This window comes from Actinobacillus capsulatus DSM 19761, from assembly GCF_000374285.1.
GTDB classification, from domain to species: Bacteria; Pseudomonadota; Gammaproteobacteria; order Enterobacterales; family Pasteurellaceae; genus Actinobacillus; species Actinobacillus capsulatus.
Window position 1 is genome coordinate 57,672 of sequence record NZ_KB893932.1, and the last position, 57,671, is coordinate 115,342.

At 40.0% G+C, this 57,671-nt stretch carries 48 protein-coding genes and 1 other RNA gene (1 of these 49 only partly in view); 19 read left to right on the top strand and 30 right to left on the bottom strand.

Translation table 11 applies throughout. The annotated features are described in order from the left end of the window. From C228_RS0102905 to C228_RS0102915, 3 genes are all read right to left on the bottom strand, one after another. On the bottom strand, positions 1 to 1,244 hold the 5' portion of the coding sequence (locus C228_RS0102905) for a GntP family permease (RefSeq protein ID WP_018651204.1). 19 nt of this gene lie to the left of the window's left edge; only the first 1,244 of its 1,263 coding nucleotides appear in the window; its start codon is at positions 1,242 to 1,244; its stop codon lies off the left edge, out of view. Between the two features lie 136 nt (positions 1,245 to 1,380). Beyond that, positions 1,381 to 2,490, bottom strand: a complete 1,110-nt coding sequence (locus tag C228_RS0102910; RefSeq protein ID WP_026313165.1) for a CdaR family transcriptional regulator — start codon at positions 2,488 to 2,490, stop codon at positions 1,381 to 1,383. A 126-nt stretch (positions 2,491 to 2,616) separates the two neighbouring features. Further along, the gene (locus tag C228_RS0102915; RefSeq protein ID WP_018651206.1) at positions 2,617 to 4,254 is read right to left on the bottom strand and encodes an ABC transporter substrate-binding protein; all 1,638 of its coding nucleotides are present in this window, start codon (positions 4,252 to 4,254) and stop codon (positions 2,617 to 2,619) included. A gap of 446 nt (positions 4,255 to 4,700) precedes the next feature. On the opposite strand from C228_RS0102915, the gene leuC reads away from it, so the two are divergent. Together leuC and leuD are read left to right on the top strand one after the other, a co-directional pair. Then, positions 4,701 to 6,110, top strand: coding sequence for a 3-isopropylmalate dehydratase large subunit (gene leuC, locus C228_RS0102920; protein WP_018651207.1), 1,410 nt, complete (start codon positions 4,701 to 4,703; stop codon positions 6,108 to 6,110). A gap of 9 nt (positions 6,111 to 6,119) precedes the next feature. Next, positions 6,120 to 6,722 carry a 3-isopropylmalate dehydratase small subunit gene (gene leuD, locus C228_RS0102925; protein WP_018651208.1) on the top strand — a complete coding sequence of 201 codons (603 nt, stop codon included), beginning with the start codon at positions 6,120 to 6,122 and terminating at the stop codon, positions 6,720 to 6,722. Between the two features lie 41 nt (positions 6,723 to 6,763). Here the strand turns inward: leuD and C228_RS0102930 are convergent, their stop codons facing one another. From C228_RS0102930 to pyrG, 3 genes are all read right to left on the bottom strand, one after another. Continuing rightward, the gene (locus C228_RS0102930; protein WP_018651209.1) at positions 6,764 to 7,582 is read right to left on the bottom strand and encodes a glycosyltransferase family 2 protein; all 819 of its coding nucleotides are present in this window, start codon (positions 7,580 to 7,582) and stop codon (positions 6,764 to 6,766) included. A 30-nt stretch (positions 7,583 to 7,612) separates the two neighbouring features. Beyond that, the gene (locus tag C228_RS0102935; RefSeq protein ID WP_018651210.1) at positions 7,613 to 8,119 is read right to left on the bottom strand and encodes a DUF2301 domain-containing membrane protein; all 507 of its coding nucleotides are present in this window, start codon (positions 8,117 to 8,119) and stop codon (positions 7,613 to 7,615) included. Positions 8,120 to 8,208: 89 nt separating this feature from the next. Then, positions 8,209 to 9,846 carry a glutamine hydrolyzing CTP synthase gene (gene pyrG, locus C228_RS0102940; RefSeq protein WP_018651211.1) on the bottom strand — a complete coding sequence of 546 codons (1,638 nt, stop codon included), beginning with the start codon at positions 9,844 to 9,846 and terminating at the stop codon, positions 8,209 to 8,211. A gap of 306 nt (positions 9,847 to 10,152) precedes the next feature. Here pyrG and ansB point away from each other — a divergent pair, with 306 nt between their 5' ends. Further along, positions 10,153 to 11,202 (top strand): L-asparaginase 2, encoded by a 1,050-nt coding sequence (ansB, locus tag C228_RS0102950; protein ID WP_018651213.1) that lies wholly within the window; start codon positions 10,153 to 10,155, stop codon positions 11,200 to 11,202. Positions 11,203 to 11,282: 80 nt separating this feature from the next. On the opposite strand, the gene C228_RS0102955 is transcribed toward ansB, so the two are convergent. The 4 genes from C228_RS0102955 to C228_RS0102970 are packed head-to-tail and all read right to left on the bottom strand — an operon-like array spanning position 11,283 to position 14,482. After that, a complete protein-coding gene (locus C228_RS0102955) occupies positions 11,283 to 11,927 on the bottom strand; it encodes a hypothetical protein (RefSeq protein WP_018651214.1) in 645 nt (214 codons plus the stop codon). Further along, complete coding sequence (cysB, locus tag C228_RS0102960) at positions 11,928 to 12,911, bottom strand: HTH-type transcriptional regulator CysB (RefSeq protein WP_018651215.1); 984 nt, start codon at positions 12,909 to 12,911, stop codon at positions 11,928 to 11,930. It abuts the gene before it with no gap. Positions 12,912 to 12,913: 2 nt separating this feature from the next. Beyond that, positions 12,914 to 13,591: a pyrimidine 5'-nucleotidase gene (gene yjjG / locus C228_RS0102965; RefSeq protein ID WP_018651216.1), complete on the bottom strand. Its 678-nt coding sequence runs from the start codon at positions 13,589 to 13,591 to the stop codon at positions 12,914 to 12,916. Then, positions 13,592 to 14,482 carry a transcriptional regulator GcvA gene (locus tag C228_RS0102970; protein WP_018651217.1) on the bottom strand — a complete coding sequence of 297 codons (891 nt, stop codon included), beginning with the start codon at positions 14,480 to 14,482 and terminating at the stop codon, positions 13,592 to 13,594. Positions 14,483 to 15,007: 525 nt separating this feature from the next. Between C228_RS0102970 and rsgA the strand changes: the two genes are divergently transcribed. The 7 genes from rsgA (at position 15,008) to C228_RS0103005 (ending at position 19,893) form a co-directional block, all read left to right on the top strand. After that, positions 15,008 to 16,042, top strand: coding sequence for a small ribosomal subunit biogenesis GTPase RsgA (gene rsgA / locus C228_RS0102975; protein WP_018651218.1), 1,035 nt, complete (start codon positions 15,008 to 15,010; stop codon positions 16,040 to 16,042). A 12-nt stretch (positions 16,043 to 16,054) separates the two neighbouring features. Beyond that, complete coding sequence (gene rnhB, locus C228_RS0102980; RefSeq protein ID WP_018651219.1) at positions 16,055 to 16,648, top strand: ribonuclease HII; 594 nt, start codon at positions 16,055 to 16,057, stop codon at positions 16,646 to 16,648. Beyond that, positions 16,649 to 17,503: a metal ABC transporter permease gene (locus C228_RS0102985; protein ID WP_018651220.1), complete on the top strand. Its 855-nt coding sequence runs from the start codon at positions 16,649 to 16,651 to the stop codon at positions 17,501 to 17,503. After that, the gene (locus tag C228_RS0102990) at positions 17,496 to 18,326 is read left to right on the top strand and encodes a metal ABC transporter permease (RefSeq protein WP_018651221.1); all 831 of its coding nucleotides are present in this window, start codon (positions 17,496 to 17,498) and stop codon (positions 18,324 to 18,326) included. Before C228_RS0102985 ends, C228_RS0102990 begins: the two co-directional genes overlap by 8 nt. A 79-nt stretch (positions 18,327 to 18,405) precedes the next feature. Next, positions 18,406 to 18,768: a purine nucleoside phosphoramidase gene (hinT, locus tag C228_RS0102995; RefSeq protein ID WP_014992006.1), complete on the top strand. Its 363-nt coding sequence runs from the start codon at positions 18,406 to 18,408 to the stop codon at positions 18,766 to 18,768. Between the two features lies 1 nt (position 18,769). Next, complete coding sequence (locus C228_RS0103000; protein WP_018651222.1) at positions 18,770 to 19,144, top strand: YcfL family putative periplasmic lipoprotein; 375 nt, start codon at positions 18,770 to 18,772, stop codon at positions 19,142 to 19,144. Continuing rightward, on the top strand, positions 19,141 to 19,893 hold the full coding sequence (locus tag C228_RS0103005) for an LPS biosynthesis choline kinase (protein WP_018651223.1): 753 nt from the start codon (positions 19,141 to 19,143) through the stop codon (positions 19,891 to 19,893). The genes C228_RS0103000 and C228_RS0103005 overlap by 4 nt, the downstream gene beginning before the upstream one ends. Positions 19,894 to 19,896: 3 nt before the next feature. On the opposite strand, the gene C228_RS0103010 is transcribed toward C228_RS0103005, so the two are convergent. The 5 genes from C228_RS0103010 to proQ form a co-directional block, all read right to left on the bottom strand. Continuing rightward, positions 19,897 to 20,526, bottom strand: coding sequence for an MBL fold metallo-hydrolase (locus C228_RS0103010; RefSeq protein WP_018651224.1), 630 nt, complete (start codon positions 20,524 to 20,526; stop codon positions 19,897 to 19,899). Positions 20,527 to 20,543: 17 nt separating this feature from the next. Next, complete coding sequence (mepK, locus tag C228_RS0103015; RefSeq protein WP_018651225.1) at positions 20,544 to 21,098, bottom strand: peptidoglycan L,D-endopeptidase MepK; 555 nt, start codon at positions 21,096 to 21,098, stop codon at positions 20,544 to 20,546. 172 nt (positions 21,099 to 21,270) lie between these two features. Then, positions 21,271 to 22,863: a L,D-transpeptidase family protein gene (locus tag C228_RS0103020; RefSeq protein WP_018651226.1), complete on the bottom strand. Its 1,593-nt coding sequence runs from the start codon at positions 22,861 to 22,863 to the stop codon at positions 21,271 to 21,273. Between the two features lie 96 nt (positions 22,864 to 22,959). Continuing rightward, positions 22,960 to 24,972, bottom strand: a complete 2,013-nt coding sequence (prc, locus tag C228_RS0103025) for a carboxy terminal-processing peptidase (RefSeq protein WP_018651227.1) — start codon at positions 24,970 to 24,972, stop codon at positions 22,960 to 22,962. Positions 24,973 to 25,065: 93 nt separating this feature from the next. Continuing rightward, on the bottom strand, positions 25,066 to 25,614 hold the full coding sequence (gene proQ, locus C228_RS0103030) for an RNA chaperone ProQ (RefSeq protein ID WP_018651228.1): 549 nt from the start codon (positions 25,612 to 25,614) through the stop codon (positions 25,066 to 25,068). A gap of 363 nt (positions 25,615 to 25,977) precedes the next feature. On the opposite strand from proQ, the gene cspE reads away from it, so the two are divergent. After that, positions 25,978 to 26,187 (top strand): transcription antiterminator/RNA stability regulator CspE, encoded by a 210-nt coding sequence (gene cspE, locus C228_RS0103035; RefSeq protein WP_018651229.1) that lies wholly within the window; start codon positions 25,978 to 25,980, stop codon positions 26,185 to 26,187. A gap of 51 nt (positions 26,188 to 26,238) precedes the next feature. Here the strand turns inward: cspE and bioB are convergent, their stop codons facing one another. Both bioB and C228_RS0103045 read right to left on the bottom strand, forming a co-directional pair. After that, on the bottom strand, positions 26,239 to 27,249 hold the full coding sequence (gene bioB, locus C228_RS0103040; protein WP_018651230.1) for a biotin synthase BioB: 1,011 nt from the start codon (positions 27,247 to 27,249) through the stop codon (positions 26,239 to 26,241). 86 nt (positions 27,250 to 27,335) lie between these two features. Then, on the bottom strand, positions 27,336 to 27,905 hold the full coding sequence (locus C228_RS0103045; RefSeq protein ID WP_018651231.1) for a hypothetical protein: 570 nt from the start codon (positions 27,903 to 27,905) through the stop codon (positions 27,336 to 27,338). A gap of 86 nt (positions 27,906 to 27,991) precedes the next feature. Here C228_RS0103045 and C228_RS0103050 point away from each other — a divergent pair, with 86 nt between their 5' ends. Beyond that, positions 27,992 to 28,843, top strand: coding sequence for a thymidylate synthase (locus C228_RS0103050; RefSeq protein WP_018651232.1), 852 nt, complete (start codon positions 27,992 to 27,994; stop codon positions 28,841 to 28,843). 63 nt (positions 28,844 to 28,906) lie between these two features. Here C228_RS0103050 and C228_RS0103055 read toward each other — a convergent pair whose 3' ends face one another. The 4 genes from C228_RS0103055 to C228_RS0103070 all read right to left on the bottom strand — a co-directional run bounded on the left by C228_RS0103055 (position 28,907) and on the right by C228_RS0103070 (position 31,746). Next, a complete protein-coding gene (locus C228_RS0103055) occupies positions 28,907 to 29,197 on the bottom strand; it encodes an HU family DNA-binding protein (protein ID WP_256867193.1) in 291 nt (96 codons plus the stop codon). 117 nt (positions 29,198 to 29,314) lie between these two features. Further along, positions 29,315 to 29,905 (bottom strand): YjaG family protein, encoded by a 591-nt coding sequence (locus tag C228_RS0103060; RefSeq protein WP_018651233.1) that lies wholly within the window; start codon positions 29,903 to 29,905, stop codon positions 29,315 to 29,317. Positions 29,906 to 30,024: 119 nt separating this feature from the next. Then, positions 30,025 to 31,089: a uroporphyrinogen decarboxylase gene (gene hemE / locus C228_RS0103065; protein ID WP_018651234.1), complete on the bottom strand. Its 1,065-nt coding sequence runs from the start codon at positions 31,087 to 31,089 to the stop codon at positions 30,025 to 30,027. A gap of 105 nt (positions 31,090 to 31,194) precedes the next feature. Next, positions 31,195 to 31,746 (bottom strand): UPF0149 family protein, encoded by a 552-nt coding sequence (locus tag C228_RS0103070; RefSeq protein ID WP_018651235.1) that lies wholly within the window; start codon positions 31,744 to 31,746, stop codon positions 31,195 to 31,197. Positions 31,747 to 31,822: 76 nt separating this feature from the next. Here C228_RS0103070 and C228_RS0103075 point away from each other — a divergent pair, with 76 nt between their 5' ends. From C228_RS0103075 to C228_RS0103100, 7 genes are all read left to right on the top strand, one after another. Further along, positions 31,823 to 32,143 carry a cell division protein ZapA gene (locus C228_RS0103075; RefSeq protein WP_018651236.1) on the top strand — a complete coding sequence of 107 codons (321 nt, stop codon included), beginning with the start codon at positions 31,823 to 31,825 and terminating at the stop codon, positions 32,141 to 32,143. A 68-nt stretch (positions 32,144 to 32,211) separates the two neighbouring features. Further along, positions 32,212 to 32,393: non-coding RNA, 6S RNA (gene ssrS, locus C228_RS14020), on the top strand. A 23-nt stretch (positions 32,394 to 32,416) separates the two neighbouring features. After that, on the top strand, positions 32,417 to 32,995 hold the full coding sequence (locus C228_RS0103080) for a 5-formyltetrahydrofolate cyclo-ligase (RefSeq protein WP_018651237.1): 579 nt from the start codon (positions 32,417 to 32,419) through the stop codon (positions 32,993 to 32,995). Continuing rightward, entirely contained in the window at positions 32,992 to 33,777 is a 786-nt protein-coding gene (locus C228_RS0103085; protein WP_018651238.1) for an IclR family transcriptional regulator, read from the top strand. Before C228_RS0103080 ends, C228_RS0103085 begins: the two co-directional genes overlap by 4 nt. Before the next feature lie 568 nt (positions 33,778 to 34,345). After that, the gene (gene putP / locus C228_RS0103090) at positions 34,346 to 35,860 is read left to right on the top strand and encodes a sodium/proline symporter PutP (RefSeq protein ID WP_018651239.1); all 1,515 of its coding nucleotides are present in this window, start codon (positions 34,346 to 34,348) and stop codon (positions 35,858 to 35,860) included. Positions 35,861 to 35,977: 117 nt separating this feature from the next. Further along, a complete protein-coding gene (putA, locus tag C228_RS0103095) occupies positions 35,978 to 39,571 on the top strand; it encodes a bifunctional proline dehydrogenase/L-glutamate gamma-semialdehyde dehydrogenase PutA (protein WP_018651240.1) in 3,594 nt (1,197 codons plus the stop codon). 158 nt (positions 39,572 to 39,729) lie between these two features. Continuing rightward, positions 39,730 to 40,956 carry a uracil-xanthine permease family protein gene (locus tag C228_RS0103100; RefSeq protein WP_018651241.1) on the top strand — a complete coding sequence of 409 codons (1,227 nt, stop codon included), beginning with the start codon at positions 39,730 to 39,732 and terminating at the stop codon, positions 40,954 to 40,956. A gap of 316 nt (positions 40,957 to 41,272) precedes the next feature. On the opposite strand, the gene C228_RS0103110 is transcribed toward C228_RS0103100, so the two are convergent. The 9 genes from C228_RS0103110 to C228_RS0103150 all read right to left on the bottom strand — a co-directional run bounded on the left by C228_RS0103110 (position 41,273) and on the right by C228_RS0103150 (position 57,587). After that, entirely contained in the window at positions 41,273 to 41,626 is a 354-nt protein-coding gene (locus C228_RS0103110) for a hypothetical protein (protein ID WP_018651243.1), read from the bottom strand. 72 nt (positions 41,627 to 41,698) lie between these two features. Beyond that, entirely contained in the window at positions 41,699 to 42,112 is a 414-nt protein-coding gene (locus tag C228_RS0103115; protein WP_081618461.1) for a VENN motif pre-toxin domain-containing protein, read from the bottom strand. Further along, the gene (locus C228_RS0103120; protein ID WP_018651245.1) at positions 42,094 to 42,414 is read right to left on the bottom strand and encodes a hypothetical protein; all 321 of its coding nucleotides are present in this window, start codon (positions 42,412 to 42,414) and stop codon (positions 42,094 to 42,096) included. Before C228_RS0103120 ends, C228_RS0103115 begins: the two co-directional genes overlap by 19 nt. Before the next feature lie 724 nt (positions 42,415 to 43,138). Further along, the gene (locus C228_RS0103130) at positions 43,139 to 43,519 is read right to left on the bottom strand and encodes a DUF596 domain-containing protein (RefSeq protein ID WP_018651247.1); all 381 of its coding nucleotides are present in this window, start codon (positions 43,517 to 43,519) and stop codon (positions 43,139 to 43,141) included. 11 nt (positions 43,520 to 43,530) lie between these two features. After that, a complete protein-coding gene (locus tag C228_RS13890) occupies positions 43,531 to 44,844 on the bottom strand; it encodes a VENN motif pre-toxin domain-containing protein (RefSeq protein ID WP_018651248.1) in 1,314 nt (437 codons plus the stop codon). A gap of 309 nt (positions 44,845 to 45,153) precedes the next feature. After that, on the bottom strand, positions 45,154 to 45,570 hold the full coding sequence (locus C228_RS0103140; protein ID WP_018651249.1) for a DUF6911 family protein: 417 nt from the start codon (positions 45,568 to 45,570) through the stop codon (positions 45,154 to 45,156). Between the two features lie 3 nt (positions 45,571 to 45,573). Next, a complete protein-coding gene (locus tag C228_RS13245; RefSeq protein WP_018651250.1) occupies positions 45,574 to 54,075 on the bottom strand; it encodes a cytidine deaminase-like fold-containing protein in 8,502 nt (2,833 codons plus the stop codon). 156 nt (positions 54,076 to 54,231) lie between these two features. Continuing rightward, positions 54,232 to 55,779, bottom strand: coding sequence for a two-partner secretion domain-containing protein (locus C228_RS15135; protein ID WP_018651251.1), 1,548 nt, complete (start codon positions 55,777 to 55,779; stop codon positions 54,232 to 54,234). Positions 55,780 to 55,832: 53 nt separating this feature from the next. Further along, positions 55,833 to 57,587 carry a ShlB/FhaC/HecB family hemolysin secretion/activation protein gene (locus C228_RS0103150; protein WP_018651252.1) on the bottom strand — a complete coding sequence of 585 codons (1,755 nt, stop codon included), beginning with the start codon at positions 57,585 to 57,587 and terminating at the stop codon, positions 55,833 to 55,835. Positions 57,588 to 57,671: the final 84 nt, after the last annotated feature.

Sequence of the window (57,671 nt, forward strand, 5' to 3'; positions counted from 1 at the left end):
CCAAATACCAAGGTTGAAACGATAGTCATAATTAAACCGACCGCTGTTTCATACGGAATTAATTTTAAGCGTTCTTTCATCTCCATATTGACGCTTCCGCCGGTGGCGTGGAAAAAAGAACCGTGCGGCATATGGTCAAATACGGTCGCACCGGCGTGAATCATTGCTGCACCAGCCAATGCACTTACACCTAATTCTATTAAGGTTGCACTAAATACGTTTGACGCCACCACCGTACCTGCTGTAGTTGAAGCGGTTGCCAATGACATTAACGCCCCTGAAATCGGTGCAAGTAAATAAGACGGCAAACCTGAAGCAGTTAGAGCTTCAATTAACACATCTTTTAAACCCGAATTGGCAATAATGCCGGCTAATGCCCCCGTACCTAATAACATCACGGCGACCGGTGACATTTTTAACAAACCTGAAGTAGCAAATTGATTCACTTGTTTTAATTTGCCCATCGCCAACGCACCGACTAAACCGCCAAACGGTAATGCGATCAGCGGGTCAATTTTTATATCTGCAATAGGACGTAACACTAATAAGATAATCGCACAAAGCGGAGCGGCAATTGCCGGTAGAAAAGCGGGTAAATTTTGTAGATTATTTGCAGAAACTTCGTTATCCGCCACTTTTGAACCTTTGTTGATCAGACGTTTGGCTAAAAAATAGGTCAGAATAATACCGAAGATTGCCGGAAGGATACCTGCTGCCATCACAGAGGTTAACGGTAAATGGAAAGCGTCTGAAGCGGCAATTGCATTTGGATTCGGTGACATAATGTTACCTGCTTTACCGCCACCAATCATCGCTAATAAAATAGCCGGTTTCGATAAATTACCACGTTTCGCTAACGCTAATGCAATTGGTGAAACAGTAATCACCGCCACGTCCACAAATACCCCAACAGCGGTTAAAATCATGGTTGAAAGTACTAGCGCAAGCAATGCTCGTGTTTCGCCTAATTTTTTCACGATAGTTTCGGCGATGGTACTTGCCGCACCGGATTCAATTAATACACCGGCTAATACACCCGCAGCTAAGATCCGCATGACCGCCGTGGTAATCCCTTGTGCACCGCCAATCATTAAGCTCACGGTTTGCGACAGATCCGCACCACTGATTAAACCACCGACCAATGCACCAATTAACATACCGTATGCTGGCGGTACTTTCTTTAAGATTAAAACTATCGCGACTGATAGTGCTACAACAGCACCGACTGCAGTTACCGCAACCATAATGTTCTCCTTAATACCAAAAACATAAATACAAAAATGAATTGTTCGGCATTATGCGGATTTTTAATGGAAAGTCGTTAGTGAAAATTACAAAAAATAGCGAGTTACACTGGCTAATATTGTAAAATTCAACAAATCAAGGCATTAAAATCGCACCTAAATATAAAATAAATTTATCTTCTATCTTATTGAAAGATAAAGAAGTTATTTGTTCGATTCGTTCTAAACGATAACGTAAGGTATTTTGATGAATAAACAATTTTTCCGAAGCGTGAACCAGATCACAATTTGACAAAAAATATTGCTGCAAACTTTTAAACAGCACGTTTTTCTCATCTTGAGAAATTAACTGTTGAACCGGTGTAAATAATTCTTTGGCTTGCCACGAATGAGAAAAATCAGCTAATAGCGCCTGTAAGCGATAAGCTTCAAAACAGATAATCTGCTTCTTCGTATGATTATTTTCCGCATACGCTAAGGTGTGTAATGCAGACTGATAAGAAAAATGCGCTTCGACAAAATGTCCAACCTGACAACCGATCACCATACGATAATCCGTTTCAACCGTTTGTGACGGAAACAACTGGTTAAGTGTTTTATGTTTTTGGCGCTGAAGTAATTCTTCTACCGGTAGCAGCAAAACTAATTTATCTAAATCAACCACAACAACACTGGCATTCTGTTGCTGCTGCTCTAAATGTAATAAAACGGTCTGTAATTCTTCCGAAGTAGGCTTATTTAATTTGATAATAATCGCAGCCAATGCTTGAGCCGGATTTAAATTAAAGAAACGAGCTTGTTGCTCTGTTTGTTCTCTATTTAAGCTACCTTTTAATAATTGGCGAATAAATTCTTCTTTATAGCGGCGCTGCCAACGTTCCGTTTCCAAAACGATCGCTTGTTCGACAATTAATTCCGCCGCCATAGTGACTAATTCTGCATAATGACGAACTGCCTCCGGTGCGCCTGAAATGCCGATAACACCGATTGTTTTACCTAAATATCGAATCGGTAAATTCAGCCCTTCTCTCGCTTCATAGTTCCACTGTTTTGCTAATTTTTCATCAATTTCAACCGCTTGATTATGTCGTAATACAATTACGGCGCCAGTATGACGCTCACCTATGCGGCTCGGGTCTCCAGAAGCAATAATAATGCCCTGTTCGTCCATCACATTCACCGAGTTCGGAATAATTTGCATGGTGCGTTTGACAATAGCTTGTGCGGTTTGTTTGTCTAGTTTCATCATTTCTTCTCTAATTAACGCTAAAAATAAGCGACAAGCGGTCAAATTTTTCCAATTTTTTGCAAAGAAATCAGAAAAAACAAATCGCTTAAAAAACAATCCCCTGACAAGCAGGGGATATAAAGGTTAGTGTTTAAGAATATATAGGTTACGCAATAAAATGTCATCTTGCGGATCTTTGCCACTATAGCCTTTTACATACGGTTTGACTAAACGTGGGTTCACATAGTTATAAATCGGCACGATAGCGTAATCGTCCGCAAGTACTTTTTCCGCTTTCGCATAAGCGGTCGCTCTGCCTTCCGCATCCGCCGCTTGATAAGACTCCGCTACCGCATCATCATACGCTTTACTTGCATAACCTGTTTTGTTATTACTTGAATCCGATAGGAAATAAGTCACGAAAGTGCTTGCTTGGTTATAATCTGCCGACCAACCCGCACGCGCTAAATCATACTTACCTTCACGGCGTGTATCTAAATAGGTTTTCCATTCTTGATTTTCTAATTCAACTTGAACTAGCCCTTTAGTATTGGCTTTCCATAATGAAGCGGCTGCAATCGCAATTTTTTTATGGTTGTCATTGGTGTTGTATAAAATTGAGAATTTCAACGGATTCGCTTTGCTGAACCCAGCTTCTTCTAATAATTTAACCGCTTGTGCATTACGCTCTGCCATTGCTTGCTGACTATATTCAGGCGATTGAATTTTCTGCCCTTCGTGAATATAGGTCGGCGTGAACACATAAGTCGGCGTTTGCCCTTGTCCTAGTACTTTATCAGTGATAATCGTACGATCGAGCGCTAAATTTAATGCTTTACGTACTCGAAGATCATCAAACGGTTTTCTATTCAAATTGATTTCATACAAATAAGTAGAAAGCGTTCTTGCGGTAAAAACTTCTTCCGGTAAATCTTTTTTCAACTTAGCAAACTGTTCCGGCGGTAACGTATAATTCGTTACATCTAAATCGCCCGCTTTATACCGAGCCACATCGGTAGTTGCATTCGGAATAGCTAAATATGTCGCTTTATTGATCACAGTTTCTTTATCATTCCAATAATTGCTATTACGCTCAAACACAATTTTTTCATTGATAATGTGTTCTACTAATTTATACGCGCCGTTGCCAACTAAGTTCGCTTTTTTTGCCCAGCTATCGCCAAACTGTTCTACCACTTTTTTATTTACCGGTAATAACGATGAATGAGTGGTCAGCTCATTTGCGTAAGGAACCGAATTAGTTAATGACAATACTAACGTATAGTCATCTATCGCTTTCACACCCAGTTCTTCCGGTTTTTTCTTGCCATCAATAATCTCTTGCGCATTTTCCACTTGTAAATAAGTCAGATAACTTGCGTAAGGCGAAGCGGTTAATGGATTGGCTAAACGCTGCCACGCATAGACAAAATCATGTGCTGTTACCGGATCTCCGTTCGCCCATTTTGCATTTTGACGCAATTTAAATGTCCATGTTTTGTAATCGGGTGAACTCTGCCAGCTCTCTGCCACACCAGCTTGTAATTTCCCTTCTTCATCTTTAGTAATCAACCCTTCAAACAGCTGATAAGCGACTTGTGATTCAGGCACACCTTCTATTTTTTGTGGATCAAAACTGGCCGGCTCCGAGCCGTTATTAATGATAATTTCTTGTTTTTCCGCCAATACCATTCCTTCCGGCACTTTTGCGGCAAAAGCCGTGCTGGATAAGCCAAGTACGATTGCGATATTTAATAATGAGCGAGTCAGTTTTGTTTGCATAATTATTCCTTTTTTTGAATAAATATATAAGATATATATCCTTAAAATTTTTAAAATAAAAAAATCACTTTGTAAAGTGTTATACCTTAATTTAGCTCGCTTTTTTTCCATTTTGTGATAGGAATCACCTTTTATTGAAAATAATTTAATAAATATAACTCAGGTAATCACGCTATAAAGCCTAATAAAGCATAGATAAGCGTCTATACAGATTGAATAACTCAGAATAAAATTCTGTATTTTCTCAATAACAGGCATTTTGTTACTTACTCATTAGAATAAAAAACGCTATTTTTTATAAAAATAGCGTTTTACTTTCGTTTTTTTAACCGTTATATTCGTTAGCAACAATAAGCAAGCGGTTGTTTTTGCAAAAAATAAAGCAAATTTGACCGCTTATTTATTCATATGCATTCACAATATTTATTTTAGAGTTGGACAATATCATGGCAAAAACATTATACGAAAAACTATTTGATGCTCACGTTGTATATGAAGCCGCAGGCGAAACGCCGATTCTTTATATCAACCGCCATTTAATTCATGAAGTGACAAGCCCGCAAGCGTTTGACGGTTTACGTGTTGCCGGCCGCCAAGTTCGTCAAGTTAGCAAAACATTCGGCACAATGGATCACAGTATTTCTACCCAAGTGCGTGACGTAAATAAATTAGAAGGTCAGGCGAAAATCCAAGTTTTAGAATTAGCGAAAAACTGTGAAGCAAGTGGTATTTCGTTATTCGATATGCAAACCAAAGAACAAGGTATCGTACACGTAATGGGGCCGGAGCAAGGTTTAACCCTACCGGGTATGACAATTGTATGCGGCGACTCACATACCGCAACACACGGCGCATTCGGTGCATTAGCTTTCGGTATTGGTACTTCTGAAGTAGAACACGTGCTTGCAACTCAAACATTAAAACAAGCTCGTGCAAAAAATATGAAAGTGGAAGTACGTGGTAAAGTGAATCCGGGTATTACCGCAAAAGATATCGTACTAGCAATCATTGGCAAAACAACCATGGCGGGCGGTACCGGCCACGTGGTGGAATTCTGCGGTGAAGCGATCCGTGATTTATCGATGGAAGGTCGTATGACAGTATGTAATATGGCGATCGAGTTTGGTGCTAAAGCCGGTTTAGTTGCACCGGATGAAACAACATTCGCCTACTTAAAAGGCCGTCCGCACGCGCCAAAAGGTAAAGATTGGGACGATGCGGTTAAATATTGGAAAACCTTAAAATCAGACGATGATGCGATCTTTGACACGGTGGTGGTATTGGAAGCGAAAGATATTGCGCCGCAAGTAACTTGGGGAACCAACCCGGGTCAAGTTATCGGTATTGATCAAGTCGTACCAAACCCGGCTGAAATGGCAGATCCGGTGACGAAAGCTTCTGCGGAAAAAGCATTGGCATACATTGGTTTAGAAGCCAACACGGATATGAAAGATATCCATATAGATCAAGTATTTATCGGTTCTTGTACTAACTCTCGTATTGAAGATTTACGCGCGGCAGCGGCAGTGATGAAAGGTCGTAAAAAAGCAGATAACGTAAAACGTGTGCTGGTTGTACCGGGTTCTGGTTTAGTGAAAGCGCAAGCGGAAAAAGAAGGCTTAGATAAGATCTTTATTGAAGCGGGAGCAGAATGGCGTAACCCAGGCTGCTCAATGTGTTTAGGTATGAACGATGACCGCTTAGGCGAATGGGAACGTTGTGCTTCAACCTCTAACCGTAACTTTGAAGGTCGCCAAGGTCGTAACGGTCGTACCCACTTAGTTAGCCCGGCAATGGCAGCTGCAGCGGCAATGTTTGGTAAATTTGTAGATATTCGTCACGTGGAATTAAATTAAGGATAAAAAATGGCAGGATTAAAACAACACTCAGGTTTAGTCGTTCCGCTTGATGCGGCGAATGTGGATACCGATGCAATCATCCCAAAACAATTCTTACAAGCAATTACTCGTGTCGGCTTCGGTAAGCATTTATTCCATGAATGGCGTTATTTAGATGCGGAAGAAACACAACTGAATCCGGATTTCGTTTTGAATTTTCCGCAATATCAAGGGGCGACCATTTTACTGACTCGTAAAAATTTAGGCTGTGGTTCTTCCCGTGAACACGCACCTTGGGCATTAGCCGATTATGGTTTCAAAGTGATGATTGCCCCAAGCTTTGCAGACATTTTCTATAATAATAGCTTAAACAATCATATGCTTCCGATTCGCTTAAGCGAAAAGGAAGTGGAAGAGATCTTCCAATGGGTGTGGGCTAATGAAGGCAAACAAATCCATATTGATTTAGAAGCAATGACGGTAACGGTTGGTGACAAAGTTTACGGTTTTGAACTAGACGAATTCCGCCGCCACTGTTTATTAAACGGGTTAGATAATATCGGTTTGACTCTACAACACGAAGATGCAATCGCAGCTTACGAAAGTAAGATTCCGGCATTTTTGCGTTAGTCTGATAAAACTAAAGCCAAGTATTGCTACTTGGCTTTCTTTTATTGGTTTTTATAAAAATCCGAAATATGGTAAACAAAATCTTCTAACATTTCTATTTTCTGCGCTTCAGTAACTTCATCTGAAACTCTAGCAGAAATAGAAGCATAAATCCCTTCAGCAAAACGCTTCACATCTAATGCGTAATTAACACAGAACGTATGAGTGCAATCTCCCTTATATTCAGTAGATGATAATAACCAGTTAGACACATTGTTATCATTACATTCCCCTGAATACCAATATTGGCTTGCTTTGATCGCCACTTCACGTTTTAAACAGTAGCAGTTTGTATCAATATGGTTCTTACGTTCTAAACAAATTGTGCAGGAAATACCTAAAGCATCGGACGAAACATCAATGTCACCAACCATTTTGTGATATTTACCGACCGATTCAAACGTATCCTGGCAAATAAATTTCCCGGTTGTCACGTTCATAAAGTTACGCATACTATAAACGTAATCATATTGGTGAGCGGTAAGTTGGCGAACACAGTTTTCAACATGATTCAGCTCATACCAGTTATCATCATCCAAATAACAGATGAGATCTTCTTTAACCAAAAACGGGGCAATCGCATTAATACTGCTATTTGTCCAACCGTTCGCTCCGGTATTCATCTGTAGGTATGTTACTACCACATGTGGATACTTCTCTACAATCGCTTTCGCATTCGCAGAGAATTGCTGACCATCGACAAAAATATAGTGCTTACAATTAGTATAGCTCTGCTGCTGTACACTTAAAATAGCTCGCTCTAAATGCGGACGACCTATTGTCGATGTAATAATTGCTACAGAAGGTGCTGTAACAGACATTATTCACTCCTCAGGGATAAATTTATAATTTTATATTTGATACTTGGTTTTATCACCAATATCAAAATGTAACGGCATTCGCCATTTTTGAATACTTAATATAAGTAACAATAGACCACAACAAATACTTAATAGTTGTAATAATATATTTTGCTCAAAAACGATCGATAACCAAAGCACTGCCATCAAAATAGGCTGAAAATTTAAGCCGAATACTCTAAAGCAAAAATACTCTTTGTAACTTAAACCGCCAATGCTAAATAACATTGCGCCCAATGCGATCAATGGCAGGTTGAAAACATAGCACAATAATCCAATCCATACCACAAATTGAAACAGAAAGCGGAAAGTTTTTAAATAAAGATGTAAAGAGGAAACAAGCAGCACACCTGCAATAAGTAAACCTTTCTGTGCGATCTGCATTTGATAAGGTAGCAAGAATACCATCAATGTTGCGACCACGAAGCCCATCCGATATAGAATCACAGTTAAGTAATCCCAAAAATCCATAGGTGATTGAATATGTGGATCAGCCATTTTTTTACTCCTTTTATAAATAACAAGCGGTCAATTTTTCGCAAAATTTTGCAAGAAATTGACCGCTTGAGCAAGAAAAGCCTTACAGCTTACGCTTTGTGACTATCTTGATAGTCTTTCGCCGCTTTTACAAAGCCAGCAAATAACGGGTGACCATCACGTGGTGTTGAAGTGAATTCCGGGTGGAATTGTGCTGCCACAAACCATGGGTGGTTTGGCACTTCAATGATTTCCACTAACTTACGGTCTGCCGATAAGCCGCTCACTTTTAAGCCTGCCGCTTCAATTTGTGGTAATAAAGTATTGTTAACCTCATAACGGTGACGATGACGCTCAACGATAGTTTCCGCACCATAAACTTCACGTGCTTTAGTGCCTTCAATTAAGTGACATTGTTGTGCGCCTAAACGCATTGTACCGCCTAAATCCGAATCGTCAGAACGTGTTTCCACATTACCCGACTCATCTTGCCATTCGGTAATCAAACCGACCACCGGTTGCGGACAATCTTTATCAAATTCAGACGAATTTGCTTGGGTTAAACCAGCCACATTACGCGCATATTCAATGAGTGCGATTTGCATACCTAAACAAATACCTAAATAAGGAATTTTGTTCTCACGTGCATATTGTGCGGTACGGATTTTACCTTCTACACCACGGTAACCGAAACCGCCTGGTACTAAAATCGCATCTAAGCCATGGAGTAATTCAACACCTTTAGTTTCAATATCTTGTGAATCAATATACTTGATATTTACCGTTAAGCGATTGGTTAAACCGGCGTGTTTTAACGCTTCGTTTACTGATTTATACGCATCCGGTAATTCAACATATTTACCCACCATACCGATGGTCACTTCACCGATTGGGTTAGCTTGGCGATAAAGCACTTGTTCCCATTCGCTTAAATCCGCTTCCGGACAATCTAAACGGAAACGATCGCAAACAAAACTATCTAAGCCTTGTGATTTCAGTAATTCAGGAATACGATAAATTGAATCCACGTCTTTTAATGAAATAACCGCACGTTCCGGTACATTACAGAATAAGGCGATTTTTTTACGCTCGTTGCTTGGAATCGCACGATCCGAACGACAAATTAACACATCAGGTTGGATACCGATTGAAAGTAATTCTTTTACCGAGTGTTGAGTCGGTTTAGTTTTCACTTCGCCGGCTGTTGGAATATACGGCACTAAGGTTAAGTGCATAAATAAGGTCTTTTCACGACCGACATCCACCGCTAACTGGCGTAATGCTTCTAAGAACGGTAATGATTCGATATCGCCCACCGTACCGCCGACTTCAACGATAACCACATCACGGTCTTTACCACCTTTAATCACACGTTCTTTAATTTCATTAGTGATATGCGGAATCACTTGGATTGTCGCACCTAAATAATCGCCGCGACGTTCTTTGCGTAATACTTCAGAGTAAATTTTACCGCTGGTAAAGTTATTCGCTTTGCTCATCTTAGAACGGATAAAACGCTCATAGTGACCTAAGTCTAAGTCGGTTTCCGCGCCGTCTTGCGTGACGAAAACTTCACCGTGTTGCGTTGGGCTCATTGTACCCGGGTCAACGTTGATATAAGGATCCAGCTTCATAATGGTTACATTTAAACCACGAGCTTCGAGAATTGATGCGAGAGATGCAGCGGCAATACCTTTGCCTAAAGATGAAACAACACCGCCCGTCACGAAAATATAATTCGTTGCCATTTTTGATCTGCCTTTGATAATCAGTTAAATAGATAAGAAAATTCGGAATGGATAGTAAAATAAAACTATCAGGACGGGAGCGTAGTATACAGTAAAAGGTATTTTTGTGCTATCGGAAAAATCAGCAAGCGGTCAAATTTAACCAATTTTTTACAACTTTATTTTGCAATAAAAAAGAAAAATTTGACCGCTTGCTCGATGCAGTAATTTTTGTGAACAAGATCAAAGAATAAGTGGTAACCGTTTCTATTTGCATAGGATTACATGGGATAATTCTTTATCTTTTTAAAATCTTAAGGAGCTTATATGAAACTCAAAAAACTTGCTTTATCTGCTGTTCTTTCTATGGCAATTTCGAGTGTGTATGCGGCGGAATTGCCGGATATTACTATTTTAGCAACCGGTGGAACGATTGCTGGCAGCGGACAAAGCTCTGTGAGTTCAGCCTACCAAGCAGGGCAATTAAACATCGATACATTAATCGAAGCTGTACCGGAGATGAAAACGCTCGCCAATATTAAAGGTGAGCAAGTAGTCAAAATCGGCTCACAAGATATGAGTGACGAAGTGTGGCTGAAATTAGCGAAAACCATCAATCACCAATGTGAAAATACGGATGGTTTTGTGATTACGCACGGAACGGATACGATGGAAGAAACCGCATATTTCCTCGATATGACGGTAAAATGCGATAAGCCCGTGGTGCTGGTCGGTGCAATGCGCCCTGCGACAGAAAAAAGCGCTGACGGCCCTCTGAATTTATATAATTCAATTGTAGTGGCTAAAGATAAAAAATCGGCAAAACGTGGTGTGTTAGTCGCAATGAATGATGTGGTACTAGGAGCAAGAGACGTAACCAAAACCAGCACTACCGCCGTACAAACATTCAGTTCGCCAAACTTCGGTACGCTCGGCTATATTCATAACAGTAAAGTCGATTACGAACGTGCGCCGGAAAGCAAACACACGCTAAATACCCCATTTAAGGTTGATAATCTAAATGAACTGCCGAAAGTCGGTATTATCTACGCTTATTCAAATATGCCGACCGAGCCACTTAAAGCCTTATTAGATGCTGGTTATCAAGGTATTGTGGTTGCAGGTGTCGGTAACGGTAATATGAATGCGGCAAATTTAGCGTTACTTGAACAAGCAGCGAAAAATGGTGTTGCAGTAGTTCGTTCTTCACGAGTGCCAACCGGCTATACCACTCGTGATGCGGAAGTGGATGATTCTAAATATGGCTTTGCGGCATCAGGCACGCTAAATCCACAAAAAGCACGAATTCTATTACAACTTGCTTTAACCCAAACCAAAGACATCAACACAATTCAACAATATTTTGAAGACTTCTAGTTTTCAGCCATAAACACAAGCGGTCTATTTCTTGCAAAATTTTGCGAAAAATAGACCGCTTGTCTTTTTGTAACTGTCGCTTATTTTACAAAGCTATCAAAGGTTAACTCATAGTTATCGCCGTCGCGATTGTATGAAATATAACGAGGGAATTTCTCACCTACATATTTTTTCACAGTAATCGTTTTTTGATCGCTGGTTTTAAAGCTATAAGTAATTTCTTGATAAGTTTGCCCTTTTACTTTAACCGTTTTCTGAGCTTTATTTAACTTCACATTCAGTGTCGGGTATAACTTTTTACCGTTTGTCGTTTGAAAACTCGTTGGTAATTGATCGTAATAACTCAACTGAAATGCTGTGGTAAATAAGTCGAATGTCGGCATCGTTAATGCTTCTTGTTTTAAAGGCTCTTTCGCTTTACCGTACTTAACCGTACTTGAATCAATCTCTGCCAATGCATAGGTTTTACCATTACGAGTATCACGGTAGCTCAACATATTAAATTGCCCGTTACGCTCTGTCCCTTTCGCTGAGAAAACAATGTTATATAGCGGCACATTAATTTTCGATTGAATCGAATACTGACCCGCTCCATTTTTAAAATGCACATAAGCCGGCATTAAATAATTCGAGCTATATTTTATATTAAAATCTTCTGCCCAAGCGGTTGAAATTAATGAAGAAATTACAAAAAATGAAAGCGCAATTTTTTTTAAAAAACTCATTTATTTTTCCTCTAATTTTGTACTTTCGAACAAACGAAGAATGGCATTACTTTCTCGTAATTGTTCTGCTTTCTCTACTTGCATTTTGGTTAAATGCGACGAGAAATAATTAATAAAATCATACATATAATTACGTAGGAATGTGCCTCGTTTAAATGCAATTTGCGTCATACTTGATTGGAATAAATGGCTTGCATCTATTGCTACCAAATCACTATCCGCTTCGGTATATGCCATTGACGCCATAATCCCGACACCTAAGCCCAAACGTGCATAGGTTTTAATCACATCCGCATCTGTTGCAGTAAACACAATATGCGGCAGAATACCTACTTTATTAAATGCATGGTCTAGATCCGACTGCCCCGTAAACCCAAAAGTATAAGTGATCAGATCATATTTACCTAGTTCTTCGACCGTTAAGTTCTGACTTTGGTTCGCAAATTTGGCTAGCGGATGATCCGGTTTAACAATTACTGAACGATTCCATAAGTAACACGGCAATAAAATCGCATCTTCAAATAAATGCTGCGCTTCGGTTGTAATGGCGAGATCTACTTCGCCTGCCATCAGCGCATCATAAATTTGGCTTGGTGATCCTTGATGTAATTGCAAGCTGACTTCCGGATACTTAGTTTTAAATTTCTCAATAATCGGCGGTAATACATAACGCGCTTGCGTATTCGGGGTCGCAATTCTCAATACCCCACGATTTGGACGAGTCTGCTCTTCCGCTACCGATTTAATACTCTGTGCTTTGACTAATAATTCTCGAGCAATCGCAACAATTTTTTCTCCAGCAGGCGTTAATCCTTTGATATGTTTACCATTTCGCTCAAAAATATTAATCCCTAGCTCACTTTCTAACAAACGCACTTGCTTACTGATCCCAGGTTGGGAAGTATAGAGCGTTTCAGCGGCTTCAGTAATATTCAGATTTTGGTTAACAATTTCAACAATATAACGTAATTGCTGTAATTTCATTGCTATTTTCCTTTTACGATTTCAATTAATTCGGCAATATTCGTAATTTCATAAATCGGTCGAATCTGGGTATCATTCACCACTCCCGCATGATTAAACCAACAGGTATCAATTCCGGCATTATTGCCCCCGAGAACATCAGAAGCTAACGTATCACCTACCATTAAGATCTTAGTCTTATCCGGCTCATCCATTAAAGCAAAAGCGTACTCAAAAACTTGGCGATCCGGCTTTGCCGCACCGATTTGTTCCGAAACGGCAACAAATTCGAAAAAATGTTGCGTATCGGTATTTAATAATCGTTGCTGTTGCAGTTCGGTAAAACCATTAGTGATAATTCCCATTTTGACTTTACCGTACAACTGATTAAGCATTGCCATCACCCCATTCAGCGGTTTACTGACAATGGCCATTTCCGCCATAAGTTCTTGATTCAGTTGGAGCGCATCCACACCGGTTTGTGCTGAAAGTTTAGCAAAACGGCGAGTTTGGATATCTTTTGCGGTAATTTCATTATTTTGATAAGCCACCCAAAGCGGTTTATTGACCGCTTGAAATTGTTCATAATCTACTCGACTAAAATCAATATGATAACGAGCAAGCATCGCTTTTAATCCTTCATAAGAATTAAACGAAAAAAGCGTTTCATCCGCATCAAATAAAATCCAACGATATTTCATCTATTTGTAGCTTCCTTCTATTTCATGCGTAATCCATTCGACAAAATGCTGTACTTTCTCCACTTCTTTCATTTGCGGCGGGTAAACAACATAAAATGCTTTTTCATCATAAACGTCTGTCACAAAAGGTTCGATAACAGAGCCTTCTTCAATTTCATTCTGAGCAAGGATTCTATTTGCTACTACAACACCTTGACCATGTTTAGCCGCTTGAATACCCATTGAAGTATTCGAATACATTGGACCTGATTCAGCCTCCAAATTATTTAAACTAAGATGTTCTGCCATTTGTTTCCATTTGGTATGAGAACATACATGAATTAAATTTTTCCCTTCTAAATCTTCCGGCTTACTAATAGGATTTTCACATAAATATTCCGGCGAAGCCAAAATCATAATGCGGGCTTGTACGAGTTCGATCGCTTCAAGATTTTGCCAATTACCTGTTCCATAATAAATCGCTACATCAATATCTTTACCCAATAAACCTTCATCTTGCGAAGCCGTAGTCAAACGGACTTCAATATCAGGATATTTTTTGTGAAACTCGTTAAGACGAGGCACTAACCAGTGCATTCCAAACGAAGGGGTCGTACTAATTGAGAGAATTTGACGGCTATTTTTAAGTTTTACCTTTTCCGTTGCACAGGCAATTTGTTCAAGAAGCGGTTGAATATCTTCAAAATATTGCGCACCGATTTCGGTGAGTTCTAGAAGTCGGTTACGACGGTGAAACAACGATACGCCTAAAAAATCTTCTAATAATTTGATTTGATGGCTAACCGCCGCTTGAGTCACAAATAAATCGTCTGCTGCCTTAGTAAAGTTAAGATGGCGAGCAGCTGATTCAAATGCTTTTAAGGCGTTTAAAGGTGGAAGTTTTTTATTCATAAGTAATAATTCTTTTTTTCCGTAGATAGCTCATTTCTATCGCATTATTTTTTTTGATAGTTAAAATTAAAATTTTTAGCTTGTCATACTGGTCTAACATCACTATAATGCGCGCCGTACTTAGACGGATAGTGATAGTTAAACAGTGGAAAGTCTATTTTTTGCTAATTTAACTATTTCAGATTTTTAAGTATGATGTTGTGTTTGCATATTGGTCTAGGAAACTAGACTAGAGTAACATTTAGTTACTCGTTTCACTTCCTGTATATTTTGAACCCTTTTGGTTTATTAACCGCCCGATTTGGGCGGTTTTTTTTCGTCTTGAATTCTCGCATTGTAACAGAAAGAATAAATCTCGCTAGTGGATAAAGAGAATTTTCATTAAAATTTCTTATCTATTCGACTAAAAAATAAAAAATTTTATCAATCATTTCAAAAAACTTAACTTCCTCGTCCATTTGCTATATAAACCCGCTATTTTGTAGTATCCTTTTAGTGAATTTTTATTAACTAAAGAGAAATACTTTGAGTAAACGTAGACTTACCCAAAATCAGCAACGCAGAATCAAATCAAACCATCATAAAAAAATCGCAAAATCTGAATTGGAATGGCAAGACGAAATGCTGGGCGAAGTTCAGCAAGGTATTGTGGTTACCCGCTATGCAAAGCACGCCGATGTCGAAACAGAACAAGGTGAAATTTATCGCTGTAATCTCCGCCGTACTTTAAAAAATGTGGTAGTTGGCGATCAGGTATCTTGGCGCCAAGGGAGTGAGCAATTGCAAGGTATCAGCGGCGTTATTGAGGCAATTTATCCTCGTAAAAACGAGTTAAGTCGCCCTGATTATTATGACGGTATCAAAGTAATGGCGGCGAATATCGATCAAATCATTATTGTTTCGGCCATATTGCCCACCCTTTCACTCAACATTATCGATCGCTACTTAGTGATTTGTGAAATGGCTAAAATTCCTGCGCTTATCGTGTTAAATAAAATTGACTTACTCTCAGAATCAGAACGGACAGAAGTCCAAAAGCAGCTAGCCATTTATGAAAATATCGGTTATGAAACCCTTTGTCTATCTGCTGATAGCGGTGAAAACATGGATAAATTAGACAGCTATTTATCATGCGGCACTTCGATTTTTGTCGGTCAATCTGGGGTAGGAAAATCGAGCCTAATCAACCAACTATTGCCGGAAGTTAATGCCTTAACCGGTGCAGTAAGTGATATTTCGGGCTTAGGTCAGCATACGACTACATCTTCCCGTTTATACCATTTACCGCAAGGGGGAAATTTGATTGACTCACCGGGTATTCGTGAATTCGGCTTATGGCACTTAGAACCGGAGCAAATCACGCTTGGTTATCGTGAATTTCAATCGGTATTAGGCACTTGCAAATTCCGAGATTGTAAACATAAATCGGATCCAGGTTGTGCGGTTAGAGAAGCGGTCGAAAAAGGCGAAATTAATGCAATTCGATTTGAAAATTATCATCGCTTAATTGAAAGCCGTGATGAAACCAAAAGTCAGCGTCATTTTAGAACGGAAGAATAAGAATCAATAGTAATGAGTACAAATTTCATTTATCCTAATGCCCACTTGATCGCAGGTGTGGACGAAGTCGGTAGAGGCCCGCTAGTCGGTGCAGTGGTAACCGCTGCCGTTATTTTAGATCCGAATAATCCGATTGAGGGATTAGCTGACTCTAAAAAACTGTCGGAGAAGAAGCGTTTGCTTTTAGCGGAGGAAATTAAAGCAAAAGCGCTTTGTTGGTCTTTAGGGCGAGCCGAACCGGAAGAAATCGATCAGTTGAATATTTTACACGCAACGATGCTCGCCATGCAGAGAGCGGTTGCCGGATTAAATATTCAGCCCGATTTCGTGTTGGTGGACGGTAATCGTATTCCAACTTTACCGATGCCAGCACAAGCGATCATAAAAGGAGATAGTTTAGTTGCCGAAATCAGTGCAGCTTCAATTTTGGCTAAAGTTGCACGTGATCAGGAAATGGATGAATTAGATATGCAATATCCGGAATACGGTTTTGCAAAGCATAAAGGCTATCCGACTAAACTACATTTTGAAAAACTGGAACAATTTGGGGCAACCCCTTTTCACCGAAAAAGCTTCGCCCCAGTGAAGAAAATCTTAGGTTTATAAATGTTAGAACTACTATTCGAACCATTCCAATATAACTACATGCAAAAAGCGATTTTTATCAGTATGGGCGTTGGCGTGGTTTGTGCTTTTCTCTCCGCCTTTTTAATGCTAAAAGGCTGGTCTTTAATTGGTGATGCCCTTTCACATGCCGTGGTACCGGGCGTTGCTATCGCTTATGCGTTAAAACTTCCTTATGCTTTCGGTGCATTTTTTTCCGGTATTCTTGCTGCTCTTTCCATTTTATGGGTGAAAAGTATTACTCGAATAAAAGAAGATGCGGTTATCGGCTTTATCTTTACCACATTTTTTGCACTGGGTATGTTTATTGTGTCACTCAATCCTACCTCTGTTGATGTTAATGCGATTGTGATGGGCAACATTCTTGGCATTGCAGATGAAGATTTATGGCAAGTTACGATCATCATTGGCTTATCACTACTCGGCCTTATCTTATTTTGGAAAGATCTACTGCTCACTTTTTTTGATGAATATCATGCGCTGTCTGTAGGACTCTCTACTCTTCGCTACAAAATCTTATTCTTTACCTTATTAAGTGCTTGTGTCGTGGTAGCATTACAAACAGTCGGCGCAATCTTAGTGATTGCAATGGTCGTTACCCCGGGTGCAACCGCCTATTTGCTAACGGACAGATTCCCTCGTTTAGTCACTATTGCCATTCTTATCGGTAGCCTCAGCAGTGGAATCGGTGCATATCTCAGTTATTTTTTAAATGGTGCGACCGGTGGTATGATTGTTTGCTTACAGACCTTTATCTTTTTACTGGCTTTTTGCTTTGCGCCTAAATACGGTTTAATCAGCCAAAAACGTAAGCGTTTGGAGGCTATCAATGAATGAGTTAGTTCTATGGTTCGTTGAGCCCTTTGAATTTGAATTTATGCAAACCGCTTTGTTTACTGCGGTATTAATCGCTTCTGTTTGTGCGGTATTGTCTTGTTATTTGATTTTAAAAGGCTGGTCATTGATGGGCGATGCGATTTCTCACGCGGTATTACCGGGGGTAGTCGTATCTAACTTATTAGGCTTTCCTTTAGCGGTCGGAGCATTTGTCTCTGGACTATTTTGTGCGATTTCCGTCGGTTATCTCAAAGAAAACTCTCGTTTAAAAGAAGATACTATTATGGGCATTATGTTTGCCGGATTATTTGCGCTCGGTATCGTGCTTTTTACCGCGCTACCGACCGAACAACACCTTACCCACTTATTATTCGGTAATTTGCTTGGTGTGACTCAAGCCGAATTAATTCAGACCATGATTATTTGTGCGATAACCTTTAGCATCATTATCTTCAAACGCAAAGATTTTCTGCTCTACTGCTTCGATAGTAGCCATGCTAAAGTTATCGGTTTACCGGTCAAATGGCTACACTACGGATTGCTTGCGCTCTTAGCGTTAACCATCATCAGTGCGATGCAAGTTGTTGGTGTGATTCTGGTTGTTGCAATGTTAATTGCCCCTGGAATTACCGCCTACCAACTGTCAAACCGATTTGATTATATGTTAGTCATCGCGATGATAATTGCCATCAGCTCATCTGTTTTCGGCACGATCTTGAGCTATCATATTGATGCGGCAACCGCCCCGACAATTATTCTTATTCAGTCCAGTCTTTTTGTTTTAGCACTATGTTTCAGCCGTTTAAAGACTCACAGGCGTTAACAGTGTTGTGTAAATTTGCAAATTAGCGCAAAACAATGGAGAATTATTATCTATAACTTATATAAAAAGGAATCTTATTATGACTAAAAACTACGAAGAAACTATTTTCAGTAAAATCATTCGTAAAGAAATCCCTGCTTCGATCGTGTATCAAGACGAATTAGTCACTGCATTTCGTGATATTTCACCGCAAGCACCGACTCACATTCTAATCGTGCCGAATAAATTAATTCCAACCGTAAACCATGTAGAAGCGGAAGATGAATTAGCATTAGGTCGCTTATTTACGGCTGCGGCGAAAATTGCAAAAGAAGAAGGCATTGCAGAAGACGGTTACCGTTTAATTATGAACTGTAATGTACATGGTGGTCAGGAAGTATTCCATATTCATATGCATTTAGTGGGTGGTGAACCTTTAGGCAAAATGTTAAGCAATAAATAATATGAAACATTTAAAATCTTATTGGCTATTTGCAATTTTTTCGCTTTTTTTGACCGCTTGTGGCAGTAATCCGCAAAGTTATATCAAAGGGAAATCAGAACCGGTTGTAAATATTGAAGCTCAAATTGCTACTCTTGTTAAAGTCGATGCAGAAAGCGAAAGGCTCTCTGTTACGAATTTAACTGAGCATCCGCTTAATTTATTCTATAAATTATTTTGGTATGATAACCAAGGGGTTACCCAAACTGCTAATGATATATCAACGCAACCTTGGTTAAATTTATGGATAAATAGCAAGCAGTCACAACCACTCAAGCTTGAAAAACCGACCAATGAAAGTAGCAATTATCGTGTCTATTTACGTGGTAGCCGATGAATGCCCTCGCTTGGCTTGAGAGCCAACAACAAGCAGTCATTTTTCGCAAAAATTTAGCAGGTTTGACCGCTTGTAGCCAACAGATTCAGCTCGCCTCTGGCGAGCGATTTGTTTTGCGCCAACAAAATGAGCGAGCAACTACGTTCGGGATTAATTACGCTCAAGAAGCACAAATTTTATACTATTTAACTTGCTTACCCTTTACGCCAAAGGTCTATTATCACAATAAAATTTCCAGTCTATTGACTTGGATTGAAGGTGATATACCTAACCGTTTCAGCTCATCATTAGTAAAGCAATTAGCGCAACAACTTGCCCAATTACATCTTTTTCCTATTGATAAATCATTGCCTAAACTAGATCTTGCTGAGCGCTGTCAATTTTTATGGCAAAAACTCTCTGTTCAACAACAAGCAGTATTGAGATTTCGTCCTCCATTTCAAACGATTCAGCCTTTTACACTGGCAATCTGTCATCATGATCTACATTTAGGTAATTTTATTGAAAAAAATGACCGCTTATATCTGATTGATTGGGAATATAGTGCCGTGTCGGATCCGGCATTAGAGATTGCTATGCTCTTTAGTGCAAATGCTCAGATACTCAACGAGCAACAACAAGCTGAGTTTCTTCGCTTGTATCTACAAGCAACAAAATTTGATGAGAAAGGCTTTAAACAAAAAATGGCAGAATATCATTCTGCCATTAATCAGTTAAATCAATTATGGTTTGCAATTCTTGAACCATAAAAACTATTTTAAGAATGGATTATGCAGTTTCTCACGCCCGATTGTGGTGTGAGAACCATGACCAGCAACGACAACAAAATCATCATCCAAATCAAACATTTTGGTACGAATCGTATTGAGTAACACATCTAAATTACCCATATAAAGGTCGGTACGTCCAATACTGTCTTTAAATAACACATCACCGCTAAAAGCGATTTTATTTTCAAAATCAAAAAAACCGATATGTCCCGGCGCATGCCCTGGCAAATGACGAACGCTAAAACGTAATGAACCTACTTCAACTACATCATTTTCATTTAACCAATAATCCGGTAAAAATGCTTTCACCAGAGGAAGACCGAACATTTCACACATTCGCGGTAGTTGTTCAAATAACGGCTTATCATCAATATGAGAACCATACACTTCTACACCAAAGCGATCTCGTACTTTTTCAACCGCCATAATATGATCTAAATGACCGTGTGTAAGTAACAATTTTTGTACATTCAAGTTTTGTGATTCAACAAACTGAATGATTTTATCCGCATTATCACCCGCATCAATAATTGCGGCATTCTTATTATCATCCCAAATAACACTACAATTTTGCTGAAAAGCACTTACCGGGATAATTTGTAAATTAAACATAAAATTTGACCGCTTACCTAACCACGCCAAGTACGAACAGGACCGGTATCTACATGAACAAAATTACTACGAGGATAATAACCAACCCCGCCATTATATAAGCTCTCTGCAGCTGCTTTCACTTTTGCAAGCGGTATGCCAGATACTCTAAAGTCAACTGCTTGTCCACGAATATGGTAACTATTGCTTGCTACGCCACGCTGCGTTCTATGCATTCTTGCGTTCGTTTGAGCTGAACGATAACCGCTTAACACTAAAATTTCCGCATTACGAAAACCTAAACGTTGTTGAATTTGATTTAATTTCACAAACAACATCGGGTCAATGCGTTTAATTTGGTTTGTGTGTCGGTCACGCATTAAGTAATTTAATTGATGTAAATCCGCCACCGACAAATGCCCACCATGAAATTTAGCTGCATAAGTATCGCCCGTATTAATATTCCGGAAACGTAACGATAACGGAGCTGGGGTTGAAAGTGCTGCCATCACTTTACCAGGCAATAAACTTGCCCCTAAAACAAGACCACCGAGTGACAACCACTTACGGCGTTGAACATTGGTTTGATTCATTGAACTTTCCTCATTATCACAAGTAATGATTGATAGTAGATTACTCAATCTCAAAATAATTTACTATCAGCCATAAATAAAGGCTTATTATTAATAAGCCCCTTCGACTCACTCTAAAAAATAAAGTTCCGAGAAGCAAGCCTTACTTCTCAGAAATTTTTATATTTGTGAATTAGATCACACTTTTCACTTTGCTCCAATTCACTGCATTCTTCGGAATTGCCGTATCAAATTTATAGATATCAGGTAATGTATATACCTTACCGTTCTCTACCCATGCAGTAACATAGTATAAATAAACCGGATTATCCGAACGAATATTCGCAGAAGTTGTTTTCTGACTTGCTAATACTTTTTGTTTTTTGTCCATGCTCCAGCCAGCTTCTTTTAATAAGATACTTGCTAAATCATCTGAACGCTCAACACGTACGCACCCGGAACTTAACGCTCGATCCGTTTTACCGAATAGACTACGGTTTGGTGTATCATGTAAATAAATCGCATCCGAACTTGGCATATTAAATTTAAAACGACCTAATGCACTATCATCCCCTGCTTTTTGGCGAATACGATAAGGAATATTCTTACTATTCACATATTGCGACCAGTTCACGCTACGAGGATTAATTTTATTACCTTTTCCATCAAAAATTTCATAGCCAGCAGAATCCGCAAATCCTGGTTTTTTAGCTAGCTTCGGAATAATATCTTTAGTCAAAATTGTCGGCGGAATATTCCAAGGCGGATTAACCACTATATTACTTAACTTACTATACATTACTGGCGTACGACGATCATCACGCCCAACAATCACCTTAGATTGTAGCGCTAGCTGACCATCACGGAAGTAAAATAGCTGATAACTAGGAATATTCACGAAAATACCGTTATTAAAACTTGGGATAATACGTAAACGCTGTGCATTCAAAGCTAATTTATAGAACGTATCATTACCTGTCGTTGCCTCTGCTTCAGCCGTTTTTGCTTGCTTGGCTTTGGTTGCCTTTTTCGCATTATCTGATGCTGACATCAATAATACACGTTGTGCAGTTTCTTGATAAATGTGGTTTTGAGGCACTAAATTAGCAATAAATTGATCTGAACGTCCTTCTTGTACGGCATTTACCCATTGATTAACCAGCTCAGCACTTGGCGCTTTCGGCGTGTAACTGCCTAGGTTATATAGCCACTGGTTCGCATTTTTAAACACATTTTTGTTATAGTACAGATAATCTAAAAAGCTATCCGTTAATAACATATCACGAGCCGAACCTTCCGGTTGGCTTAGTATCTGTTGTAACGCTTTTGCCGATTTAGCTGATACACCACTCACAGCCAACAGAGCATATTCTTTGATAAATTGCTTTTCTGCTGCTTTATCATTCCACATATTCACAAAAGCATTATCTAAATAAACTTTAGCAGTTGTTTTACTTAACAGTAATATATTAGCACCTACTGTTTGCTGCACTTTTGCTTCTGCTTCCGCTAACTTTCTAGCTTCTTCTTGGCGAATTTGTTCTTGTTTGAATACATAATCCGCACGTTTTGCTAATTCCGCGGCACGAGCCTGCTGAGCAGCAAAACTTAATTGAGGTAAAATTGCATCTTGCGCAATAGGCGCTGCAACAACATTTGATTGCCCGACCGAGACAACCGAGGCTGATTGCTCAGACACACCCGTTGTAACCGGAGCGATTTCCGCCATAGCCATGCCAGAAAACATAAGAACCGGCAACAATTTAAAGGTTTTCACCTTATTCATACTAAATCCTTAGACCCGAGATTGTAAAAAGTAATAAAAAAACAGACCGCTTAACTCTGGTTAAGCGGCAGCTGAATTAATATATTATAATTGATTTTATGACTTTTTATCAATTTCTAGCCAATCGACCATCATTTTCTCAGCTTCTTTCAAAAAGAAGTCCGGCGCTTCATAATCTTTAGGTAACGCATCAATATCTTTTAATGGCTTTTTACCTTCTCGTGCAAAACGAGCATTCAGATCTTTTAAGCGTTTCGCTTCATCCGATTTATATTCTTTTTGGCGCTCTGCTAAGTTAAGTGAGGTAAACTTACGCGCCTCCCTTTCTTTACGAATTGCAATATCTTCATTTAATGCGATAAATTCAGGATCTTTTGCAATACGCTCTTCATGTTTAGCTGTCAAACTGGAAACTGCATCACGCGCATGACCTGCCGCATGATAAGCCGCTGCCGGAATTTTGTCCCATGGCAATGCATTATCCTCAAAGCTTTCGCCAGTCTTCTCCGCATTAATTATTTCAGGGAACTTGATATCTGCCTCAACACCTTTTAGCTGAGTGCTTCCACCATCAATACGATAGAATTTCTGAATCGTATATTGAATAAAGCCTAATGGTTCTTGATCTAAGTCGTACACAAAATTCAATGAACGGCTTTGTTGCACCGTTCCTTTACCAAAGGTTTGTTGCCCAACGATAATTGCACGATTGTAATCTTGCATTGCCGCTGCAAAAATTTCCGATGCCGATGCACTATGACGGTTAATCATGACCATAATTTTGCCATCATAAAGTGATTTATCCGCCTCTGGATCTTCGTGAACTTTGATTCGGTTGAAAGCATCACGAACTTGAACAACCGGACCATCTTTAATGAATAATCCTGTTAATTCCACTACTTCCGTTAATGAGCCGCCACCATTTTCACGTAAATCGATAATCAAACCGTCAGCTTTTTTGGTTTTCATATCATCTAATAATTTACGTACATCATTGGTTAATCCAATATAGAATGTCGAAATTTTGATAACCGCAATGTTTTTACCTGCAATTTTCTCAACGGTTAACTTCGCTGCGCTATCTTCTAGACGCACTTTATCACGAGTTAAAGTAATAATTTTCGTTTTTCCGCCTTTTTCCGGCTCAATTTCTAAGCGAACCTTACTGCCTTTTTTACCTTTAATTTTGTCAACAACGTCATCTAAACGCCAGCCAATTACATCTTCAATTTCACCTTTTTCTTGACCTACACCGACGATCTTATCGCCAACTGCAATCTTCTTGCTGCGAGCAGCCGGCGCCCCCGGCACCAACGATTTAATCGAAGTAACATCATCTTCCATTGCAAGTGTCGCACCGATACCTTCTAATGAAAGATTCATACTTTCTTGGAATGCTTTAGCCGCTCTAGGTGATAAATAACTGGTATGCGGATCAATTTCACGCGCAAACGCATTTAGATACGTTTGTAAAATATCATCCGCTTTTACCTGTGTAAGACGCTTAATTGCCAAGTTATAACGTTTAGTTAACGTTTTCTTAATTTCCGGCCATTTTTTGTCTTTAAGGTACAAGTTGATAATGTCATTTTTAACACGCTGTTCCCACAATCTATCCGCTTCTTCCGTGGTAGTTGGGAAAGGTGCTTTATCACGCTCATTCTCAATTTGATCCGTACCTTTTAAATCAGGTTCTTTATCTAAAAGTGAAAGGGCATATTTATAGCGTTCATAGCGACGCTTTGTCATAAGATCATAGATTTCAAATGCTGAATCTAATTTACCCTTATACAATTCTTCATCTAGCTTTGTTGCGTATTTTGCACGCATCGCATCAATTTCAGATTGTAAAAAAGTATTATGCGAGCCATCTAACCAATTGATATAACGATTAAAAATCTTATTTGCAAACTCATCATCCAATTTAAATTTGTGGTAATGAGACTGGGTTAAACGTGCGGTAACACGTTTAGTAGAAAGACTATGTTGCTCTGTTGGTTTAGGAATGACTAATGCACTTTCCTTAATCTGTGGTTCAACTGCAAATGCAGTGCTAATCATGGAACCAAGACATAATGCAATGAGTCGGCTAAGCTTATTAATTTTCATAAAAATCCTAATTCATTATGAGATATGCCCAAGTAAATAGGATAAGCGATGTTTATGAATCCATCGCTTATCCTTATAACTTAAAGACTAGAATTATTTATTACCTTTACTAAATTTTTTCGTTAATGCAGCAAGGCTTTCTGCTGTTGCTTTTGCTGAAACTTCTTTAGAAATACGAGGTGTTTTTTTCACACGTACATCAACACGCTTTTTCGCTTTTTCTTCACGTGCTTTTTTCTTAAAGAATTCTTTACGCTGTTCTTTTCTCTGTTCCGCTTTACGAGCAGCGTAAGCTTCTTTAGCAACCGCTAATGACTGTGCGGCATGTTCAGCTTGTGCTTCATCAACAATACCGGTCGATTCACCTTGTAGACCGACACGTTGCGCATTAGCTGTACAAGCAGCAAGATAACGCCAGCTCATCGTATAAGTACGTAATGCTTGACGTAATAATGTTTTACTGATTTTTTCATCATTTACCAGAGCTTCGGCTAAATCTTGAAAAAGACCGACTTTTAATGGCTTAGCATCTCCTTCAATACTAAAACAAAGTGGGAATTTATTCGCTAAATAAGCAATTACTTCTTTCACACTTGGATTTGTTTTGCTACCGTTTTGCGTTTTTACTTGTTGTTCTGACATAATGTTTTCTCTATTAAAAATTTAAGTCTAGATAAATGTTTAGTTTAATATGAAACCTCGACTCGTTACTATATTTTATTTAGTGAGGCTAGTCCATATAAAATCAAAATCTTTCCATTACGAGTCCATGTTAGACAAGAATATTCCTTCAGGTTTCATAAATAATTTAAAAAAACATTTGCTTTAATGATTAATTAGTGTTCTAATCAGCCCGCTCTCGTAGAGTTATTAGTCCGATTCTTTCTTGTTGTTTTCCTTTCTATAAATCATTCCGATTTTCTGAGAGTTCTTCACCGATCAATCTCTAATCTCCAAATAAACGTGTAGCAATTCTTTTTATCAAATTTTTATAAGGAAAATCCTATGTCTAAAGCAACAGGTGTCGTTAAATGGTTCAATTCAACTAAAGGTTTCGGTTTTATCACTCCAGAGCAGGGCGGTAAAGATATTTTCGTTCACTTCTCTGGTATCGTTGGTTCAAACTTCCGTACCTTAGAAGAAGGTGCAAAAGTTGAATTTGAAGTACAAGATTCTGATCGTGGCCCATCAGCGGTAAATGTAAAAGCACTTTAATTTAAAAATGCTTATATAAAATTTTAAAGTCAGCTTTTGCTGGCTTTTTTCTTATACCTCACTAGGTTCATACGACAACGGATATAAATCCAATTTATCCATTAACAAGCGGTCGGAATCTTCTCCAGGATTGCAAGTGGTCAATAGTTTTTCACCATAGAAAATAGAATTGGCCCCCGCCATAAAGCACAAAGTCTGCATCGCTTCTGGCATTGCTGTTCTACCGGCAGATAATCGTACATAGCTTTTCGGCATAGTAATACGGGCAACCGCAATTGTTCTAACAAACTCAGTCCAATCCAGATCTTCGGCATTTTCCAATGGCGTACCTTCGACTTTAATCAGTTGGTTAATCGGCACACTCTCCGGCTGGGGATCAAGATTTGCCAAACTTGCGATAAGTCCTGCACGTTCTGAACGCGTTTCGTTCATACCGACAATACCGCCGCAACACACTTTTAAACCGGCGTGGCGCACTTTACCGAGTGTATCCATACGATCATCATGATTACGTGTATGAACGATTTTATTATAACGTTCCGGATCAGTATCCAAATTATGATTGTAATAATCCAAACCGGCTTTTTTTAAATCTTCCGCCATACCTTCTTCAAGCAAACCGAAAGTACCGCACGTTTCTAAACCTAATGACTTCACCTCACTGATAATATTGGAAACGGCTTTGATATCTTTTGGTTTAGGACCTCGCCAAGCCGCCCCCATACAAAAACGGCTCGCCCCTCTCGCCTTAGCAATTTTTGCCTTCTCAATAATTTCTTCAACATCCATCATCACTTGTTTCTCAAGGCTGGTGTCATAACGAGCGGATTGAGGACAATATTCACATTCCTCCGGACAGCCACCAGTTTTAATCGAAAGCAATGTAGAAAGTTGAATGGCTTGCGGATCAAAATTTTCTCTATGTACTTGCGCCGCTTTAAATACCAGTTCCATAAAAGGCATTGCAAACAATTCCTCCACTTGACATTTTCGCCAATATTGTGCTGTCGGATGTGGAGTTAACTCACTCTTTGCCTTTAAACGTAAATTATAAGTTGTCATCTTGTCTCCTTTAACTACAAAGAAGCGGTCAAATTCTCTCCATTTTTTGCAAAATTTTAGAGAGAATTGACCGCTTAAGCCATTCATTATTTCGCAGACTTGTTAGCTTTAGCACCTTTCACTTTTGTAGGTTTGGCTTTAGCTTCATTCTTATCTTCCGCCATAGTCTTTACGCAAAGGTGGAGAATCTGTTCAACACCGTTATGGATATATTCATCACTACGTACTTTGTTTTTTTGAATATCTAACATTGCATCATGAATACCTTGGCTCATGCTTGGTGTTTGAACCAAGTTCCAACATTCCGGATCTAAATGGTTAAAATTACCTTGTAAATCGGCAGCATAAAGCACGCCACTATAATAGACATAGATATTGTGATCCATCATACGATTTAAAATCATCGCGCGAATCTGTTCAACCGGCATTTTCACTTTTTTACTGTACCAGTCATTTACCCCATTCATAAACGAATCAATATCGTAACGCTCATTTACTCGATCAGCGTAAGTTTGTGCAGTCGCGCCATAAGCAATCGCATAAGATTTTTGATCAATCTCAGAATCACTTAAACGTGTCCAACCGCTTTTTGTAGAACAAGCGGCTAATACGGCTAAGGTTAAACCAACCAACATAGTTTTAATGATGTTTTTCATATCGCACTCCTTATCGCTTTATAAAATTTATTATCTATTTTAACGAATAAATGGCAAAATTACCTAAGTTTTTTTAAGAGGTAATCATGAAACAGTATTTAGATTTATGTCATCGTATCGTAAACGAAGGGAAATGGGTAGAGAATAAGCGTACTGGTAAGCGTTGTTTAACCGTTATCAATGCAGATTTAACTTATGATGTTGCTAATGGTGAATTTCCGTTAGTCACTACACGCCACAGCTTCTGGAAAGCAGCAATTGCCGAATTACTCGGCTATATTCGCGGTTACGATAATGCGGCTGATTTCCGTAATCTGGGTACAAAATCATGGGATGCGAATGCCAATCAAAATGCGGCTTGGCTAGCAAATCCATACCGTAAAGGCGAAGATGATATGGGATTGGTTTACGGTGCGGTAGGACGTAATTTCCCTAAGCCTGACGGTGGCTCGGTTGATTTACTACATCAAATTGTCGATGACCTAAAAAAAGGCGTAGATAATCGAGGCGAAATTTATACCTTTTATCATCCGGGTGTATTTCATATGGGCTGTTTACGTCCATGCTTATATAGCCACCATTTCTCACTTTTAGACGGTACACTTTATCTTAACAGTACCCAGCGTTCTGCCGATGTGCCGTTAGGTTTAAACTGGAATATGATTCAATGTTACACATTCTTAGCTTTAATGGCACAAATTACCGAGCATAAAGCGGGACAAGCATTCCACAAGATCGTAAATGCACATATCTACGAAGATCAGCTGGAATTAATGCGTGATGTACAACTAAAAAGAGAACCGCTAAGTGCACCTAAACTTTGGATAAATCCGGAAATTAAGTCATTGGAAGATTTAGAAACGTGGGTAACTCTTGATGATTTCAAAGTAGAAGGCTACGAATATCATCCAAGTATTCAGTATCCGTTTGCCGTCTAAAAACAGCAATAAAAAAGCCTAGAACTTTTATAGTCTAGGCTTTTTTTGAAATCTTAAAAAGAATTATTTCACTAAATCTTTTAATGCTTTACCTGCAACGAACGCTGGTACTTTAGCTGCTGCGATTTTGATCTCTTCACCAGTACGTGGGTTACGACCAGTACGTGCATTACGCTCATTTACTTTAAACGTACCGAAGCCGATTAATTGAACTGCATCGCCTTTTTTGAGACTTTCAGAGATTGCTTCTAAAGTAGCTTCTAATGCTGCTTTAGCATCTTTTTTGCTTAACTCTGCACCTGCAGCGATTGCATCGATTAACTCAGTTTTGTTCATAATTGTATCCTCTAAGATTTTATTTAGATAAATGGCGTTGACCCGCCTGAAACTTGTTGCATAAAGCCCCGCTAGCTTAATTCAAACTGAGATATTCTCAAAGCGAATAATGCATCATTCTGTGGGGATGTTGATTTATTGGTTAAATTTTAACCCAATATTGCTAATTCCGCTACTACGAATCTCATTTTTTAATTCAAGAATGAGTTCAATATCACGTTCTTCACACTCATTGAGCAAACGATAAACTTGCCACTGTACATCAAGTTCATCTTGAATTTCTTCCGCATTTTTAAGCTCTTGTTCATTTAATTCACGGTCTTGCTGCATTTCTAAATAGCTTGCCACCGTACCTAATGAAATTTGGCTAATGCGAATTGCTTGTTCTAAAGTCGAGCCGGCAATTAAACTGTGTAATAATTCCGAAAGCGCTTCGCACGCCTCTTGTGCGGGTAGGACACCAAAAAAGTCATAATCGTTCACATCCGGAATAATTTCTTCTAACTTTTCCAGCTGATTATCAAAGTTAATTTTTGCGCCTTTAACCATCAAAAACTCCCAAACTAAGTTCAGAATATTTTGAAATACCTTGGTTTTTTCCGGCTGTTCGGTTACTTCACAAAACAGCTGATAGTTCGGATACATTCTTTCGCAAAGGCACGCAATAAACGTTAGATGTTGCCAAGACTCAAAACGTTCCATACGTTTATGAATAGGATTTCTCATTTTTCCCTCTTTCGTTAAGCTAAACTGATTTCCCAAAATACAAGCGGTCGGATTTTCATAATTTTTTGCAAAATATTCCCGAAATTTAACCGCTTGTTTAAGACAAACCGGCTGTGAGATTACTTATGGTATTGCTTTGAATACTCGTGAATCGCATCCACAAATACTTTCGGACTATGTTCCGGCACGTCTTGATGAATCCCGTGTCCGAGATTGAACACATGACCGGAGCCTTGACCGAAACCGGCTAAGATTTGTTTCACTTCCTGCTCAATACGTTCCGGTTGTGCATACAATACACTCGGATCCATATTACCTTGTAGCGCAACTTTGTGTCCGACACGACGACGAGCATCAGCAATATCAATCGTCCAGTCTAAACCTACCGCATCACAGCCGGTTTCCGCAATCGCTTCCAACCATAAACCGCCGCTTTTAGTAAATAAGGTTACCGGTACTTTTCTACCGTCGTTTTCACGAATCAAACCGTCCACGATTTTGTGCATATAGCGTAACGAAAATTCTTTGTATTCGTTATGCGCCAATACGCCGCCCCAAGTATCGAAAACCATCACCGCTTGCGCGCCGGCTTTGATTTGTGCGTTTAAATATAAGATCACACTATCCGCTAATTTATCTAATAATGCGTGTAAAATTTGCGGATCCGCATACATCATTTTTTTGATTTTGGTGAACGCCTTGCTTGATCCGCCTTCCACCATATAAGTAGCTAATGTCCATGGGCTACCGGAGAAACCGATTAACGGTACTTCGCCTTTTAATTCACGGCGAATCGTACGCACAGCATTCATTACATATTGCAATTCACCTTCCGGATCCGGAATCGGTAAGTTTTCTACCTGTGCTTTATTTTCAATCGGACGAGCAAATTTAGGACCTTCTCCCGCGCCGAAACTCAAACCTAAGCCCATTGCGTCCGGGATAGTTAAAATATCAGAGAATAAAATCGCCGCATCCAGCGCATAACGACGTAACGGTTGTAAAGTCACTTCACAGGCTAAATCCGCATTGCGGCATAAAGACATAAAATCACCGGCCTCTGCACGTGTCGCTTTATATTCCGGCAGATAACGCCCTGCTTGACGCATCATCCACACCGGTGTCATATCCACAGGTTCGCGTAATAGTGCTTTTAAATAGCGATCATTTTTTAATTGGCTCATAATATTCCTTGTGTAATCTGTTCTATTACAAATAAGCGGTTAAATTTCACGAAAAATTTGCAAAATTTTGCCACAAAGTCACCGCTTGTATATAACTCATTGGGATTAGTGAATTTGTGGTTTTTCGGCTGTTTTCACATTCAACGCAAAGTGGCTGTGCAAGAAGAGCGTAAGCACTCGAAGATACTCAACCACTTCTTCCCCCGCCTCTAACAATTCATTATTATCATCGTCTTCATTGTAACCTAATTTAGATATTTCCTCTAAATCATCTAAAGCCTCACCAATCTCATCCGTCTCACGACTTAATTTGGGTTGCGCTAAGCCTAAACCTAATAAAAATTGGCTCGTCCACTCTGCAATCGCATCCGCTAGTGCGAAACCATCTTCATTATTCGAAGTCCAAAGCGAAAATAACGTATTTGCCTCATCAAAACTCTCGCTGAGTTGTTGATAAAAATCGGCTAACGCCGCTAAAGGTGCTTGAGAAAAGGCATGACCGTCATTTAAAAACTGGTAAGTTAAGGTTTTCCAAGATTCGTCTTGTACACCACCTGCAATTAATCCGCTTAAAAAACCATGCACTTCCGCCGCTGTTTCGGCAATTTGAAGTTGCGCAATTAATTGATTAAATTCATTTGATTGTGTAATAGCCATAGTGTCTTATTTGTGATTCTGTTAAAGAATGGCATAATAGCAAAAAATTTATATTACTTGTGAGGATTTCGCGACTATGTCGGCAAATTATATTGAAGTTCAAATTTTTGGGCAGGTGCTTCGTTTACATTGTCCACCGGATCAACAACACAATTTACTTGCTTCCGCGCAACGTTTGGAAGAACGCGTAGCACTCTTAAAAGAACAATCCGGCATTATTCAACTTGAAAAAGTCTTAGCGATCGTTGCGTTAAACCTAAATTACGAACTTGAGCAAGAAAAACAAAAAAATGCGAATAATAAAGCCGTATTAGAATCTTGTATTCAGCAACTTGACAGTTCATTGAATAAATTACAGACCAATGCAGCGATTGCAATTAATCAAGAAAATGTTTAAAAGCTGATCGTTTTCGAATTTTTCTAAATTCAAGACTAGGAAAAATTCTCAATTTCCGTTAGTATAACTCTTGCCTGAGGTGTGCGTGACTGGTTACGTCCCTGAGCCGATAATTGAAAACTTTGAGTTGGACATCTAAGCGCTGGTGAGCAAGCTTACCTTGAGTAAGAAGCCTAAAGGCGCTTAAGTTCGACTCCCTTGAACCGTCTGGTTCAAGGACCACCACCGGTGGCGGCACTTCGGGTTCTTCTTTTCTATGTTTGGTATATCAATATGCAAACTAGTCAATTTCGGCAAGAAACTCGTCAACTCATACGAAATCAAATGCGGGCCAAACGGCTTGAGCTTACCACACATCAACAAATTACAGCCTCATTAAATCTTATACCTCAGGCGCTTTCTTTGATTGATCATTATCAAGCTTCTCATCTTGCTTTCTATTTGCCGTTTAAAGCAGAAATTTCACCGCTACCGCTAATGCAACGCCTCGCTGAACAAGGTAAATCGATTTATCTGCCGGTATTACATCCTTTTAGTTCCGGTAATCTACTTTTTCTGCAATACCATCCGTCTTCTCAACTTGAACGCCATGTATTCGGTATGCAGCAGCCTAAACTTGATATTCGTCAGCTAAAGCCACTTGAAGAATTGGAGATGATCTTTACCCCGCTTCTCGCTTGCGATAGCCAGCTAAATCGCTTAGGCTATGGAGGCGGTTTTTATGATCGAACCCTCGCTCAAACTCAAGCAATAAGTGTCGGATTAGCTTATCACTGCCAGTTAATCGAACAACTTCCTGTCGAGCCTTGGGATATACCGCTCAATCATCTGATATTAGGAGACACAGAATGACCGAAAAAGAATCAGCAGGGAGCCAAACATTGGTAAGAGGATTAAAACTGCTCGAACTACTTTCTCAATATCCGAACGGCTGCCCGCTCGCCCACCTTTCAGAACTCGCCCAATTAAATAAAAGCACCGTACATCGTCTATTACAAAGCTTGCAACAAGAAGGTTTCGTTCGTCCTGCTCCTACAACCGGTAGCTATCGCCTTACTACGAAATGTCTTGCCATCGGTCAGCGCGCATTAAGTTCATTGAATATTCTGCACATTGCCGCACCTCACCTTGAAGCATTTAATCTCAAATTGGGCGAAACGGTTAATTTTGCCATGCGTGAAGGTAATCACGCTATTTTGATCTATAAGTTAGAACCGACTACCGGCATGATGAAAACCAGAGCTTATATCGGGCAAAGATTACAATTGTACTGTTCCGGTATAGGCAAATTATTTTTGGCTTATGATAAGCCTGAATATATTCCTCAATATTGGCAACAAAAGCACGACGTTATTCGCCAATTGACTGCAAATACGATTACCACTATTCCAGAAATGGAAGCCGAATTAGCCAAGATCCGCCAACAACAATTTGCAATGGATGATGAAGAAAATGAACTGGGCGTATCTTGTATCGCTTGTCCTATTTTTGATAACCAAGGAAAAGTAAATTATGCAGTCTCCATCTCCTTATCAACCGCACGCTTGAGCCAACTGGGTTTCGATCAGCTTTATCCAGCACTTCGCGCTACTGCACAAAAAATTTCTGAAGAGTTAGGCTGGCAAGGGGAATAAGCGGTCAGATCTTCAACGAATTTTGCAAAAATTCCACGAAGATCTGATTTTATATTCAGGTATTTTTTCTATCCACAATCTCTGTGGATAACTTTGTGGATTTCTTTTTAAAAAACAAGCTAACCCTAGATAAAACCTAGCCTCTATCTCTTTCGCTCAAAATTGAGCACAAAATAACATTTCCTTTAAAATCAATAAGTTAAAATTTGACCAGTCCTTTTAATAAAAATTTTTAAAAATATTTCTTGTAAATCCGCTTGACAAATATCCCCTGTGTACAACTGCTAATTTCATTGTAAAAAATCAGACAAAAAGCACACTAAATTCATTAAAAAAACGATCATTTTTTTACGATTAAATGTAAAAAAATTGTTGCAAACATTTGCAAATTAGTTATAGTCAAGCTGTATAGGTTATCAACAAACAACAATAATTTTATTTATCTTGATATAAGCCGCATAGAAATGCGTAAAATAGCGATAAAAATTCATTTTACCGATATTTTTTGCTATAATTTGCCCTTTTTGTGTGCGCTAATTAAAACATAGAAAGAATAAGAGGAATAACTATGTTTGGATTTGATCCTACCACGACCACATTCCTGATTTATATCATCGGAATGATCTTAATCGGCTTTATCGCCTATCGTGTTACCAATAATCTTTCGGACTATATCTTAGGTGGTCGCCGTTTAGGCAGCTTTGTGACAGCATTATCTGCTGGAGCGTCCGATATGTCAGGCTGGCTTTTGATGGGCTTACCGGGTGCGATTTATGCAGGCGGCTTAATTGAAGGCTGGTTAGCGATCGGCTTAACCATCGGTGCTTACCTCAACTGGAAATTAGTTGCAGGCCGCCTACGTTCTCATACGGAACACAGTGGCGACGCTCTAACCTTACCCGAATATTTTCATAATCGTTTTGGTGACAAAACCAAACTAACCAAAATCCTATCTGCAGTTATTTTTCTACTCTTTTTTGCGGTTTACTGTGCTTCAGGCGTAGTAGCGGGCGCACGAGTTTTTGAAAATCTATTCGGTGTACCTTATGCCGATGCCATTTGGTACGGTGCGATTGCAACCATCCTCTACACTTTTATCGGTGGTTTCTTAGCGGTAAGTTGGACGGATACAATTCAAGCTTCACTGATGTTATTTGCGCTCATCTTAACGCCTGTTTTCGTTATCTTAAACGTAGGCGGCATTGAAGCGATGCAAGAAAGCATTGCACTTGCCGAAGTTGCTGCAAATAAGAATTACAATGATATGTTTACCGGCACAACCGTTCTCGGTGTATTAAGCTTATTAGCATGGGGCTTAGGTTATTTCGGTCAACCGCACATTGTAGTGCGCTTTATGGCGGCGGAAAGTGTCAAATCTCTTGAAAATGCACGCCGCATCAGTATGACCTGGATGGTTATCTGCCTTGCCGGTGCTATCGGTATCGGTTATTTCGGTATGGCATACTTCTTTAAATTCCCAGAAAATGCCCAAGTCGTTAACCAAAATAATGAACAAATCTTTATTGAACTGGCAAAATTATTATTCAATCCTTGGATCGCCGGTGTTTTATTATCAGCGATCTTAGCGGCGGTAATGAGTACCCTTTCAGCACAACTTTTAATTTGCTCAAGCGCAATTACCGAAGACTTATATAAAGGTATTATTCGCCCATCTGCAACGGATAAAGAATTAGTCTGGCTTGGTCGAGTAATGGTGCTTGCCGTAGCGGCGCTTGCCATTTACATTGCACAAGATCCGAATAGCCAAGTATTTGCTTTAGTAAAAGACGCTTGGGCAGGTTTTGGTTCGGCATTTGGCCCTGTCGTGTTATTATCACTGTTCTGGAAACGTATGAACGGCTTTGGGGCGATTGCCGGTATGTTAACCGGGGCATTAATCGTTTATTTCTGGAAAGACTTAACCGTAGCGCTTTCACTGCCTGAAATGTATTCGATGATTCCGAGCTTTATCAGTGCAATGTTTACCATCGTAATTATCTCACTGATCACGCCAGCACCAAGTAAAGAAGTTATCGAAACTTTCGAACGAGCCGATAAGTCTTATTTAGACGAAGTAAAATAAAAACAAAAGCGATTTGCTGTTTAACAGTGAATCGCTTTTTTGTTTGGCGTTACGTAAAAAATATGACAAAAACGACCGCTTGTTAACAAGCAAACACAACATACTGAGGAGCCTATTATGCAACAATATCATCTTCTCCCTAGCACTTCGATTCGCCCTACTCTTAGTCAACACTATCGTATTAATGAGACTGAACTTGTGCAGCAGCTTTTAACCGAAGCAAGAACGGATGAGCATCAACCGAATATTAAAGCGCTAACCCGTCAGCTTGTCGAAAAGGTGCGAGCTAATCGCCAAAAAGCCAGTGGTGTCGATGCATTGATGCACGAGTTTTCGCTTTCAAGCCAAGAAGGTATCGCTTTAATGTGTTTAGCTGAAGCTTTACTACGTATCCCCGATCAAGCGACTCGAGACAAACTGATTAAAGATAAAATCGCAAAAGGTGATTGGAAGTCGCATATAGGCAAAAGCCCGTCTCTGTTTGTGAATGCTTCCGCATGGGGACTGGTATTTACAGGTAAAGTGCTTTCGCTGTCTGAAACTTCACTTTCCCAAACGCTCATTCAACTCATCAATAAAGGCGGAGAACCGATGATCCGCCAAGGAATGGATTTTGCAATGCGCTTACTAGGCAAACAATTCGTTACCGGCGAAACCATTCAAATTGCCCTTAAAAATAGCGAAGCTCGTTTTAACAAAGGCTTCCGCTTTACCTACGATATGCTTGGTGAGTCGGCATTTACCGAAGAAGATGCCAAGCGCTACTATCAAGATTATGTCTCTTCCGTACATGCGGTCGGTGCGGTATCAAGAGGGCTTGGCGTTTATCAGTCATCCGGTATATCGGTAAAACTCTCCGCTATTCACCCTCGCTACTCGCTGGCGCAACACGATCGCGTTGTCGCAGAACTCTATCCTCGTTTACGTGATTTATGTTTACTTGCCAAACGCTATGATATCGGCATCAACATTGATGCCGAAGAAGCCGACCGCTTAGAAATCTCACTCGATCTCATCGACCGTTTGTTAACTGAGCCGGCACTTGCAGGATTTGAGGGTATTGGCTTTGTGGTGCAAGCTTACCAAAAACGCTGTTTATCGGTAATTGACTATCTGATTCAAACAGCACGAGAAAAACAACGTAAGCTAATGATTCGTTTAGTGAAAGGCGCATATTGGGATGCTGAGATCAAACGAGCGCAAGCAGACTGTGCCAGCGGTTATCCGGTTTTCTCACGTAAAGTGCATACCGATTTAAATTACATTGCCTGTGCTAAAAAATTACTCGACGCTCAAGATGTGATCTATCCACAATTTGCCACTCACAACGCCCAAACACTTGCTACTATTTATCACCTTGCCAAAGGCAAAAAGTTTGAATTCCAATGTTTACACGGTATGGGAGAAACCTTATACGACCAAGTGGTCGGCAAAGAAAACCTTGATATTCAATGCCGTGTTTATGCGCCGGTCGGTTCTTACCAAACCTTATTAGCCTATTTGGTGCGCCGTTTATTAGAAAATGGTTCAAACAGTTCATTTGTCAATCAATTAGTTGACGAGCGAGTATCGGTCGAAAGCTTAACCGAAGATCCGGTGCTGAAAGCGGAAAAGACTGCAGGCTCAATGCACCCGAAAATTCCATTACCTCGTAACTTATTTAACGATCGTGTTAATTCTCGGGGTTACGATCTCAGTGATGCGCTGCAGCTTGAACGCCTCCAAACACAGCTTAACCAACTAGCAAAAACACAATACAAAGCTTATCCGTTGCTAGCCGACAGTTATTATGAAGGCAGTACCACCAAACCGATTTTTAATCCAGCATTGAACAACCAACAAATCGGCGAAGTCATTTTCACTCACCCGTCAGATGTCGAAAAAGCTTTTGCAATTGCCGAGCAAAATCAGACCGCTTGGCAAGCAACACCTCCGACACAAAGAGCGGAAATTCTCGAGAAACTCGCCGATTTAATGGAAAGCAATATGCTGATTTTATTCGATCTGGCAGTGCGGGAAGCGGGTAAAACGCTGAATAATGCGATTGCCGAAGTCAGAGAAGCGGTCGATTTTTGTCGTTATTATGCAAATGAAGTGAAGCGCAATCCGCAGGCGTATCAGAATCCAAGAGGAATTATCGTTGCGATTAGCCCGTGGAACTTCCCGTTGGCGATTTTTACCGGTGAAGTCGTTTCCGCTTTAGTTGCCGGTAATGTGGTGTTGGCGAAGCCGGCGGAACAAACTTCCTTAATGGCTCATTATGCGGTGGAATTATGCTATCAAGCTGGCATTCCAAAAGGCATTTTACAATGCTTACCGGGTAGCGGTACGGAAATCGGTAATAAATTAACTGCCGATCCTCGTGTGGACGGCGTGATTTTCACCGGTTCGACCGAAACCGCCAAAACCATTAACCGCAATTTGCAAAAACAAAGCAAAATCGTACCGCTTATTGCGGAAACTGGCGGACAAAACGCCTTGATTATGGATAGCTCCGCGCTCGGCGAACAAGTGGTGGCGGATGTACTTAACTCGGCGTTTGATTCCGCTGGGCAACGTTGTTCAGCACTTCGAGTACTTTATCTACAAGAAGATGTTGCTGATCACATTCTCACGATGCTTAAAGGTGCAATGGCGGAGTTACGTGTCGGCAAACCGCAATTACTGAATACCGATGTCGGCCCGGTGATCGATCGCACGGCAAAAAGTCGCTTACTGGCGCATATTGAAAAAATGAAAGCGGTGGCAAAATCGTACTATCAAGTGCCGATAGCCGCGGAGGTGGAACAGAACGGGATTTTTGTACCGCCAACCTTACTTGAAATCGATCATATCTCACAAATTGAACATGAAGTGTTTGGCCCAGTACTACACGTGATTCGCTTTAATGCCAACCAATTCGAACAAATTATTCATGACATTAACTCGACCGGTTTCGGATTAACCAGCGGTTTACATAGTCGTATTGATACCACCATTAATCAATGGCTCGACAAAGTACATGCTGGTAACTTATATGTAAATCGTAATACGGTCGGTGCAGTGGTCGGTGTGCAACCGTTCGGCGGCATGGGACTTTCCGGTACAGGACCAAAAGCCGGCGGACCGCTTTATCTACAACGATTGGTAAAAAGCGAGGCTTGGACACTTGCTGATTTAGAAGGCGAAACGGTTATAGCGACGGATAAACTTGAGCAAGCCATTAGCCAAACGCTTAGCGGTGAGCAACAAAGCGAAACGTTAACTCTCTTGCAAAATTTACGCAAAAAATCACCGCTTGCAAAAGTATTTAAAATGCAGGGCATTACTGGCGAAAATAACTATTTACGCTTTGAAGCTCGCCCAATGATTGCAGTAAGTAATGGCTCACTGTTCGAACAAATCAAAGCATTGATAGCTATTGCGGTATGCGGCAGTAAAGCGGTGGTTAAAGAGGGTTCGCCGTTAGCAGAATACGCACATCAATTTGCCGAATACTTAATGGTAGCAGATGACTTTAATAGCTTCCGAGCATTAAGTGTAATGATTGTACTTGAGCCGCTTTCCATGCAAGAACGTCAACATTATGCCGAGCGTAACGGTGCGATTTTAACTTATGTGGAAAGCCTTGAATTGGCGCTTTCATTGTTACCGCTGGTACATGAAAAATCGATCAGCATTAACACTGCAGCCGCCGGCGGTAATGCAACACTTATGAGTGAAATGGATTAGCGTTACCCGAATCAGCTTAATATTTATCCCCTTAGCCACAAACTAAGGGGATTTTTATTTTCTGTTTAGCAAGTCATTTTCTTTTCGGCTATAATGCGCCGACTATCCCATGAGGTAGTGTTTACGTATGTTAATTCAAACCGAGAGTTGAAACAAAAATGACAAATCAAACTATCAGCACACCTAAACAGGTGTTTGTTGGCTTACAAATGCTATTTGTGGCATTTGGTGCTTTAGTATTAATGCCATTAATTACCGGCTTAGATCCTAATACAGCCCTCCTTACTGCCGGTATCGGCACCCTACTTTTCCAACTTTGTACCAAAGGTCAAGTGCCTATTTTTCTCGCCTCTTCCTTCGCATTTATCGCACCGATTCAATACGGCGTACAGCAATGGGGCATCCCAACCACTATGGGTGGCTTGGTATTTACCGGTTTCGTTTACTTCGTATTAAGTTCATTAGTGAAATGGAAAGGGGCAAATATTCTCGAAAAACTTTTCCCACCGGTGGTAGTTGGTCCGGTAATCATTATTATCGGCTTAGGTTTAGCCCCGACTGCGGTTGATATGGCACTAGGCAAAGGCACAACCATTGAACCAAATACCGCCTTATTGATTTCAATGGCAACTTTAATTACTACACTTATCGTAGCAGTCTTTGCCAAAGGTTTAATAAAATTAGTCCCGATTATGTTCGGAATTGTGGTTGGTTATATCCTTTCGCTCGTGTTTGGCATCATTGATTTTAGCCCGGTAACTAATGCCGATTGGTTTAGCTTACCGAAACTCACCACGCCGGAATTTAAGTTAGAAGCGATTCTTTACTTATTACCAATCGCCCTTGCACCAGCAGTCGAACACGTCGGCGGCATTATGGCGATCAGCTCGGTAACCGGTAAAGATTTTATGAATAAACCGGGTTTACACCGCACATTATTAGGTGATGGCGTTGCAACCTCTGCAGCAGCATTCCTAGGCGGCCCACCAAATACTACCTATGCGGAAGTTACCGGTGCGGTTATGCTCACCAAAAACTTTAACCCGCGTGTAATGACCTTTGCTGCGGTTTGGGCAATTGCCATTTCATTCTGTGGCAAAGTCGGTGCGTTCCTACAAACCATTCCGGGCGTAGTGATGGGTGGTATTATGATGTTAGTTTTCGGTTCTATCGCGGCAGTTGGTATGAGTACATTAATTCGTGCCAAAGTGGATATGGGCGAAGCTCGCAACCTCTGTATCGTTTCAGTAGTCATGACCTTCGGCATCGGTGGCATGCTGATCAACGTTGGCGAGTTCTCACTGAAAGGCATCAGCCTCTGCGCAATCGCCGCAATTGTGATGAACTTACTGCTCCCAAAAGAAGCAGCTAAAAAAGCAGAATAATTTTTAACGTTCTTCTTATAAAACAAGTGGTCAAATTTCACCAAAAATTTGCAAATTGCAAAAGATTTTAGAAATTTGACCGCTTATATATCATAATAGTCGCAATTATCTATTTCTCTTATCTACTTCCCATAAATAATATATAGATATAAGAGGGGACATAATCGCATACCCTATATAATATTTAGACTCAGGAAAATCTATAGGATTACTATTAATAAAATAGCCGACTAATTCCGTTCCTATTGACAATATTGTATGAACAAATCCAAAACAAAGAAAAAATATAATTGTACAAAATGCAAATTTCATTATTTTATTTTTCATCATTACGCCCCTTATAAGAACTATCAATTTCATTTTCAACTTTATTCTCTACAGATTTAGAGGAAATATTATCTATAGTATTCCCATATAAAGATGGAATTATGCTTGGCTTATAAGGTTCTGATATTTCATAAGGCAAATACCCTTTCCTTTCAGTATAATTTTTCCAGTTTGGGTTTATCTTATTATTTAATGGAATTTCGATACCTTTTCCAATAACTCCGCCTACTGCAGTCGTAATCATCGATGTACCTCCCTTGACTATCGGGTTTTCTTCTGTTCTAACGGAAGCATCAATAACTTCTGTAGCTGTATTTACTACAGTTGTTCCTATAACTCCCATATCTTTAGTAACAACTCCAATTACTGTAGATATACCAATTTTTACAGGGTCTACTTTTGAAACATCTCCACCTTACTCTATCAATTGTCCTACTATTTCAGATATGCCACTTAAACCACCAGTTATAATCGTTGAGCTAGATGAGACAGAAGAAACGCCTCTTCCAAATATAAGAGCCAAATACTCTTGCAATTGTAACTTTTTAACCTCTTTCTCATATTGTTCATAATATGTTTCTGCTTTTTGTTTATCTCCATTGAACATTGCTTTCGCCATTACTTCTATTGTCTGCTTACAATCTGCACTTGGGTATATATCATCTGCAAAACGATTATTCTCCACCGCCCGTTTTCCAATCTCTACCCCTACAATACCAATACCGCTCGCCGTACTATCTCCTGTAAGGCCTCCTGCCAATCCTGCCGCAATTTGGCTTAAATTCGCGACATTCCGTTTTTGGCTATCACTCAGGCTTTCAGGTTCGATTCTGTATTACCCTCTGTCTCTTTCTTAATGAACTTATTCAGATACGGTGATGCCGCGCCCATCGCGTGACCTGCCATTTTTGACATATCACTACTTGCGCCCGCACTCACGCTTGTCACTTTAATATCACTACGGTTCTCGATATCTGCCGTGCTCAGCGTACCCGTCTTCATCCGGTGATTCGCTTTATCCCCCTCTGCATTAATCACACCGCCTGCTAGGTGTGTGTTTTCCTCTACATTAATTCCTGACGTTTTTCCAATGTTAAAGCCTGACTGTTGATTTACTTGAGCGTAATCCACCTTCGCTTTATTTTGGTTGATTTGGGCTGATACATATACACTACATCTATTGGATATCGACTCCTAACACAAAAAAGCGGTCAAATTCTCTAAATTCTTGCAAATTACAAAAAATTTTGAGAATTTGACCGCTTATATATCACATCCCCCTTACTCTTGAGCTTCAGAAATAATGAATTTTAACCACTCTTCAAAGTTCTTAACTTCGTAGTGGTTATTTCGATTACCAAGATCATATACATAAACTTTTGGATCTCCTGAGTGATCAAGCAAGTTAAAACAAGCTGCCCAATCTCCATCTCGAGCAAAAGAGATTAAATTTTGTATTCCAGTAAAATGCTCCAATGCTTGAGTATATACTTCTAACTCTGAATCATAACAATCTTCAAACCACCAAGGAGAAACGGAATATTGGCTATTTCTGTAAAATCAGCAGAAATTTCCAAATATTTTGATGGATAAATGAAACCTGCAAGTACATTTGGGGAATATACACTAAAGGAATTTCTCATAATGTTTTACCTTTCTATATTAGGATCATGTAATGTACCATTTGGATTTTTCATATTCCACCCATTAGGAACTCCTTTCATTTCAGATTGTCTTTGAATCCTTATTGATACAGTTTCTCTTTACTCCCGATATAGCTAGGCTTCTGCCCAAAGCTCTTATAATTCTTATAACAATTGTAAGTTTTAAATGAGTACTACTTAGAAAACATATCCTAGCCACAAAAAAAGTAATTTCCATTATCTTGCAACCAACCAATATCTACAGGACACTTAACATACCACCAAAGATTATTTATATCCTTTTCTGGTATATCTTCATCATATTCTTCAGGGAAAGACCTATAGATATAATTCAATTGTATTTCTAAATTAGATTTATCTAGTAAATCATGATTTTCCACCCATTCTCTAAATTTAATGATTCCTTGTTTAGAAGTAACGATATATTCTATGCACTCAATAAATGCTCTCTTTGTAAAATTATAATCTGTAATATTAATTTCAATGAGAAATGCTTCTAAAGCAAAATAAATGGCATTGATATTTTTGAATTTAGAATCTTTAATTACCTCAATATAATTTATATTCTTCATTTTATACCTCTTTAATTCTGAAACTTAATTTCTATTTTTCTTGATTTAATTCCAGATACCCAAGTCTTATTATCCTTAGGTTGAATTATCTCAATAGTATACTTTGCATTTGTATCATTTTGAGATGTTGAGAAATTTCTTAAATTGATAGTACTACCCTTTAGAGGTCCTTGTTGAGGCTTAATTGTCCAAACTTTACCACTATTACCATTCAGATCCTTCATTTTAGGAATTATTTGTGGGCTAGGTAATTTATCTACACCAGAAATTTCTTTGTAGTAACTTATTACATTTTGATCACTTACACCTTGAAATACTGGAGCTCCGATACTAGTCCTTGGATTTGTAGCATATGTTTGACCATTTATAGTAACTTTCATATTTTTAGGTTCCACAGATTTATTATTAAACTGATGAGCTATCTCACTAACTCTTTGTTGAGTTTTTTGTGTATGTATAGCAGTCGATTTTTGAGTAATTATACTATTTAACTCATAATTAAACTTCGCATTATTAACACCTAAATTCCGAACATCCGTAGTTTTAATTTCTCCCACAGCATGATTTTTCACAACTTTCTGGAATACTTTTGCTGCCTCTCCAGTCAATAATAGACTTGGCATCTCCAACGATTTCCCTGCTCCTACCATATAGCCTTGCATTTCTGCCGCTAAGACAGGATCATTTTCTAATGCCCAGTTAAGTTGTTTATTCCATTGTTCCGCTGAAATAATTACTTTATCAAATGTACCTTTTGGATCTTGTAGAATATTCGCAAGCGTTGCGACAGTTTCATCCAAGTTTGTAATTGCTTCTACTGTACCTTTTACACCCTCAACTAAAGATTTTGCTTCACCCATTTGCAACGCATCATAATAGGTTTCTGCTAGCTCCTCCGCATTTTCTTTATCTTTGAAAAGCGTTTTGGCAAACATTTCTACTGTTTGTTTACGATCCTCCGTAGGGGATATATCATCACCAAAGTGATTATTCTCCACCGCATTCTTCGCTACTTCTACCCCAGTGCTCACTGCATTTAGCGTTTCTACACTTGAGCCGCCGTTCACTGCACCTGATGCTAAACCAGCTAAGACTTTACTTAGCTCTAACACTTCCGCTTTTTCTTCCGTCGTCAGTTCATGCGGCTCTTTTTCATAAAGCCCCTGCGTGAGTACTCTTGCGCCTATCTCTGCTGCGTCTGCCGCAACGGCTCCCGTACTCGCTTTTCCGCCAGCCAGCTCCGCTTCTATTGCGCCCCATAATACATGGGCTGCAATATTTGCCGTTTCACTCTGCTCTGTCAGCTGTTTTATCGCTCTATTCACATACGGAGACGCTGCTCCCGCTACTACCGCTTCTGTTGGTTTACCTGCGATAGCTAAACTGATTGCCGTAGTAACCGCATCAACTTTGCGTTTATGCTCTCCCGAAGTTTGCCATTTCTCTGCTTCTTCTTTCTTCTGTTTTGCTAGTATTCAACTCTCATCAAGTGAGTAAAACCAACACAAAAACAAGCGGTCAAATTTCGCTAAAAATTTGCAAATTGCAAAAAAGTTAGGAAATTTGACCGCTTGGAAATGAGGCTGATTTACTCCCTATAATTAAATTTTTCTACAACTTTGTAGAAATAAAACTTACAGACTCATAGATTCTTGAGATACATTTCCTGTTTCTAAAAACTCAATAAAAACACTTTTAATAAAATCAAAATCCGTTATGACCGCACTAGATGGATAAGGTTCTCCCATAAAGTTAACTAGCCCTAATTCACCGACAAAATCCGTCTTAGTTCGTACCTGTAAATATCCGTCCTCTGAATACTCGGCTAGTGTAAATAAGTACTTTTCGCCATCACACTCAACAGATAATTCCGTTATTCCTATATCAGGTTCTGGAACAATTTTTAATGTTGCTGCACCTACATTCCTCTTGAGGGAATCTAATGCATTTAATACTTCCTGTTTAGTAGGCTCTTCTTTTGATAAAATGGAAATATATTTCTTATCTAAATATTTTCCACTGTGCAAAGTACATGAGAATTGCATATTCATATTTTATTCCTTTCTTAATTTAATTGATTTCATTGTTGAATCCCAATCATATATTACTGGTTTTCCATCTTTGTTTACCGCATGAACTGTAACAGATCTCAATCCTGCTTTTTTAGCTGCTGTAGCAATATCATTACGACAATATGTACATACATCTCTACCCTGTACATGTATTACCATATCTTTACCTCGAGTTACTCCATTTTCATACGCTTGCTGAATCGCACCTATCTCTGCATGTGCATCTGCCATATTTGCATTTGGATAAGCAGTTCCATTTCTTGCTGGTGGTTTATTAGCAATCTCTTGGGAAATAAGAGTAGGTTTATTAGGGTTTGCCAAAGCCGGTGATCTTGCATTTTGATTAGTATCAATGTAAACCTTACCATTAATTTCAGCTCTTGCAGAAACAACTAAATCATCAAGCTTAGTTCCCTGGCTTTTTAAAACCTCATTCGATAACTGCTCTTTTAGTGGAACAGCTTTAGAATTATTCTCAGCCCCCGTTGAAATCCTTGTCGTCTGATTTTCATAACCTGTCGTCTTACCAACAGTCGGCAATTTCTCATTTGAATTTGCAGATTTAGGAATATTTTCACTTGAACTATTAACCTTTGTCGTTGAAAGTTTTACACCCGCTATACTTGCAACTACATGATTTGCTGCGTCAATTCTTCCAATCCAACTTGGATCAATACCTGTCGCATTATAAAAATCAGTATCCGCCTTTACTTTGGCATTTTTCAATACATCATATCTATCTGAAAAAATTGCCACCTTTTTATAATCTTCTGCATACAGTTCCGAATTACGTGTATATGTCGGGTAGTTATAACCTGTTGGTGTATATTTTGCATTTGAATAGCTAAATTTATCTCGCTCTAATTTTTGTCTCTCTGAGTTACATGCTAAAGAGAGTGAATTTCCTTCGCAAGCTGAAATTAAAGCTAAATCGCTCTCTCTATCCTTATTCTTAATTTCACTAAGTTCCGTAATTTCTTCTGATGTAATAACCCCTCGATGTAGTTTATCCTCTAATTCTAATTTTCTTGCCGCTTCTTGAGCTGAGAGATAGTTATTCTCCACCGCCCTTTTTGCCGTTTCTATTCCTTGTAATGTTGCTGCCGTATTACCGCCCACTCCATTACCAACTAAAGCACCCGATAATTGACCTGCAACACTCAGTAACTCTCGCTCTTCTTCACTTAATTGGCTTGCCTCTTTGTTAAAAACCACTTCCGATAATAACATCGCACTCGCTTCGCCCGCCATGCCTGATGCCGCTCCCGATAGCGCATTATTACCCGAAATGCCCGCCTCCAATGCCGAAAGCGCTGCATGAGCTAATAAGTTGGCTGTCTTATTATCCGAGGTGTATTTGTGAATCTGTGCATTTAACTCCGGAGATATTGCCGTCGCCGCTACTTCTCCCGCACTACCGCCTGATAATATCGCCCCCAGCGTCACCGCTACCGTATCTAACTTACGTTTTGAAGCCCCTCCTTCTCGCCAGCTTTCTTCTTTCGCTTTCGCTTCAGTATAAACCCGTTCCATTTGTGATAGGTCTTCTTGTGAAGCACCTGTGCGTCTCGCTTTAGCCAACGCCTCCTCCGCTGCATTCACTTCTTCCTCTGCCGCTTTCTGCTTCCGTTCGGAATAGCTGTCTATTGCACCGAGCATATCACCCACTGCCGCTGAAAGTACCTGCTGGTCTTTCAACTTCTGTTTGATATCAAACGTCGCTTCAACTTGTTTATTCGCTTGGTTTAAGTCTGTGTTTAGCCCTAGCGCTTGTGCCGTCGTTTCGGTCGGTTGGCTATCTTTGTTTAAGGTGATTTTGCCTTCCGTTAACGTCGCTTTCGTCACACTACTGTCACTTTCGCTATCATACATCGGGACTGTCGGGTTGATGCCGTTACTTTGCGTTGTCCCCGTCAGTTTCGCCAAGTCCGCTTGCTGTTTCGCATCTTCTTTACTTGTCGCCTCCGCATTACCTAATTTATTCAGGTTAGCCGATACACTCATGCCGCCCGTTAAGGCTTTGCTCTCGCTTTCATTCTCAATATCTTTAAAAGCTAGCGTATTTGTGCTTAATTCACTCTTATTCGGAGCCGTACTCGCTATTGCGCCACCATTGAGCTGTACGTGGTCTGCATTAACATGATAACCGCCTTCTTCCGCAAATAAACCCGATTGCTCTACCACTTGCTTGCTGTTCGATTTGCCACTTGAGGCATTGCCATAACCGCTCCCGCCCCATGCAGTACCCAACGCGACTTGCACGCGTCCGCCTGCACCTACGCTACTGCTCTTAGAATGATGTTCATCTTGACGGCTTTCTACCGTTAATGTACCACCCACATCTGCATTGATGGTTTTTCCTTTCGCTACTGCGCCCGATAGCGTCGTATCACCACCACTTTTTAACGTGATGGTTTCACTGTCTAAGTGGCTATTATTTTGTACGATATGCTGTTCATCTTGTTTACCTTTCGTAAAACCGCCTTGTACATAAATATACGCCCCAGTTTGGGCTCCTACCGCTACACCAGCCCCCACTTCAAAACCACTGCTTTGCTGTTTGCCTTTTTGCTTCGCAGTGCTTTGACTTGATTCCACGATGAGGTCTTTATGCGCATCTAATGTAATTGAGCTGTCCGCTAAGCGCTTGCCTTCACTGTCTCGGCTGACAAAGTCCGTCTGCTTCGCTTGGATATCTCCGCTTCTTGATTTTACGCTGATATGTTGCGCATTCACTACATTACCTTGCGCTTCCGACTGTGCAGATTCCATTCGCTCTCGGCTATGGCTATAGCCGGTACCCGCTTCCACGCGCAACAATGCCCCACCTGCCGCTGCATTGGCATAAGCAGAATAGCCTTTTGCCGCAACACCTAACGCTTGTGCCGCTCTGACTCTATCATTCGCCTCTTTATTTTCTATCGCACTTTCTACCGCCTGCACTAAATCAATAATCGGCGAGCCTACTCGGGCAAATGTCCCCATTTTTAAATCGCTTTTATGGCTTGAACTTGTGCCCGTATTATGTGCAACATCAAAGGTGACTTTTTCCGCCTTGATATCTACGCGTTTTTTCGCCAAAATTTGACCGCTTGTTTGATGGAAATCATTACCTGCTTCAATATCAACATTACCGTTTAAGCTTGCGATAGTTGCTCCGCTGTGGCTTACGCTATCATGACTCTCACTACTTAATTGACGATGGTATCCGCCAAAACGCTCCGTTTCTGATACGACCGCTTCGCCGATATGGTGTTTTTTACTTGAGGTTGATTGCCCTACTCGTTTTTCAGCGGTGGTTAATACCACATCTCCACCTGCAGAAATGCGATTATCTCCTTCACTCACTAACTGAGTACCGGCTAAACGAACATCCCCTTGCTTCGCTGTTACGCTGCTATTGCCACCAAATGATAAAACACTTGCCTGCTCAGTAACCGTATCACCTTCACCAAGATCTTTTTCACTATAGATACCGCCACCTTTCGAAGCATTTAACTCAATGCCTTTACGGGTTGAACGATTATTTTGTGAAGTTGATGAAGTTGCTACATCAAGCTGAATATCCTCCTTCGCCCATAATGAGCTATCTCCTTTCGCAGAGAGCTGTGAGCCTTGAGAAGTAATATCACCTTCTCTTGCAGTAATACTTAAATTACCGCCGGCATTTACATGTCCAATGACGGCTGTTTCTTTTTGAGTATTCTTATTCAGCTCACTTTTTTGCGTTTTAAAATAAGGGCTTCCCGGATTCATCGCTTGGTTCGTCGTTTTAGAAATCGCTTCCGCCGCCGTTAAGATTTTTCCGATAATCCCAGCCGCTGAACCTTGTGACGCTTGCTCACCAAAGTTATCTTTTGCCACTTGTACAGGGTTATATACCGCACTCACACCAAAGCCGGTAGATTTTGACTTATAGCTGAATTGATTATTTTCATGCTCTGTCATGGCATTCAAATGAACATTATTACCTTCCATAGTAATATCTCTTCCGGCATTCATTCGTGCTGCATTGCTTGTCACATCACCATGAATAGAAGATATGGTCAAATTACCTGATACCGAGTTTAATACCGTAGTCGCAATACTTGTTGCTACATTTTTATCTCTCATATCGGATTTATTTTTTGCGTAACCGACAGAGGCAACACCTCTACTTTTCGAAGCTGAAAGCCCACTGCTTTTACGAATTTCTGTTTCGCTTTTTGTCTCTGTATTTTCCGCTGCACCTAATACGATATCTTTCTCAGCAAATGCAGTAATGTCATTTAACGCAATAATCTCTGCCGCGGTTAAATCAAGGTGACCTTTGCGTGAGTCTAAATAAACATCTTTAGCAGCAAGTACACTACCTTTATGCGATGTTACATCTCTCGTTTTTTCTGTTTCTAAACTTGAAGAACCAAAAGCATTGCGCTTTTTATATTTATGGTATTCTTCGAATTCACCTGAACGCAATGCCGTGCCAAGTACTAAATCATTTTCAGCTAATGCAGCTAAACGCGCTTTCGCACCGAGTTCTGCACCTTCAGCAGTAAGCGTATTCGCAACTAAAGTCACATTGCCGTTACCCGATACACGGCTTACTACGACATCTTGTACCGCTTCATTGCGATAGTGATCTCCGCCGCCCATTTTCTCATCAAAACCGACGGCAACCGTGCCTAAATGCATTTGGTCTTTTGCTTTGATATAAGTTAAACCTTGACCGTCATTAATAATATCCGAGCCGTTCAGGGTGATATTGTTCGCCGTCACCTGTAAGGTGCCGTTTGCATCTTTTACGTGTAATAACGCTTTACGATCTAGCGTGGTTTGTTTACGTTTAAAGCCGTCTAAATCAATTTCAGTATCTCGGGTGGTGGAAGAATGTGTAAAATTCCCTGCAACATCAAGGAATAATGCACTATTTGCTTCCATAACACCGCCATTGTTTTCCGCATCACCGGAAACTTTACCTTGCAATATACCGCCGGAAATCTTACCGCTATTTACCAATTTATCTGCTGCGAATTTTACAAAATTACGGCCGGCAATCGTCCCTTCATTAATTAATGAAGTAGAATTTACATTCATTTTATCAGCAGAAATCAATGTACCTTTGCCGCTAATATCACCTTTGCGAGCAACCGCATACACTTTCGGCACTAAAACTTGTTCTACTTGACCATTTGGTAACGTCACACTTTCGGTCTCTAACCAGACGATATCGGAAGTTAGCTGAGCCACTTGGCTTGGACTTAACGCAATCCCCGGACGTAAGTTAAATTTTTGCGCAAAAGTCACACCTGCATCCATTAATGCTTTATATTGATCGTCAAAAGTTTCAAACTCGCCTAAAAATTGTCTTCCGGTCAGTTTATTGATTTGCTCTCTCACTAAACGCTGTTCATAAAAACCATCGCCCAAGCGTTTATGCACCGCTTCGTGTTCTGAACGAAGGGCGTTATACATATAATCACTCGCTAGCCATCTTTTTCGGTCGGTAAAATCCGGATCCGTCTCAATTAAGACATGACTATCCGCATCAGGGTTAATTTTATATAAACTCTGATTTGGTAAGCGGGTATCCGCTTTCACGCTGCGGATTTCTATTCCGTCTTGGGAGGTTGGAATTGTTTGATTTGGATTCACTACCTGAATACCAGAATGGTATTCTCCCTCGCTCGGGGTAATATTTACATTATTACCTTCATCCTTAACCTGATTCAGTGATTTAGCATCTATATATCCTTTATAGTTTGCTGGAATCGTATTCGCCAGTTCCACAAAAATATTCATATCTTTGTGTACTTCTTTCAAACGAGCAAGATCGCCACTCTCTTTATCATAACGTGAATGACGGCGCTTTGTACCACCTCGCCATTCAGTAAAAGAAAAGTTACGCGTACCTAGCTCCCAATCTTGGCGTACGGCATCTTTATCATCTAAATTTGCAATTTTACCGTTCCCAATTTGATTTAAACCTTTGCCAGCAATTACCCAACTTTTATCATTAATAAATTCATCACTTTGATAGTTAATCGTTCCGCCAGCTAAAATCTGTGCTGGCAAGCTCGTCTGAGTAATATTTTCTTTTACAACTTTTTCGTTAATCCACAAATTCCAAAAATGAGCATATTCTTGATTTAGAATCTTTTTATTATGTTCGGAAATTGCATTATCAAGCGTCTGAACTCTATCGCCATATTTAGCGTCCCAATCAATAAACGGCTTCAACAAAACATAACGCTTATAAGCCGCTTCTGCTGCCTCATAAGTTTTTAATTCTGTTTGATAAGCTTTTACTCGTTTTTGATATTCTGCATCACTTTCCGTTGCCGCTCTCACTGGCTCCACAGGTTTTGCCGGCACAACCGGCGCAATACCATTTTGTTGATCTTGAGTTAATTTATCTTGCTGCTCTTCACTTAAATGTTTAGTCGCTTCGTCTTCCTCATTCATTGCTCGAACAATATCCGGTGTCATTTCAGGCTGATCGACATCAGGGGCCTGAATGCCGAATTTCTCCCATACAGGATTATCCTTTTTATAAATGCCAGCTTCTAAAGCGATACAATCCGCCATATTTTGATCTGCACATTTCAGGGCATTAGGTTTCGCAAGTACGGTACTGTCTGTAATTTGACTTGCATCGGTAATAACCGGCAGACTATCTTCATTATATTTTTGCCAATAACTCCATGTTTTGCGGTAATAACCTTTTGTTAAATCATTAACATTAATTTTTTCATTATGTCCATCGTTAAAGACATTTTCCCCGCCTGGATTATGCTTGCCTTTCGGAATAATGAAATGCTCCTTCACTTTCTGAGTATCTATAGTTTCCAATTTAGAACTATAATGGACATTCTCATTATTAATCTTATTAACATTCAAATAAATATCACCTGCAGCTTCAATGATACTACTTAGGTTTTTCAAATGTTCCGCATTGCCAATTACCATATCCTGCTCATCGAGTTTACCTCCAATAGCAATTTCGCCTTCACTATAAATTAATGAGCCATCTTTTTTATTAGCCGCATAGGCTACTGTGTCATTTTTAATCTCTTTTGCTGCTAAATCTAAGCGCTTACGGGCAGCTATCGTTGCTGACTTCCCGTCTTTATCTTGGTTTAAGATCTGCTCTGCACCTAATGCAACATGATCACCATAAATACGTCCCGTACCAATATTTTCAATTTTTTCCGCTTTAATTACCGTTTTAGATAAACCTGTATCTGAGCGGCTGTTAATTAAGCCTTCATTATGTACAGTTGCTTTTGCATTAAGGCGAGTTTCAGCCGAACTGATTCGAGCATTTTGTTCATTGCTAATATTACGTGCATTAAGCTGCAAGCGGTCATTTGCCGCTAATTTTTTGCGATTGAGGATATCCCCTTCGGTACTAATTGAAAGAGAGTGTTTCGCATTAATATCTTGCTGAATATCAAAGTTATCTTGTAAGTTAATTGCAATATTATTAGCTTGCAAATAGCCATCACCGGATAATGCTTTAGCAGTTACCGTAAAATTATTATTTGCTTGTAACTTACCTTCATTATTATGAATACTCAGTGATCCCTCACCTAAAACAGTAAGATCCCCCCAACTTAAAATCTCACCAGCCTGATTGTTCACTGCCTTAGCAATATTCAGTAACCCCTCACTTTCTAGATAAATACCGCCTTTTTCGTTTTCTAAACGATCCGAAGTTAGTGTCAATTTTTGTGCAATAACACCTTGTGTCGGTGTTTTGTCTTGAGCAACAGTACCGTTATTCTCAAAGGTTGGCGTATTCACAACAAGTGGCGCACCGGATTCAATTAATGATCCTTTTTCCGCCACTTTATTATTCTGAATATGTGATGCAGTGATAGATCCGCCCTGCTGGGTTTGAATAAAGCCACCTTGGTTATCAAGCAACGCCGTATTAATGATAAGCTGCGCTAAACTCTGAATTTTTCCATCCTGAGTATTTGTAAATTGCTGACCATTGGTATTGATCTGCTGATTTTCCGTAGAGAAAAGCGTACCCTGCTGGTTATTAATTGCAGCCGAGTCAATTTGTAGCGCTTTTCCGGATAAAATTTGACCTTGTTGGTTATTCAAAGCTTGTTGCTGTGCATCTAAAACAAGGTTATCTTGTGCTGTATAAAGCGTTCCTTGCTTATTATCCACTCCGTAAGCGGTTAAATTTAGCTGATTTTTTGCAGAAATCGTGCCTTGTTGGTTATTCAGTAAACTTGAGACATTTAAATCCACATTGCTGTTTTGGCTGGCAATCACACCTTGTTGGTTATTTAATTTTTGACTGTTAACCGTTTGTGCTTTATTGCTAACCAAATAACCTAACTGGTTATTCAGAGCTTGCGTTTTGATATTCATTTCCGCATTCGAAACTAAACGCCCTTTCGTATTATCAAGTTGCTCTGCTTCAACGGTAAATTTACCTTGTGTTTTTATCGCACCGCCTTGGTTATTTATCGTTTGGGCTTTCAAGGCAAAGTCTTGCTCACCGGTTTGTTCCCATACTGCATTTCGGGTATTTAAGTCGGTTTGTGTCGTTTGAATACGTTTTGCACTGATATGGCTACTTTCGGTAGATAATGTTTTAGGCGTGTTTAAACGCAGCGTCTCTTTAGCACTGAGTTTAGCTTAGTTTACTTGAATATCGCCCGTTTTAGCATGAACATCAATTCGGTTGGCACTGGTTTGGCTTTTATCTAAGTTGACTATATCCGCTTTGATTTGTAGCGTACCGCTTGCAATATTTTTGCCATTTAACACCGCTTGTTGGCGTGTGCTAATCTGAATATCCTTACCATTATCCGCTTGTGGCGAGAGCTGACGAGCTTCACCTTGCGCCGTCTGCTGAATCTCTACGCCGGCAGCAATCAGTGACGATTCACTTGCTTCCACTCGATCGGCATCAAAACTGATTTTTCCTTTCGTAACAGTTTCACCACTTTGACGAATGCCATTTGCCGCACGTTGTTGGATATTGCCTTGTCGCGCCACAATTGAGCCGTGTTGTTGGATATCCGCTTGGCTAGTTAAAACGATATTGCCTTGCTTAGTTTCCAGTTTTCCGTGGTTTTCAATCCCTTGTTTTGCACTTAACTCTGCTTGGTTTTCGCCGCTCATCAAGCCTTGGTTAACAATACGTCCTTGCGAATCAATTTTGATATTTTCGCTGCTTGCGCCGATATGACCGGCATTACGTACGCCTAAGCCTTGTTCCGTACCGATAAGATGTACTTTACCGGAATACATGCCGCCCAATTCGCTAATATCTAATGCATATTGCGGAGCCGCATTGGTTGCAGGTGTTTGGGCACTTTGTTTGGCAGTGTTGATAATTTGTAAGTCACTATCCGAGTCGGCTGCCGTGCGAGCTTTTACCGTATTTTTACCGGTGACTGCCGTGAGCTTTTTCTTACTCCATACGCCAGCATTGATTTCGATTTCTTTAGTAATAATATCGGTGTAGTCCACTCGGCTATTATCTAAGCCTTTGCCAGATACTTTTACTTTACCCTTTTCCACCGCAAAGCTGTCTAAATTGCCTTGTTTGATTTGCGGTTTACCGGTGGTTAAGGTAGCTCTATCCGAATTAATGATGCCACAGCCTTCGCAATGTAAGCCACTTGGGTTGGCAATAATTACATCCGCTTTTTTACCCGCCACTTCCACATAGCCTTTTAATACACTCGGATCATTCGAGTTGACTTCGTTTAAAATTACTTTCGCTTCACCACGGGCTAAGTAAGGGTTGCCTTGAATCATCCCGGCTTGTTGCGTTTGGGTTTGAGTACGGCTGTTATTTAAAATCGCCTCCTTGGTATCCACATCAAATTTACTGTATTTATTATGTGAAAGCCCTTTGTCATTCGGGGTTTGAATATTGACCTGCGGTAAGCCGTTCGCCGTTTTTAATACTATCGGTTGTGCCTGTTTCGGGGCGCTTTTATCCGCTTGAATAACTAATTCCGCCAGTGCATTTTCCGAGAAGCTGACAAAGCCTAAAGCGCAAAATAAGCTAAAGGTAAGCGGTCGAATTTTGCAAAAAATTGACGAAATTAGCCCGCTTGTTGAACTTGCAGAAGCTTCGCCACCTTTACCTTCAGATTTGGCTAACTCAGACACCACCACAAGGCGTTGTAGCGTTTTACTAAAAATGACTCGGAAAGATTTTTTATTCATGATGTTATTCCTTTAATAAATTCTTGTAATACGTAATCTGCGATAAGCATCAGTTAAAAACTGTAACCGATATTAAAACCAGTCACATGTTTAGAGGTTCTAAATCCTTCCGGATGGCGCATTGGTCTGCCGACAAAATAGTCGTAATAAAACCCTTTCCAACCACCTCGCAAGCCAATTACCGTCCCCATTAAATGGTGACCTAAACGAGAATTGCCGTCTAAGCCGGAGACTCGTCCACCGTCTAATCCCCAATAAAACCAGTGTCCACGATTGCCCACATTCCAACTCAATTCATTACGCCAATACCAGCCTCGTTCACCCGACAGCGATAATTCACCATCAAAACCACGTACACTATGACGACCACCGATACTAATACGGTCTTGGGCAATTAACGGCGTTTTATTCCATTGTGCATTGACGCTTGTATGAAATTGCCAAGCTTGTCCTTCTAATTCAAACGGCTTCTTATAATCGATAGAAGCGGTGACGATTTTAGGGCGGGACGTCCCCTCGTTGTATGCTTCTTCTGGAGCGCTGATTGCACCTCGCACGCCGGTACCACGCTTAAAGTGCATATCCAGTTCTAAAATGGCATTCCCTACATATTCTTTATGCTCAATGCCAGCTTCCCAACCTGCCATTCGGCGGTGTTGTACTTCCACTTCCGCATTATCCACAAAGTTTTTAGAACTACGAGACCAAAATCCACCGGAAAGTGTGGTCTTACGTACCGCATCTCGATATAGCACACGAGAGAGCGTTAACTTATCTGTTTCACTTTCGCCGGCATATAGATAATTTTCAAAAGCACCAAACACTTGTTGGTGATAACGGTTACTCGAATGGTTGGCAGTTAGCTGCCAATAACCGAAAGGAATGGAATAATAGAAAGAAAGGTTACGGCTGGCACGCTTCCCCTCATCATCCGAATGACGTTTGATGCTATGGGTAAAGCTGGTATAGAAAAGGTCGTTTGCCGAAAAAATATTATCCCAAGATAAGGTTGCCGATGCCTGCCATTTACCGGTTGAGGTCGAGCCGGAATCCTCTAAACCGAGATTAAGACGAAACGGAATCGCTTGAGCATAACTGATTTTTAAATCGCTTTCGCCGACTTGACTGCCTTCGCCTTCACTCGGCAAAATTTCAATATTGGCATCTGCTGTCGGCACGCGCTTTAAGTTCTCTAACGATTGTTCAATATCACGTACATTTAAAATATCGCCTTTCTCAAACGTTAAACCGGTCAGCGCATGTAACGGGGTAAAGCGAGGCACGATGCCACTATCCGCCACCAATGTATGACGTATCTTGCCCGCAATCACGGTCAATACTAAATCGCCGGATCGTAAATCCTGTTCCTGTGTCACAACGCGTGTGGTCACATAACCTTTTTCAATAATATTATTCTGCGTTTGCTTCATTAAAATGCCGAGACCTTCTCCACCTAAACAATGCGGTAAAGTCAGTTTTAAATCAGCAACGGCTTTATTAAATGCCCATTGAAATTGACTAGATTGATTTGATGCTTCAGCAGAATAATCTATTAAAGAAATACGATGAATAGGATAACAAGGCGATTCGTCTGTCGGAATCTGTAAATGACTTTCTTGACGAGTATCCATTCGGATATCGGCTTGCGGGGTAAATTGCGCTTCTCGTTGCTGCGCTTGCTGTTGCTGGCGTTGCTGTTCCACAGCATCCAAATCATTTAAGACCGGATCGATTGTGGGAGCAGCGAAGGTAAATAAGGGAAAGGTAAGAAAAGAAGAATAAATTAGAGGTTTTAAATTTAAAGACATAAAGAACTGATTAAAAAATAATTAAAACTGATCGGATGAGTCTATACAATTCAATATAGATCGTAAAGCATATTTACATATCTA

Coding starts and splice junctions, on each gene's coding strand:
- bioB (WP_018651230.1), bottom strand. CDS start 27,249: ATGACAACTTATAATTTACGTTTAAAGGCAAAGAGTGAGTTAACTCCA.
- C228_RS0103075 (WP_018651236.1), top strand. CDS start 31,823: ATGTCGGCAAATTATATTGAAGTTCAAATTTTTGGGCAGGTGCTTCGT.
- C228_RS0103010 (WP_018651224.1), bottom strand. CDS start 20,526: ATGTTTAATTTACAAATTATCCCGGTAAGTGCTTTTCAGCAAAATTGT.
- C228_RS0103045 (WP_018651231.1), bottom strand. CDS start 27,905: ATGAAAAACATCATTAAAACTATGTTGGTTGGTTTAACCTTAGCCGTA.
- pyrG (WP_018651211.1), bottom strand. CDS start 9,846: ATGGCAACGAATTATATTTTCGTGACGGGCGGTGTTGTTTCATCTTTA.
- C228_RS0102910 (WP_026313165.1), bottom strand. CDS start 2,490: ATGAAACTAGACAAACAAACCGCACAAGCTATTGTCAAACGCACCATG.
- C228_RS0103070 (WP_018651235.1), bottom strand. CDS start 31,746: ATGGCTATTACACAATCAAATGAATTTAATCAATTAATTGCGCAACTT.
- C228_RS0102930 (WP_018651209.1), bottom strand. CDS start 7,582: ATGTCTGTTACAGCACCTTCTGTAGCAATTATTACATCGACAATAGGT.
- cysB (WP_018651215.1), bottom strand. CDS start 12,911: ATGAAATTACAGCAATTACGTTATATTGTTGAAATTGTTAACCAAAAT.
- C228_RS0102915 (WP_018651206.1), bottom strand. CDS start 4,254: ATGCAAACAAAACTGACTCGCTCATTATTAAATATCGCAATCGTACTT.
- C228_RS0103140 (WP_018651249.1), bottom strand. CDS start 45,570: ATGAATATGCAATTCTCATGTACTTTGCACAGTGGAAAATATTTAGAT.
- putP (WP_018651239.1), top strand. CDS start 34,346: ATGTTTGGATTTGATCCTACCACGACCACATTCCTGATTTATATCATC.
- hinT (WP_014992006.1), top strand. CDS start 18,406: ATGACTAAAAACTACGAAGAAACTATTTTCAGTAAAATCATTCGTAAA.
- C228_RS0103085 (WP_018651238.1), top strand. CDS start 32,992: ATGACCGAAAAAGAATCAGCAGGGAGCCAAACATTGGTAAGAGGATTA.
- prc (WP_018651227.1), bottom strand. CDS start 24,972: ATGAAAATTAATAAGCTTAGCCGACTCATTGCATTATGTCTTGGTTCC.
- C228_RS0102935 (WP_018651210.1), bottom strand. CDS start 8,119: ATGGCTGATCCACATATTCAATCACCTATGGATTTTTGGGATTACTTA.
- C228_RS0103130 (WP_018651247.1), bottom strand. CDS start 43,519: ATGAAGAATATAAATTATATTGAGGTAATTAAAGATTCTAAATTCAAA.
- putA (WP_018651240.1), top strand. CDS start 35,978: ATGCAACAATATCATCTTCTCCCTAGCACTTCGATTCGCCCTACTCTT.
- ansB (WP_018651213.1), top strand. CDS start 10,153: ATGAAACTCAAAAAACTTGCTTTATCTGCTGTTCTTTCTATGGCAATT.
- C228_RS0103005 (WP_018651223.1), top strand. CDS start 19,141: ATGAATGCCCTCGCTTGGCTTGAGAGCCAACAACAAGCAGTCATTTTT.
- C228_RS0102985 (WP_018651220.1), top strand. CDS start 16,649: ATGTTAGAACTACTATTCGAACCATTCCAATATAACTACATGCAAAAA.
- C228_RS0103100 (WP_018651241.1), top strand. CDS start 39,730: ATGACAAATCAAACTATCAGCACACCTAAACAGGTGTTTGTTGGCTTA.
- hemE (WP_018651234.1), bottom strand. CDS start 31,089: ATGAGCCAATTAAAAAATGATCGCTATTTAAAAGCACTATTACGCGAA.
- C228_RS0103150 (WP_018651252.1), bottom strand. CDS start 57,587: ATGTCTTTAAATTTAAAACCTCTAATTTATTCTTCTTTTCTTACCTTT.
- mepK (WP_018651225.1), bottom strand. CDS start 21,098: ATGAATCAAACCAATGTTCAACGCCGTAAGTGGTTGTCACTCGGTGGT.
- yjjG (WP_018651216.1), bottom strand. CDS start 13,591: ATGAAATATCGTTGGATTTTATTTGATGCGGATGAAACGCTTTTTTCG.
- C228_RS0103020 (WP_018651226.1), bottom strand. CDS start 22,863: ATGAATAAGGTGAAAACCTTTAAATTGTTGCCGGTTCTTATGTTTTCT.
- C228_RS0102970 (WP_018651217.1), bottom strand. CDS start 14,482: ATGAATAAAAAACTTCCACCTTTAAACGCCTTAAAAGCATTTGAATCA.
- leuD (WP_018651208.1), top strand. CDS start 6,120: ATGGCAGGATTAAAACAACACTCAGGTTTAGTCGTTCCGCTTGATGCG.
- C228_RS0102990 (WP_018651221.1), top strand. CDS start 17,496: ATGAATGAGTTAGTTCTATGGTTCGTTGAGCCCTTTGAATTTGAATTT.
- C228_RS15135 (WP_018651251.1), bottom strand. CDS start 55,779: ATGAATAAAAAATCTTTCCGAGTCATTTTTAGTAAAACGCTACAACGC.
- cspE (WP_018651229.1), top strand. CDS start 25,978: ATGTCTAAAGCAACAGGTGTCGTTAAATGGTTCAATTCAACTAAAGGT.
- C228_RS0103110 (WP_018651243.1), bottom strand. CDS start 41,626: ATGGGAGTTATAGGAACAACTGTAGTAAATACAGCTACAGAAGTTATT.
- C228_RS0103050 (WP_018651232.1), top strand. CDS start 27,992: ATGAAACAGTATTTAGATTTATGTCATCGTATCGTAAACGAAGGGAAA.
- proQ (WP_018651228.1), bottom strand. CDS start 25,614: ATGTCAGAACAACAAGTAAAAACGCAAAACGGTAGCAAAACAAATCCA.
- C228_RS0103000 (WP_018651222.1), top strand. CDS start 18,770: ATGAAACATTTAAAATCTTATTGGCTATTTGCAATTTTTTCGCTTTTT.
- rnhB (WP_018651219.1), top strand. CDS start 16,055: ATGAGTACAAATTTCATTTATCCTAATGCCCACTTGATCGCAGGTGTG.
- leuC (WP_018651207.1), top strand. CDS start 4,701: ATGGCAAAAACATTATACGAAAAACTATTTGATGCTCACGTTGTATAT.
- C228_RS0103060 (WP_018651233.1), bottom strand. CDS start 29,905: ATGAGAAATCCTATTCATAAACGTATGGAACGTTTTGAGTCTTGGCAA.
- C228_RS0102955 (WP_018651214.1), bottom strand. CDS start 11,927: ATGAGTTTTTTAAAAAAAATTGCGCTTTCATTTTTTGTAATTTCTTCA.
- C228_RS0103080 (WP_018651237.1), top strand. CDS start 32,417: ATGCAAACTAGTCAATTTCGGCAAGAAACTCGTCAACTCATACGAAAT.